Origin of the sequence: Micromonospora sp. C28ISP2-4 (assembly GCF_030519385.1) — a bacterium.
Lineage (GTDB): Bacteria > Actinomycetota > Actinomycetes > Mycobacteriales > Micromonosporaceae > Micromonospora > Micromonospora tulbaghiae.
This window is the reverse complement of sequence record NZ_JAUMKG010000001.1, coordinates 1-56970: the sequence shown is the minus strand read 5'-3', so window position 1 is coordinate 56970 and position 56970 is coordinate 1. Positions and strand designations below refer to the sequence as shown.

At 73.9% G+C, this 56970-nt stretch carries 50 protein-coding genes and 5 tRNA genes (1 of these 55 only partly in view); 29 read left to right on the top strand and 26 right to left on the bottom strand.

Going from position 1 to position 56970, the window contains the following annotated elements; genetic code table 11:
• A protein-coding gene (locus tag Q3W68_RS00275) for a helix-turn-helix domain-containing protein (RefSeq protein WP_302903560.1) crosses the window boundary here: on the bottom strand, window positions 1-1092 show its 5' portion. It extends 57 nt beyond the left edge of the window; 1092 of the gene's 1149 nt are visible here — the first part of the coding sequence; the start codon lies at window positions 1090-1092; its stop codon lies beyond the left edge, outside the window.
• Window positions 1093-1255: 163 nt separating this feature from the next.
• Here Q3W68_RS00275 and Q3W68_RS00270 point away from each other — a divergent pair, with 163 nt between their 5' ends.
• Window positions 1256-2530 carry a YncE family protein gene (locus tag Q3W68_RS00270; protein WP_302903559.1) on the top strand — a complete coding sequence of 425 codons (1275 nt, stop codon included), beginning with the start codon at window positions 1256-1258 and terminating at the stop codon, window positions 2528-2530.
• Window positions 2531-2574: 44 nt separating this feature from the next.
• Here Q3W68_RS00270 and Q3W68_RS00265 read toward each other — a convergent pair whose 3' ends face one another.
• Complete coding sequence (locus tag Q3W68_RS00265) at window positions 2575-4179, bottom strand: alpha/beta hydrolase (RefSeq protein ID WP_302904914.1); 1605 nt, start codon at window positions 4177-4179, stop codon at window positions 2575-2577.
• Between the two features lie 19 nt (window positions 4180-4198).
• Window positions 4199-5311, bottom strand: coding sequence for an ATP-dependent DNA ligase (locus tag Q3W68_RS00260; protein WP_302903558.1), 1113 nt, complete (start codon window positions 5309-5311; stop codon window positions 4199-4201).
• A gap of 136 nt (window positions 5312-5447) precedes the next feature.
• On the opposite strand from Q3W68_RS00260, the gene Q3W68_RS00255 reads away from it, so the two are divergent.
• Window positions 5448-5660 carry a hypothetical protein gene (locus Q3W68_RS00255; protein ID WP_302903557.1) on the top strand — a complete coding sequence of 71 codons (213 nt, stop codon included), beginning with the start codon at window positions 5448-5450 and terminating at the stop codon, window positions 5658-5660.
• A gap of 214 nt (window positions 5661-5874) precedes the next feature.
• Window positions 5875-6297, top strand: a complete 423-nt coding sequence (locus Q3W68_RS00250; protein WP_302903556.1) for an SRPBCC family protein — start codon at window positions 5875-5877, stop codon at window positions 6295-6297.
• A 19-nt stretch (window positions 6298-6316) separates the two neighbouring features.
• Here the strand turns inward: Q3W68_RS00250 and Q3W68_RS00245 are convergent, their stop codons facing one another.
• Window positions 6317-6805, bottom strand: a complete 489-nt coding sequence (locus tag Q3W68_RS00245; protein ID WP_302903555.1) for a GNAT family N-acetyltransferase — start codon at window positions 6803-6805, stop codon at window positions 6317-6319.
• A gap of 55 nt (window positions 6806-6860) precedes the next feature.
• On the opposite strand from Q3W68_RS00245, the gene Q3W68_RS00240 reads away from it, so the two are divergent.
• On the top strand, window positions 6861-7382 hold the full coding sequence (locus Q3W68_RS00240; RefSeq protein ID WP_252450809.1) for a DUF1990 family protein: 522 nt from the start codon (window positions 6861-6863) through the stop codon (window positions 7380-7382).
• A gap of 4 nt (window positions 7383-7386) precedes the next feature.
• Here Q3W68_RS00240 and Q3W68_RS00235 read toward each other — a convergent pair whose 3' ends face one another.
• The 10 genes from Q3W68_RS00235 to Q3W68_RS00190 all read right to left on the bottom strand — a co-directional run bounded on the left by Q3W68_RS00235 (window position 7387) and on the right by Q3W68_RS00190 (window position 19444).
• Window positions 7387-8301 carry a DNA-3-methyladenine glycosylase gene (locus Q3W68_RS00235; protein ID WP_302903554.1) on the bottom strand — a complete coding sequence of 305 codons (915 nt, stop codon included), beginning with the start codon at window positions 8299-8301 and terminating at the stop codon, window positions 7387-7389.
• Between the two features lie 151 nt (window positions 8302-8452).
• Window positions 8453-9109 (bottom strand): hypothetical protein, encoded by a 657-nt coding sequence (locus tag Q3W68_RS00230; protein WP_302903553.1) that lies wholly within the window; start codon window positions 9107-9109, stop codon window positions 8453-8455.
• Between the two features lie 205 nt (window positions 9110-9314).
• Entirely contained in the window at window positions 9315-10094 is a 780-nt protein-coding gene (locus Q3W68_RS00225; protein ID WP_302903552.1) for an anti-sigma factor, read from the bottom strand.
• Window positions 10091-10789, bottom strand: coding sequence for a sigma-70 family RNA polymerase sigma factor (locus Q3W68_RS00220; RefSeq protein ID WP_013284847.1), 699 nt, complete (start codon window positions 10787-10789; stop codon window positions 10091-10093). The genes Q3W68_RS00225 and Q3W68_RS00220 overlap by 4 nt, the downstream gene beginning before the upstream one ends.
• Before the next feature lie 82 nt (window positions 10790-10871).
• Complete coding sequence (locus tag Q3W68_RS00215; RefSeq protein ID WP_302903551.1) at window positions 10872-11729, bottom strand: spermidine synthase; 858 nt, start codon at window positions 11727-11729, stop codon at window positions 10872-10874.
• Complete coding sequence (locus Q3W68_RS00210) at window positions 11729-12700, bottom strand: hypothetical protein (protein WP_302903550.1); 972 nt, start codon at window positions 12698-12700, stop codon at window positions 11729-11731. The genes Q3W68_RS00215 and Q3W68_RS00210 overlap by 1 nt, the downstream gene beginning before the upstream one ends.
• On the bottom strand, window positions 12697-15171 hold the full coding sequence (locus Q3W68_RS00205; protein WP_302903549.1) for an SMC family ATPase: 2475 nt from the start codon (window positions 15169-15171) through the stop codon (window positions 12697-12699). Before Q3W68_RS00205 ends, Q3W68_RS00210 begins: the two co-directional genes overlap by 4 nt.
• A complete protein-coding gene (locus Q3W68_RS00200; RefSeq protein WP_302903548.1) occupies window positions 15171-16319 on the bottom strand; it encodes an exonuclease SbcCD subunit D in 1149 nt (382 codons plus the stop codon). The genes Q3W68_RS00205 and Q3W68_RS00200 overlap by 1 nt, the downstream gene beginning before the upstream one ends.
• A gap of 11 nt (window positions 16320-16330) precedes the next feature.
• Entirely contained in the window at window positions 16331-18079 is a 1749-nt protein-coding gene (locus tag Q3W68_RS00195; protein WP_302903547.1) for an ATP-binding protein, read from the bottom strand.
• Between the two features lie 453 nt (window positions 18080-18532).
• Complete coding sequence (locus tag Q3W68_RS00190; protein ID WP_302903546.1) at window positions 18533-19444, bottom strand: pyrimidine reductase family protein; 912 nt, start codon at window positions 19442-19444, stop codon at window positions 18533-18535.
• Window positions 19445-19594: 150 nt separating this feature from the next.
• Between Q3W68_RS00190 and Q3W68_RS00185 the strand changes: the two genes are divergently transcribed.
• The 6 genes from Q3W68_RS00185 (at window position 19595) to Q3W68_RS00160 (ending at window position 26376) form a co-directional block, all read left to right on the top strand.
• Window positions 19595-20140 (top strand): plasmid pRiA4b ORF-3 family protein, encoded by a 546-nt coding sequence (locus Q3W68_RS00185; RefSeq protein ID WP_302903545.1) that lies wholly within the window; start codon window positions 19595-19597, stop codon window positions 20138-20140.
• 350 nt (window positions 20141-20490) lie between these two features.
• On the top strand, window positions 20491-21810 hold the full coding sequence (locus Q3W68_RS00180; protein ID WP_302903544.1) for an ABC transporter substrate-binding protein: 1320 nt from the start codon (window positions 20491-20493) through the stop codon (window positions 21808-21810).
• Between the two features lie 118 nt (window positions 21811-21928).
• Complete coding sequence (locus Q3W68_RS00175; RefSeq protein WP_128137544.1) at window positions 21929-22909, top strand: carbohydrate ABC transporter permease; 981 nt, start codon at window positions 21929-21931, stop codon at window positions 22907-22909.
• Between the two features lie 105 nt (window positions 22910-23014).
• Window positions 23015-23815: a carbohydrate ABC transporter permease gene (locus Q3W68_RS00170; protein WP_030503048.1), complete on the top strand. Its 801-nt coding sequence runs from the start codon at window positions 23015-23017 to the stop codon at window positions 23813-23815.
• Window positions 23812-25245, top strand: a complete 1434-nt coding sequence (locus Q3W68_RS00165; RefSeq protein ID WP_302903543.1) for a GH1 family beta-glucosidase — start codon at window positions 23812-23814, stop codon at window positions 25243-25245. Before Q3W68_RS00170 ends, Q3W68_RS00165 begins: the two co-directional genes overlap by 4 nt.
• 84 nt (window positions 25246-25329) lie before the next feature.
• Entirely contained in the window at window positions 25330-26376 is a 1047-nt protein-coding gene (locus Q3W68_RS00160) for a LacI family DNA-binding transcriptional regulator (RefSeq protein ID WP_302903542.1), read from the top strand.
• 20 nt (window positions 26377-26396) lie between these two features.
• Here Q3W68_RS00160 and Q3W68_RS00155 read toward each other — a convergent pair whose 3' ends face one another.
• Both Q3W68_RS00155 and Q3W68_RS00150 read right to left on the bottom strand, forming a co-directional pair.
• The gene (locus Q3W68_RS00155) at window positions 26397-27608 is read right to left on the bottom strand and encodes an acyl-CoA dehydrogenase family protein (RefSeq protein ID WP_302903541.1); all 1212 of its coding nucleotides are present in this window, start codon (window positions 27606-27608) and stop codon (window positions 26397-26399) included.
• On the bottom strand, window positions 27609-28682 hold the full coding sequence (locus Q3W68_RS00150) for a phosphotransferase family protein (RefSeq protein ID WP_302903540.1): 1074 nt from the start codon (window positions 28680-28682) through the stop codon (window positions 27609-27611). It abuts the gene before it with no gap.
• Between the two features lie 150 nt (window positions 28683-28832).
• On the opposite strand from Q3W68_RS00150, the gene Q3W68_RS00145 reads away from it, so the two are divergent.
• Window positions 28833-29537: an amino acid-binding protein gene (locus Q3W68_RS00145; protein ID WP_302903539.1), complete on the top strand. Its 705-nt coding sequence runs from the start codon at window positions 28833-28835 to the stop codon at window positions 29535-29537.
• Window positions 29538-29617: 80 nt separating this feature from the next.
• Entirely contained in the window at window positions 29618-30706 is a 1089-nt protein-coding gene (locus tag Q3W68_RS00140; RefSeq protein ID WP_302903538.1) for a GNAT family N-acetyltransferase, read from the top strand.
• 176 nt (window positions 30707-30882) lie between these two features.
• Here the strand turns inward: Q3W68_RS00140 and Q3W68_RS00135 are convergent, their stop codons facing one another.
• On the bottom strand, window positions 30883-32448 hold the full coding sequence (locus tag Q3W68_RS00135) for an aldehyde dehydrogenase family protein (protein WP_302903537.1): 1566 nt from the start codon (window positions 32446-32448) through the stop codon (window positions 30883-30885).
• A 429-nt stretch (window positions 32449-32877) separates the two neighbouring features.
• Here Q3W68_RS00135 and Q3W68_RS00130 point away from each other — a divergent pair, with 429 nt between their 5' ends.
• From Q3W68_RS00130 to Q3W68_RS00120, 3 genes are all read left to right on the top strand, one after another.
• Window positions 32878-35751: a glycoside hydrolase family 9 protein gene (locus Q3W68_RS00130; protein ID WP_302903536.1), complete on the top strand. Its 2874-nt coding sequence runs from the start codon at window positions 32878-32880 to the stop codon at window positions 35749-35751.
• A 204-nt stretch (window positions 35752-35955) separates the two neighbouring features.
• Complete coding sequence (locus Q3W68_RS00125) at window positions 35956-38391, top strand: non-reducing end alpha-L-arabinofuranosidase family hydrolase (protein WP_302903535.1); 2436 nt, start codon at window positions 35956-35958, stop codon at window positions 38389-38391.
• Window positions 38392-38506: 115 nt separating this feature from the next.
• The gene (locus Q3W68_RS00120; RefSeq protein WP_302903534.1) at window positions 38507-39037 is read left to right on the top strand and encodes a DUF488 family protein; all 531 of its coding nucleotides are present in this window, start codon (window positions 38507-38509) and stop codon (window positions 39035-39037) included.
• Window position 39038: 1 nt separating this feature from the next.
• Here Q3W68_RS00120 and Q3W68_RS00115 read toward each other — a convergent pair whose 3' ends face one another.
• From Q3W68_RS00115 to bioB, 3 genes are read right to left on the bottom strand one after another with little or no spacing between them, the layout of a single operon-like run.
• Window positions 39039-39545 carry a GNAT family N-acetyltransferase gene (locus Q3W68_RS00115; RefSeq protein WP_302903533.1) on the bottom strand — a complete coding sequence of 169 codons (507 nt, stop codon included), beginning with the start codon at window positions 39543-39545 and terminating at the stop codon, window positions 39039-39041.
• A 3-nt stretch (window positions 39546-39548) separates the two neighbouring features.
• Window positions 39549-39767, bottom strand: a complete 219-nt coding sequence (locus Q3W68_RS00110) for a hypothetical protein (RefSeq protein ID WP_091420122.1) — start codon at window positions 39765-39767, stop codon at window positions 39549-39551.
• A gap of 7 nt (window positions 39768-39774) precedes the next feature.
• Window positions 39775-40770, bottom strand: coding sequence for a biotin synthase BioB (gene bioB / locus Q3W68_RS00105; RefSeq protein ID WP_013284870.1), 996 nt, complete (start codon window positions 40768-40770; stop codon window positions 39775-39777).
• 158 nt (window positions 40771-40928) lie between these two features.
• Between bioB and Q3W68_RS00100 the strand changes: the two genes are divergently transcribed.
• The 4 genes from Q3W68_RS00100 to Q3W68_RS00085 are packed head-to-tail and all read left to right on the top strand — an operon-like array spanning window position 40929 to window position 45118.
• On the top strand, window positions 40929-42065 hold the full coding sequence (locus Q3W68_RS00100; protein ID WP_302903532.1) for an 8-amino-7-oxononanoate synthase: 1137 nt from the start codon (window positions 40929-40931) through the stop codon (window positions 42063-42065).
• Complete coding sequence (gene bioD, locus Q3W68_RS00095; RefSeq protein WP_302903531.1) at window positions 42062-42793, top strand: dethiobiotin synthase; 732 nt, start codon at window positions 42062-42064, stop codon at window positions 42791-42793. Before Q3W68_RS00100 ends, bioD begins: the two co-directional genes overlap by 4 nt.
• A gap of 46 nt (window positions 42794-42839) precedes the next feature.
• On the top strand, window positions 42840-44444 hold the full coding sequence (locus Q3W68_RS00090; protein ID WP_302903530.1) for a sensor histidine kinase: 1605 nt from the start codon (window positions 42840-42842) through the stop codon (window positions 44442-44444).
• On the top strand, window positions 44441-45118 hold the full coding sequence (locus Q3W68_RS00085) for a response regulator transcription factor (protein ID WP_302903529.1): 678 nt from the start codon (window positions 44441-44443) through the stop codon (window positions 45116-45118). The genes Q3W68_RS00090 and Q3W68_RS00085 overlap by 4 nt, the downstream gene beginning before the upstream one ends.
• 15 nt (window positions 45119-45133) lie before the next feature.
• On the opposite strand, the gene Q3W68_RS00080 is transcribed toward Q3W68_RS00085, so the two are convergent.
• The 4 genes from Q3W68_RS00080 to Q3W68_RS00065 all read right to left on the bottom strand — a co-directional run bounded on the left by Q3W68_RS00080 (window position 45134) and on the right by Q3W68_RS00065 (window position 48880).
• The gene (locus Q3W68_RS00080; RefSeq protein WP_302903528.1) at window positions 45134-45955 is read right to left on the bottom strand and encodes an ABC transporter permease; all 822 of its coding nucleotides are present in this window, start codon (window positions 45953-45955) and stop codon (window positions 45134-45136) included.
• Window positions 45952-46884: an ABC transporter ATP-binding protein gene (locus Q3W68_RS00075; RefSeq protein ID WP_302903527.1), complete on the bottom strand. Its 933-nt coding sequence runs from the start codon at window positions 46882-46884 to the stop codon at window positions 45952-45954. Before Q3W68_RS00075 ends, Q3W68_RS00080 begins: the two co-directional genes overlap by 4 nt.
• 154 nt (window positions 46885-47038) lie before the next feature.
• Window positions 47039-48202, bottom strand: coding sequence for a cytochrome P450 (locus Q3W68_RS00070; protein WP_302903526.1), 1164 nt, complete (start codon window positions 48200-48202; stop codon window positions 47039-47041).
• 9 nt (window positions 48203-48211) lie between these two features.
• A complete protein-coding gene (locus Q3W68_RS00065; RefSeq protein ID WP_302903525.1) occupies window positions 48212-48880 on the bottom strand; it encodes a methyltransferase in 669 nt (222 codons plus the stop codon).
• A gap of 190 nt (window positions 48881-49070) precedes the next feature.
• Here Q3W68_RS00065 and Q3W68_RS00060 point away from each other — a divergent pair, with 190 nt between their 5' ends.
• The gene (locus Q3W68_RS00060; RefSeq protein WP_302903524.1) at window positions 49071-49886 is read left to right on the top strand and encodes a hypothetical protein; all 816 of its coding nucleotides are present in this window, start codon (window positions 49071-49073) and stop codon (window positions 49884-49886) included.
• Between the two features lie 102 nt (window positions 49887-49988).
• Here Q3W68_RS00060 and Q3W68_RS00055 read toward each other — a convergent pair whose 3' ends face one another.
• Window positions 49989-50591 (bottom strand): TetR/AcrR family transcriptional regulator, encoded by a 603-nt coding sequence (locus Q3W68_RS00055; protein WP_091420285.1) that lies wholly within the window; start codon window positions 50589-50591, stop codon window positions 49989-49991.
• 274 nt (window positions 50592-50865) lie between these two features.
• On the opposite strand from Q3W68_RS00055, the gene Q3W68_RS00050 reads away from it, so the two are divergent.
• The 6 genes from Q3W68_RS00050 to Q3W68_RS00025 all read left to right on the top strand — a co-directional run bounded on the left by Q3W68_RS00050 (window position 50866) and on the right by Q3W68_RS00025 (window position 54422).
• Window positions 50866-50938, top strand: a tRNA-Gly gene (locus tag Q3W68_RS00050).
• 34 nt (window positions 50939-50972) lie between these two features.
• A tRNA-Cys gene (locus tag Q3W68_RS00045) sits at window positions 50973-51043 on the top strand.
• A gap of 13 nt (window positions 51044-51056) precedes the next feature.
• Window positions 51057-51131: transfer RNA gene (locus Q3W68_RS00040), tRNA-Val, on the top strand.
• A gap of 113 nt (window positions 51132-51244) precedes the next feature.
• On the top strand, window positions 51245-52063 hold the full coding sequence (locus Q3W68_RS00035) for an isocitrate lyase/phosphoenolpyruvate mutase family protein (RefSeq protein ID WP_302903523.1): 819 nt from the start codon (window positions 51245-51247) through the stop codon (window positions 52061-52063).
• Window positions 52064-52195: 132 nt separating this feature from the next.
• Entirely contained in the window at window positions 52196-53641 is a 1446-nt protein-coding gene (locus tag Q3W68_RS00030; protein WP_302903522.1) for a response regulator transcription factor, read from the top strand.
• A 94-nt stretch (window positions 53642-53735) separates the two neighbouring features.
• A complete protein-coding gene (locus Q3W68_RS00025; protein ID WP_302903521.1) occupies window positions 53736-54422 on the top strand; it encodes a hypothetical protein in 687 nt (228 codons plus the stop codon).
• 76 nt (window positions 54423-54498) lie between these two features.
• Here the strand turns inward: Q3W68_RS00025 and Q3W68_RS00020 are convergent, their stop codons facing one another.
• Window positions 54499-54744 (bottom strand): DUF6458 family protein, encoded by a 246-nt coding sequence (locus Q3W68_RS00020; protein ID WP_013284878.1) that lies wholly within the window; start codon window positions 54742-54744, stop codon window positions 54499-54501.
• A 158-nt stretch (window positions 54745-54902) separates the two neighbouring features.
• On the opposite strand from Q3W68_RS00020, the gene Q3W68_RS00015 reads away from it, so the two are divergent.
• From Q3W68_RS00015 to Q3W68_RS00005, 3 genes are all read left to right on the top strand, one after another.
• Window positions 54903-54975, top strand: a tRNA-Gly gene (locus tag Q3W68_RS00015).
• A gap of 11 nt (window positions 54976-54986) precedes the next feature.
• Window positions 54987-55058, top strand: a tRNA-Val gene (locus Q3W68_RS00010).
• Window positions 55059-55225: 167 nt separating this feature from the next.
• Window positions 55226-56872, top strand: coding sequence for a PKD domain-containing protein (locus tag Q3W68_RS00005; protein ID WP_302903520.1), 1647 nt, complete (start codon window positions 55226-55228; stop codon window positions 56870-56872).
• Window positions 56873-56970 lie beyond the last annotated feature (98 nt).

The window sequence follows — 56970 nt, the reverse complement described above, 5'->3', positions numbered from 1 at the left end:
CGCGCACCGCGCCCCCTCCTCGACCGGCGGCCCGCCGGTCAGCTCCCGCAGCCGCCGCAGCCGGTAGCGCACCGTGTTCGGGTGGACGTGCAGCGCGGCGGCCGTCTGGTCCAGCCGCTGACCGTGGTGCAGCCAGGCGAGCGCGGTGCCGGCCAGCTCCCGGTGGAAGCCGTCGGCCGGGTCGAGCGCGCCGAGCAGCGTGCCCCGCAGCAGCTCGGCCAGCAGCGGCTGGGCGGCGAACGCGGTCTCCCCGGCCAAGTCGGTGACCCGACGCAGCCCGCGCAGCCGCCGGTTCGCCGCCGTGGCCAGCGCCGCCAGGCAGAGCGCGTACATGGCCGGGGCCCGCGCCAGCGGCTGCGCGGGCGCCACAAGCGTCAGGAGGTCGGCCGGTACGGCCTCGGGGGGCCGGGGGAGCAGCCCGGCCAGCCGGTCCCCGACCGTGCCGAGCAGGCCGCCCCGCGCGGTGAGCTGCCGGTGCAGGGCGTACGCCCGGACCGGGTCCGGTGGCGCGGCGACCAGGCAGTGGTAGCGCCCTTCCGGCCGCAGCCCGAACCGGGTCAGCTCGGCCGGGGGCAGGCCCGCGGGGCCGTCACGCAGCAGCCGCCGCAGCAGGTGCGCCCGGGCCGCCGCGCCGGTGCGTACCAGTTCCCGCTCGGCGCTGCGGTGCCCGTCGACCACCGCCCGCTCCACCGCCGCGGCGTACCGGCCGATCGTGAGCAGCCCCTCCAGCAGCACCTCGTCGGGGATGCCGGCGGCCCGGCCGTGCCGGACCACCAGCTCCACCGCCCGGTCCCGCCCGGCCTGCACGCCGCGCAGCAGACCGGCGACGGAGACGCCCTGCGCCGCCCGGTCCGCGCCCAGCCGGCGGGCCTCGGCGAAGTCCCGCCCGGCCGGATCCTCGTGGCGTTCCAGGGCACCGAGACCGCTGGTCAGCAGCAGGACGACCTGGCGGCGTACCTCGTCGGCGGGCAGCCGGGCCACCTCGGGGGAGTCCGCGCGGGCGGCCCGCGCCACCTCGTCGACGGCGGCCGGGTCGGCGGACAGGTCGCGCAGCAGCGCGCCGAACGTGGGGACGTTCCCGGTCCGGGCCACACCGCCTCCCGTTGTCGACGCGGCACAACCGGGCCGCGAGGGCGTTGGCACCAGCTCCCTAGCCCCGGCGGCCGGCCGGTTGCTCTCCTGGTTGTTACCGCAAGGTAACACCGCTCGCGCCACTGAGAAACGTCGATGTTCTGCCGGCTGCCAGGAGGCGTCCATGAAAACCGTGCCACAGCGCCCGTCCCGCTCCCGCCGCCGCGCCGGCCTCGCCGTCCTGGCCGCGCTCGCCCTGGTCGCGCCCACGCCGCTGGTGACGGCCCCCGCGCCGGCCGCCGCCGCGGTCGCGCTCCAGGAGGTGATGTTCGTCGGCAACAACTGGGACGGCACCGCCGACGTCATCAGGTCCCGTGGCGACTACGCCAAGCTCGGCCGGATCAACGTGATCCCGGACCGTGCCGCGCGGCTGCGCGAGATCTACCTCAACCCGATCAAGCTGGCGTTCTTCCTCGGCATCCGGCAGGGCCCGGGAGAGGGGCACGACCAGCTCATCGACGACATGTACACCACGCCGGACGGCACCGCGCTCGTGGTGTCCCGGCCCAGCTTCGCCGACGTCGTCTCGATCGACCTCGCCACGGGTGCGCTGCGCTGGCGGTTCCCGGTCTCCGGCTACCGCGCCGACCACATGGCCGTCTCGCCCGACGGGACCCGCGTCGCGGTCTCCGCGTCCACGTCCAACACGGTGCACGTGCTGGACATCCGCACCGGCGCGCAGCTCGGCTCGTTCGGCGCCGGCGACAAGCCGCACGAGAACGTCTACACCGACGGCGGCACCCGGCTGTGGAACATGTCCATCGGCGAGGTCAACACCGACCTGGACGCGCCGTGGCTCGACTGGACCAAGGGGGACCGCCGCATCACCGTCGCCGACACCAGCACCTACCAGGTGGTCAAGGTGATCGACATGCGGGACCGGCTGGACGCCGCCGGCCGCCGGGACCTCTCCGACGCGGTCCGCCCGGCCGTGTTCACCCCGGACGGCAGCCGGCTCTACTTCCAGGTGTCCTTCTTCAACGGCGTGGTCGAGTACGACGTGGCCACCGACCGGGTCACCCGCGTCGCCACGCTGCCGAAGAACCCGGCCACCAGCGAGGACCGCACCACCTGGGTCAACGACTCCCGCCACCACGGCCTGTCGATGAGCCCCGACGGCACCCGGATCTGCGTCGCCGGCACCATGGACGACTACGCCACCGTGATGGACCGCGCCACGCTGCGGGAGGGCCCGCTGGTGCCCGCGAGCAAGCCGTACTGGGCCACCGTCAGCGGGGACGGCCGGGACTGTGTGATCTCCGAATCCGGCGCGGACCAGGTCACCGCGATCAACTTCGCGACCGGGCAGAAGGTCGCGAGCGTCCCGGTCGGCGACCACCCCCAGCGCGTCCGGATCGGGCACATCCCGGAGGGCTGGACGCCCCCGGCCGCCGGCTGACCGGCGGCCCGGCCGGCGTCCGGACCCCGGCCGCCGGCTGACCGTCACCGGGCGGGGCAGCGCAGCCCCTCCCGGGGGACGGTGAGCGAGATCAGGTACGCGTCGACTGTCGACGTCACGCACGACGTCTGCGGGTAGGCGGTGTGCCCCTCGCCCTCCCAGGTCAGCACCCGTCCCACACCGAGCATGGACGCGAGCGCGGGCGTCTGCTCGTACGGCGTGGCCGGGTCACCTGTGGTGCCGACGACCAGGATCGGCGGGGCACCGTCGGCCCGGCCCGTCGGGTACGGATCCCGCTCGCCGGGCCACTCCACGCAGCCCAGCATCCCCACCGCCAGGGCGGGGCCGAACAGCGGATACTTCTGCCGCCACTGCGACTGCAGCGAGCGGACCTGCTCGCGGGTCGGCTTCTCGGTCTCGTCGGCGCAGTTGACCGCCAGGTTGGCGTCGAACAGGTTGGAGTAGTGCCCGTCGGGTTCGCGGCCCGCGTACGAGTCGGCCAGCTTGAACACGCCGTCCGGGTCACCGCCCTGCAGGTCGTCGATCGCCCGGGCCAGTTCCTGCCAGCCCTGCTCGGTGTAGAGCGAGGAGATCACCGCGTAGAAGACCCACCCGGCGGTGGCCTTGCGGCCGTCCTGCGCACGGACCGGGGAGGCCTTCGCCTTGGCGATCGCGTCCGTGACCGCACCCCGGGCGTCCGGTGCGATCGGGCAGCGGCCGGCGTTCGCCGCGCACCACCTGGTGAAGTTGTCGAACGCCCGCTCGAAGCCCTTCGCCTGGCTCTCCGACCCGGCGATCAGCTTCTGCCGCGGATCGACCGCGCCGTCGAGCACCAGGGCGCGCACGCGCTGCGGGTAGAGCTGCGCGTAGGTGGCGCCGAGCAGCGTGCCGTAGGAGTAGCCGAGGTAGGTCAGCTTGTCGTCGCCGACCGCCGCGCGGACCGCGTCCATGTCCCGCGCGGCCTGCTCGGTGCCGTAGAGCGGGAGCTGGTCGCCGTACTTCGCGCCGCACCGCTCGCCGATGCGCCGGTTGAGCCCGACGAAGCCGTCGAACGACGACTGGCTCTCCGGGTCGGGGTCATAGCCGAAGCTGGCGTCCAGGTCGGCGTCGGAGATGCACTTGACCGGGCTGGACCGGGCCACCCCGCGCGGGTCGAAGCCGACGATGTCGAACCGGTCGGTGACGGCCGTGGGCAGACCGCCGAACGCCGGGCCGAAGGACAGGTAGACGGCGGTGTCGACGCCGGACGCGCCGGGACCGCCCGGGTTGATCACCAGCGAGCCGATCCGGTCGCGCTGCTTGGTCGAGCGGGCCCGGATCAGCGCGATCTCGAACGTCTCGCCGGCGCCCGGCCCGGCGGTCGCGCCGGTGGTGGCCCCGGCGCCCCAGTTACGCGGCACGGCGATCCGGGCGCAGTCGTAGCGCATGTCCGCCGCGCCCCGCCCGACCAGCTCGTCGGGCACCTCCGGGCAGGCCCGCCACTGGGGCGCGGTGCCCGGCGGGGCCGCCTCGCCCTCGCTCTCGGCGCGCGGGGCGAACGCCGGCAGCGTGCAGCCGGCGGTGAGCACCACCGCCGCGACGAACGCGGCCAGGACGGGCCGGAACCGGCGGGTCCGGTCGGGGAAGCGGGTCACGTGGGCGCCCTCCATGATCGTGTCGACCGTCAGGCTACGCCCGGCCGCGGGTGTCACCGACCGTCGCCGCCGGATCGCCGCGCAGCACCTCGTCGACGTCGTAGCGGATCGGGCGGTCGAGCTGGCCGTAGTCGCAGGAGCGGGGATCGCGGTCGGGCCGCCAGCGCAGGAACCGGGCGGTGTGCCGCAGCCGGTCGCCCTCCATCGCGTCGTACGCCACCTCGACCACCAGCGCCGGGCGCAGCGGCTCCCACTCCAGGTTCTTGCCGCCGGTCCACCGGCTCACCCCGCCCGGGATGCGCTGACCCCGCTCGTGGTCGCCGTGCACCCACGGGTGCTCGCCGCCGACGTCGCGGTAGGGCTCCAGTTCGTCGAGCAGCTCCTTGCGGCGGGCCATGGTGAACGAGGAGCTGACGCCGATGTGGTGCAGCACGCCGTCGTCGTCGTAGAGGCCGAGCAGCAGCGAGCCGACCACCGGACCGGACTTGTGCCAGCGGAAACCGGCCACCACCGCGTCCATCGTGCGGGCGTGCTTGACCTTGAACATGAGCCGCTTGCCCGGCTCGTACGGCAGGTCGGCCGGCTTGACGATCAGCCCGTCCAGCCCGGCGCCCTCGAACACGTCGAACCAGCGGCGGGCCGTCTCCGGGTCGGTGGTCACCTGGGTGACGTGCACCGGCGGGCGCACCCCGGACAGCGCCTGCTCCAGCCGCTCGCGGCGCCGGGGATAGGGCTGATCCGTGAGCAGCTCGTCGTCGATCGCCAGCAGGTCGAACGCGACGAAGTCGGCCGGGGTGGTCTCGGCCAGCAGCTTCACCCGGGAGGCGGCCGGGTGGATGCGCTGGGCCAGCAGCTCGAAGTCGAGTCGCGGCTGCCCGCCCGGGCCGTCCCGGCGGATCACGATCAGCTCGCCGTCGACCGCGCACCGGGGCGGGAGCTGCCGCCGGGCCTGCTCGACCACCTCGGGGAAGTAGCGCGTCATCGACTTGCCGCCCCGGCTGGCCAGCTCGACCTCGTCGCCGTCGCGGAACACGATGCAGCGGAAGCCGTCCCACTTCGGCTCGTAGGTCAGGCCGTCATCGGTGGGCAGCTCGGCCACGCTCTTGGCCAGCATCGGCTCGACCGGAGGGTTGATCGGCAGGTCCACGGCGACCAGTCAACCAGACCCCACCGACAGTGGTGAGGCAGATCACCGCCGGTGGCCGGGCGGCGTGTCCCGTCCCGGCCGCGTTCGTCACCGCCGCCCGAATGGTGAAACCGCAGGTCAGAGCTACCGTCGCGGCGTGCCGGAGTGGAGTTGCGGATGCTGCGGGCGCTGGCGGGTCAGCGTCGAGCTGATCCGCGGCCGCTACCGCTACCGGCTGGCGCACCGCTACCCGCCCGAGCACGGCGGCGGCGCGAACGTCCTCGGCGAGGTCGGCTCGGTCGCCGAGCTGGAACGCCTGCTGAAGCGCTACGCCCCGGTCACCCTGGCCGACCTCCGCGAAGCCGCCTGACCGTCGAGATCTTGGTACCAAACGGCCCCCATAGGGGCCCTTTCGTACCAAGATCTCCACCGATCCCACTTCACGGAACGCGAATCTCGCATTGCAGGAGGCACTCCACGTGGCAACCAGCCGAGCGAGGCGCGAGGGGACGGACGCGGGGCGGCGGTGGGGCGAGGCCGGGGCATAGGCTGAGTGGACCGTCCACGGGGGAGGAAAAAGGCCCATGCGGTTCACCGAGTCCGTCGATATCGACGCCGACCTCGACCGGGTCTGGGCGGTGCAGAGCGACGTCGAGCGTTGGCCGGAGTGGACGCCGTCGGTCACCGCCGCCCGCCGGCTGGAACCCGGCCCGCTGGTCCTCGGCGCCACCGCCCGGCTGGAGCAGCCCCGGCTGCGCCCGGCGGTGTGGCGGGTCGTCGAGATCTATCCGCCGTACTCGTTCGCCTGGGAGTCGGCGAGCCCCGGCGTACGCACCCGTGGTGAGCACCGGCTGATCCCGCTGGAGGACGGGCGGACCCGGGCCGAACTGGTCCTGGTGCAGACCGGGCCGCTGGCCGGACCGGTCGGGTTGCTGGCCGGCTCGATGATGCGCCGCTACCTGCGGCAGGAGGCGGACGGCCTCAGGCGCCGCTGCGAGGCCCGCTGACCGGCGCCCGAGCGGACGCTCAGGCTCCGCCGGGAGACCCCGGGGCCGTCTTCTCCAGCACGGCGAGGCGGTTGCCGTTCTCGTCCGGCCGGTGCGACACCACCCGATAGCCGCGGCCGGCGTACAGGGACAGGTTCGCCGCGCTGTCCGCGCCGGTGAACAGCGCGAACCGGGTCACCCGGCCGGCGCAGGCGTGCTCGACGGCGTCCAGCAGCCGCCCGCCGACGCCCCGGCCCTGCTGGTCGGGGGCGACCGAGAGGCGGCCGACGTGGGCGGTGTCGCCGTCGAGGCGGGCGCGTACCGAGCCGACCAGACGGGTGCCGCGCCGGGCGGCGAGCACCACGTCCGGGCCGGCCAGCGCCGCCCGTACCTCGTCCAGCGTCTCGGTCAGCGGGGGCAGGAACACGTCCCGGTAGCGCTGCGCCTCCACCAGGTACGCGGCACGCTGCACGGTGAGGATCTCACCGGCGTCGGCGGGATCGGCGGGGGCGATGGTCACGTCGGTCACCGGCTCAGCTCACCACAGCGCTCCGGTGCGGCCGTACCCTGGCGGGGGTGTTCCCATGAGCGTGGAGGTGGCCGCAGTGCCCGAGCTGACGTACCCGGAGGTGGGCGCGACCCGCGACGGCGGCCTGCCGGCCGGTTACCACCACCTGCGCCACCGGGTGCGGCTGCCGGACGGCGGCTTCCCGGTGGCGGCGGACGCGGTGCTGGGCTGGCGGCTGCACCGCGCGGCCGGTGTGGTGATGCGCGCGGACGCCCCGCGCGCCGCGCCCGGGGTACGGGTCACGCCGGGGCTCGGTGTCGGCCCGGTGCGGCTGTGGGGCCCGACCGAGGTGGTCTGGACGGTGGACGAGCCGGACCGGGCCGGGTTCGGCTACGGCACGCTGCCCGGGCATCCGGAGGTCGGTGAGGAGGCGTTCCTGGTGACCCGGGGCGCCGACGGCGTCTGGTTCGAGGTGACCGCGTTCAGCCGCCCGGCCCACTGGTACGTGCGGGCGGGCGGGCCGGTCGTGCTGGGCTTCCAGCGGGCGTACGCCTGGTGGCTGGGGCGGACGCTGCGGCGGCTGTGCCGGCGGCGCTGAGCGGTCAGTAGCGGGCGAAGGAGCGGATCGGGGCGCGCGGGCCGTACTTCGGTGCCTGGACGCCGGCCGCCTCCAGCAGCACGCACACCCGGCCGCGGTGCCCCCGGAACGGCTCCAGCAGCGCCAGCATCCGGGCGTCGTCGCCGCGCGGCTCCCCGGCCAGCGCCCAGGCCACTGTGTTCGGCACGTGGTAGTCGCCGACGCTCACCGCGTCCGGATCGCCGTACGCGATGCGCACCACCTCGGCGGCGGTCCACGGCCCGATCCCGGGGATCGCGGTGAGCCGCCGGGTGGCCTCGGCCGAGTCGGCGCAGCGTTCCAGCCGGTCCGCGACGGCCGCCGCGCGGCGCAGCGTGTCGGCGCGCCGCTGCTCGACGCCGAACGGGTGGAACACCCAGTACGGCGTGGCCGCCACCGCGGCGGGTTCCGGCGGCAGCAGCAGCGGTTGCAGCGGGCCGGGTGCCGGCTCGCGGAAGTGCCGGACTGTCGCGGCGTACGCCCGGTACGCCTCCTTGCCGGTGACCTTCTGCTCGAAGACGGCCCGCAGCAGCCGGGGGAAGACCTGGCCGGTGGCGGGCATCCGCAGCCCCTGGTGGGTGTGTGCGAGCCGGGCCACCAGCGGGTGCGCGTCGGCGAGCGCGGCGAACCCGGTCAGGTCGTCGCACAGCCCGGCGATCCGGTCGGCCCGGTCGACCACCCAGGCCGCGCCCGGGCCGTACCCCTCGGCCAGCAGCTTCCCGGCCTCCGGACGCAGCGCCAGCGTGGCCGGGCCGTCCGGACTGCGGGTGGCCCACCAGAACGTGCCGGCGGCGATCCGCGCGCACGGGTCGTACGGGCTGAACGTGAGCGCCCGCACCGACGGGGCCAGCCGGTAGCCGGCCGGCGGGCGCAGCGTACGGTGGGCGTCGGGCGAGGTCACCAGGCCACTCTGCCACGCGGCCCAGCCGTGACGCCGGGCACGCCCCCGCGTGCCGGGAGGCGGGCCGATGCCGGTACGCCCCGCCTCCCGGGTCCGCGACGGTGACCGGCCGCGCCCTCCCCGGCGGCGACCGGTCACCGTGTCCTGCGCGTCAGTACGAGTAGTCCGAGCCGCCGCCGGAGCTGTTCGAGCTGCCTGCGGCGGGCGGCGCGACCGCCTTGGGCGTGCCGGTCGGCAGGCAGGTCAGGTTCTTCTTGCCGTTCGGGTCGACCACGAACCAGGTGCCGCCGACGCCCTGGCCCTTCCACTGGCCGGGCTTCTTGTCGCCGATGTACCGGTAGACCGGCCAGCCGCCGATGGTGAGCTGCCGGGTGCCGTCCTGGCGGGTGATGGTGCCGACCTTGTCGTCGGAGACGCCGCGCAGCTGCGGGTTGCCGTCGGTGAGCGACGGCGGCCACACCTCGGCGCACTTGTCCACGCAGTTGGACTGCGGCGGGTCGTCGGAGTCCTTGTCGAACCGGTACAGCACCCAGCCGTCCTGGTCGGTGACGACGCGGCCCATCCGGGGCAGCTTCTTGCCGACCAGCTCGTCGGTGATCTTCACGTTGGCCGGGGGTGCCTTGTCCGCTACCGGCTCCTCGGGAGCCGCCGACGCCTCCGGTTCGGCCGCCGCTGTGGGTTCGGCCGCGGCCACGGCGACCGGCTCGGCCGCGCCCGAGTTCGCCCCGTTGTAGCCTGCGGGGGCGCAGGCCGTAAGTGCGACCATCGCGCTCGCGACGATGACGGTCGTCCGCTTGTGGTGTGCCACGTGCCCTCCTCGTTCTTGGCAGTTCGCCGAGTAGTACGGGCGCGGTGCTGTCAAGGTTGAACCCGCAAGGGTGGCACATTTCACAGTGGACCGATTGAACCGATGGGCGCCGGCATGCGTGCGTCAGCACGAGGGGGTCCGCCGGCCGGGGCACGACACGACGGCGCCGGGTGGCCCAGCCACCCGGCGCCGTCGGCACACCCGGTCAGATGTCGTCCACAGTCACCAGCGTGCTGGCCACCCCGTTCGCGTCGACCGACTGCACCTGGAGCTTGTCGATGTCGCGCACCGGGGCCGAGGTGGACGCGCTCAGCTGCAGCGGAAGCTGGTTCTGGTTCGTCCCGTAGCCGCCGACCGGCACCGACCAGGTGGAGATCACCTCGCTGGTGGCGTTCTTGCGGACCACCACCAGCCGGCACGTGCGCGGCCCCGGCAGGCGGCTGAGCAGCACCCCGATCTGCGTGCCGTACTCCTTGCGGGCCAGCCACATCGTGGTCTGCACGCCGGTCGCCGGGTCGGTCGCGTTGTGCTGGTCGCCCTCGATCTCCTCCGGCCCGCCGACGCCCGGGTCGTTCGGGTTGCCCGGCTCGCCGCTCGGCGCCACGGACGGCACGGCAGGCGTCGGCACCGCCTGCGGCGTCGCCGGCTCGTCGCCGAGCATCCCGGCCGCCGCTGCGCTCGCCCCGCCGAACACCACCACGGCCGCCGCTGTGGCCAGCCACTGCCGCACCCGGGTACGGCGGCGGTCCCGCCGAACCGCCATCAGCGTCCGGTCCAGCAGCGCCGGATCGGTGTGCGTCTGCTCCAGCGCGGCCATCGCCTCGCCGTCGATGCCGGAGAGCAGCCCCACCACCGGGACCATCGTCTCCAGTTCCGCCGCGCAGGCCCAGCAGGTGGCCAGATGCTCCTCGAACCGCTCCGCGTCCTGCTGATCCAGCACGCCGAGCGCGTACGCGGCGACGTCCATGTGGTCGGCCCGGCTCATTCGGTCACCCCCCTCTCCTGCAGAGCCGTGCGCAGCGCGCGCAGCGCGTAGTAGACCCGCGACTTGGCGGTACCGAGCGGAAGCCCCAGCTCCTCGGCCGCCTCCGGCACGGTGCGCCCCCGGAAGTACGTCGCCACCAGGATCTCCCGGTGCGACTGGCTCAGCGTACGCAGCGCGTCCGCTACGGTCATCGTGCGCAGCACCCGGTCGGTGCTGTCCGACTCGGCGAACATGGTCAGATCCCGGTCGTACGTCTCGGGCGGGCGGGCCTGCTCACTGCGGTGCTCGTCGATGGCGATCCGCCGGGCCACGGTGACCAGCCAGGGCCGCAGCGAGCCCTGGCCCTGCACGCCGAGCCGGTGCGCGTTGCGCCAGGCCCGCAGCAGCGTCTCCTGCACGATGTCCTCGGCGCGCTGCCGGTCCCCGCCGGTCAGCCGCATCACGAACATCAGCAGCGGGCCGGCGTGCTCGGCGTACAGCAGACGGATCAGCTGGTCGGAGTGGCTGGCCTCGGCGGAGGTCGCCTGGTGGCGTCCGGGAGCGGGTCGCGGCGGCACCGGGTCATTCTGGCGATCCGTGGACCGGGCGTCGACCCCCCGGCCCGAACGCGAGGCGCGCGAGTGTGGTTGTGCCCGGGCGAACATCCACTCGGGCCGAGCCACCTCGCCGTGCCAGCCGGCCGCCACCGCATGCATGCAGACCTCCGCTGTCCAATGACATCAGCCGGCCCCCCACGGGCATGGCCGCCCGGTGATACGCATCGACCAGCGGATCGGATCAACGTTTGACGGAAAAAATTCCCGGCGGTGGGGGAGTGGAGTCGACGGCGTCCGCGTCGTGGACCACCGCCGCGCCGCCGGTGAACCGGTCCAGCTCGGCGCCGGCCAGCACCCGGCCGGGGAACCAGTCGCCCGCCGCCCGCCGGGTCAGCTCCGGCACCGGCGGCTCCACCCGGGACGCCACCAGCACCAGGTTGCCGTAGCGCCGGCCGCGCAGCACCGCCGCGTCACCGACCAGGCAGGCCCGGGGCAGCACGGTACGCACCGTCGCGACCTGCGCCCGCGCGTGCCGCAGCGGCGGGCCGTCGGCCACGTTCGCCAGGTAGCTGCCGCCGGGCGCGAGCACGCGGGCCACCTCCGCGGCGTACTCCACCGAGGTCAGGTGCGCGGGGGTACGGGCGCCGGCGAACACGTCGGCCACGATCACGTCGTACGCGCCGTCCCGGCTCGACGTCAACGTCGCCCGCGCGTCGGCCACCCGCACCTTCAGGCGCGGATCGGACGGCCAGGGCAACTCCCGGCGGACCAGCTCGACGAGTGCGCCGTCCACCTCGGACACCCGCTGCGTCGAACCGGGCCGGGTGGCCTGCACGTAGCGGGGCAGGGTCAGCGCGCCGCCGCCCAGGTGCAGCACCCGCAGCGGCGTCCCGGCCGGCGCCACCAGGTCCAGCGCGGCGGCCAGCCGCCGGACGTACTCGAACTCCAGGTGCGACGGGTCCGTCAGGTCCACGTGCGACTGCGGCGCGCCGTCCAGCAGCAGCGTCCACGAGCCCGGGCGGTCCACGTCCGGCACCAGTTCGGCCCGCCCCGTGTCGACGTCGGCCGCCACCCGGTCGGCGTCGCGTCGCCGGCCCATCAGCGCCGCATCCCGCGCGCCGCGGCGGTGAGCACCCGGTGCAGCAGCCGCGCGTCGCCGAGCATCCCGCGCAGCCGGCGTTCCAGCCCGGCGATCGGCACCAGGTTCTGCGGGGCACGCGGATCCTTGTACGGGGTGGAGGCGAACCGGGGCAGCGTCACCAGCGACAGGTCGGCCAGCGCGATCGCCTCCGGCACGGTCAGGTCGGCCGAGCACTCCACCCGCACGATGCCCGCCCAGGGCGCGCCGGCACGCACCGGCAGTCGCAGATACCACGACCAGCCGCCCCACGCCGTGCCCAGCCGGAACACCGGGCACCGCTCGCCCGGCGCCAGCCCGGTCACCACAGCTGTCAGCCGGGCGTCGAGGTACTGGCTGTGCTGCGTCTTGATGTACCCGAGCGTGCGCGGCAGGTTGCGCCGGCTGCGCAGCGGGCCGTCCACCACCAGCAGGTCGCCGTCGGTGCGTACCGCGTCGGAGACGGCCACCTCCAGCGCGGTCAGCGGCGCCTGCACCGCCGCCGGCAGCTTGCTCAGCTCGCCGGTGCCGCTGACCCGGTGCACCGGGTAACGGACCGAGCCGGCGATCACGTCCTGCGCCGACGGGCTCGCCGTGAACAACCCCCGGCCCACCCGGGAACCGGCCATCTCGGCGGCGCCCCGGTCCAGGTCGCAGCGCACCACACCGGCCGCGTACGACGCGGCGATGCCGGGGAACGAGCCGCCGTCCTCCTCGGCCGTCCAGACGCTGGCGTCGATCCGGCGTACCCCGTCGACGAGCAGCACCACGTCCGGCGCCCGCACGCCCGCGCGGGGGCCGACGGCCCGCCAGTCGGTGGCCGGCAGCTCGACGTCGGCGTCGACCTGGGCGCTGCTCGGCGCGGCCGGCCCGGACCCGCCCGCCGCCTCGAACGACGCGCCGTACGCCGGATCCCAGGCGTCGACGAAGAACGCCGGCGACTGTGACGTCACAGGCCGGTCCGTTCCACGCGGGCCGTCCGCGCGTCCTTGCGGACCTCGAACCGGACCGGGATGCGCTCGGCCAGCGCCGGCACGTGGGTGACCACGCCGACCATCCGGTCACCCCGGGCGGCCAGGTTCTCCAGCGTCGCCGCGACCGTGTCGAGCGTCGCCGCGTCGAGCGTGCCGAAGCCCTCGTCCAGCACGATCGACTCCAGGCTGGCGGCCGTGGTGGACATGCCGGCGAGCTGCTCGGACAGCGCCAGCGCGAGCGCCAGCGACGCCTGGAACGTCTCCCCGCCGGACAGCGTCCGCACCCCGCGCCGCAGCCCGGCGTCGTGGTGGTCGACCACGAAGAACTCACCCTTGTCGTGCACCAGGTCGTACTGCCCGCCGGACAGCTCCCGCAGGATCCGCGACGCGCCGTCGACGAGCAGGTCCAGCGCCTCGGTGAGCAGCCAGCGCTCGAAGTTGTTCGCCCGCAGGTGCGAGGCGAGCGCCCGCGCCACCCGCGCCTCGTGCTCGTGCCCGGCCCGCTGCTCCCGCAGCCCGGCGGCCTGCTCCCGGCGCTCGTCGAGGCGGCGCAACTCCGCCTCGGCCCGCTCCACCGCCACCGCCACGTCGCGCGGCGCGTCCTGCGGCGCGTCCAGCCCGGCAGCGGTGAACAACGCCGCGATACCGTCGGCGACCTCGGCCGCCGCCCGCTGCGCCGCCTCCACCGACGCGGCCAGCCCGTCCCGCTCCGTGCGCCGCGCCTGTGCCTGCTCGCCGGCCCAGCCGGCCAGCGCCGCCCACGCGGCTGCGACGTCGTCCCGGTCGGCGGCCGGCGGCCCGAACCGGGCCAGCCCGTCGCGTACCGCGTCGAAGTCACGCCAGGCCCGGCGCAGCCGCTCCTGCGCGGCGTCGAGTGCGCCCCGCGCCCGCCGGGCCGCCTCCCGCCCGGCCCGCACCGCGCCGGCCGCCTCCTCCAGCGCGGTACGCAGCCGCGCGTGCTCGGCCAGCGACTCGCGCAGCCGCTCCGGCGCGGGCGCGTCCGCGAGCTGCTCGTCCAGCTCGGCCAGGCGCGCGCCGAGCTGGTCGTGCTGGGTCCGGGCGCGCAGCAGCACCCGGTCCAGGTCGCGCGCCGCCGCGTCCCGTTCCTGCACCACCCGCTTGGCCGCCTCGCTCGCCGCCCGCGCCGCCTTGCCCGCCTCGATCGCCCGGCTCACCGCCGAACCCTTCGGCACCGCCGGCACGGAGGTGACGGTCTGCTCGCACACCGGGCACGGCGCGCCGCCGACCAGGTGCGCCCGCAACGCCACCGCCTGGTCGGCGGCCTTGGCCTCCTCGTGCGCGCGGAACGCCGACTCCAGCTCCACCTCGGCCCGCTGCGCGTCCGCCCGCGCCGCCGCCAGCGCCTCCACCGCCGCGTCGTGCTCGGTCCGCGCCGCGTCCACCGCCGCGCGGACCGTCGCCGCCTCCGCGGTCAGCCGGTCCCGGTCCGCGTACGCCTTCAGGTGCAACCGCAGCGCGCTCTCGTCACCGGCGGCGGCCAGCTCCCCGCGCAGCTTCTCCTCCCGCTCCTCGGCCAGCCCGACCGCGCCCGCCGCCTCGTCGGCGGCGATCCGCGCCTGCGCCACCGCCCGCGCCAGCTCGGCGGTGCCGTCCGGCGGCCGGACCCCGGCCAGCACACCCAGCTCGGCGTCGAGGGCGGCCAGCGCCGCGGCCCGCTCACCCGCCGTCGCCCGGGCCCGCTCCCACTCCGGTACGGCGGCAGCGACCGCAGCGGCCAGCTCCCGCATCGCGTCCACCCGCTCCCGGGCGGCGGTCAGGCTCTCGTCGTCGACGTCGGCGAGCCCGCCGAGCATCTTGTCGACGGTCTCCAGCTTCGCCTCGGCCTGCGCGGCCCGCTCGACCGCCTTCTTCTGCACCTCCTCGTAGACGCCCAGCCCGAGCAGGTTCACCAGGATCTGCTGGCGGGTGGCCGGCTTGGCGTGCAGGAAGTCCGCGAACTGCCCCTGCGGCAGCACCACGCAGGAGGTGAACTGCTCGTACGGCAGCCCCACCGCGTCCAGCACCGCCTGCTCCATCTCGGCCGGCGTGCCGGCCACCACCTCGCCCAGGTCCTCCGGGCTGAGCCCGGTGTCGAGCTTGGTGACGTCGAACCCCGGCGGCATGAGCTGGAGACCGGCGTTCGCCGTCTTCACGGTGCCCCGGCCGTCGCGGCGCACCACCCGGGTCGCCACGTACCGGTCCCCGGCGGACTCGAACACCAGCCGGACCCGCGCCTCGGTCGCCGACGGCGCCAGCGCGTTCGCCAGCCCCCGGGTGCCGCCCCAGCGCGGCACCGTGCCGTAGAGCGCGAAACAGATCGCGTCGAGCACCGTCGACTTGCCCGAACCGGTCGGCCCGACCAGCGCGAAGAAGTCGGCGTCGGTGAAGTCGACTGTCGTCTCGTCGCGGAACACCGTGAACCCGGCCATGTCCAGTCGCATCGGCCGCATCAGTGCTCCACCTCCTCGAGCAGCTCGTCGAAGAGTTCCCGGACACCCTCGTCGGCGTGCCCCCGGCTGTCCAGGTAGTCGCCGAACAACTCACCCGGCGACCGGCCGGCCCGCTGGGCGGTACGCGTCCCGCTGCCCGGCGCGGGCACCAGCTCCGGGTCGATCCGGATCTCCAGCGCCCGGGGCAGCAGCTCCTGCACCTCCTCGCGCAACCCGGCCCGGGGCTGCTCCCGGACGTAGACGCGCAGCCAGCCCTCCGGCGCCTCGATCTCGGCGAGCTGCGCGAGCGTGCCGCGGACCGTGCGCAGCGGCACCGCGCCCGGCACCGGCACCTCGCGGATGCGGGCGGCCGTGGTCGCGGTGACCTCCACGATCGTCACCGAGCAGACGTTCTCCTGCTCACCGAAGTCGACGGCGAGCGGGCTGCCGCTGTAGCGGATCGGGCACGGGCCGATGACCCGCTGCGAGCGGTGCAGGTGACCGAGCGCCACGTAGTGCGCGTTGCCGGGGAAGACCGTCGCCGGCACGGCGTATCCGAGCACCGTGTGCGCGTCCCGCTCGCCGCCGCCGGTGCTCGCCCCGACCACAGTGAGGTGCGCGGTCACCAGGTGCACCCGGTCCGGCTCGGTGAACCCCTCGGCGAGCCGGTCCAGCACCCGGCCCAGGTGGTCCGCGTACGTCTGGTTGGCCTCGGCCGGGGTGAGCGTGTACATCTCCACCGCGCGTACCGCGTACCGCTGGGACAGGAACGGCAGCGCGGCGAGCCGCCAGCGCTCCCCGCCGGCGGTGACCCCGTCGACGACGTGTTCGTCCGGGTTCTCCCGGACGCTGCCGCGCAGCGTGATCCCGGCGGCCTCGGCCCACGGGCGCAGCGCGTCCAGCGCCGCGCCGTTGTCGTGGTTGCCGCCGATCGCCACCACGTCGGCCCCGGTGCGCCGCAGCGCGGTGAGCGCCCGGGTGACCAGCCGGGTCGCCTCCGGGGTCGGCGCGGCGGTGTCGTACAGGTCACCGGCGACGATCACCAGGTCGGGCCGCTCACGCTGGGCGATCTCGATCACCTGGGCGAGGACCTGCTTGTGCTCCTCGGCCCGGGACTGCCCCTTGAGGACCTTGCCGACGTGCCAGTCGGAGGTGTGCAGGATCTTCATGTGGGTGCCGCCTAGAACGGGATGTCGTCGTCGGAGGAGCCGGAGCCGACCACCGCGAACGGATCGGCGGCCTGGGTGATCGACCGTAGCGTCTCCGAGGGCGCGCGGCCCGCCTCCGAGACCCGGGTGGCCCACGCCGGGAACGGGAACTCCAGGCAGAGCGGCACCGGGATGTCCGGCTGGTTGACGAACATCGTGCCCGGCTTGGCCAGCAGCGCCCGCTGCCGCTGGGCGGGCGGCAGGAAGCCGTACTCCGGGCGGGACGCCTCGGCCGGGTCGAGCCGGCCCACCACCCGGATCGCGGAGTTGGTGACGATCCGCCGTTCCACCTCGCTCGCGGTCTGCTGCGCGCCGACCAGGATCACGCCCAGCGAGCGGCCCCGCTCGGCGATGTCGAGCAGCACCTCCTTGATCGGCGACGAGCCCTCCCGGGGCGCGTACTTGTTCAGCTCGTCGAGCACGACGAACAGCAGCGGCTTGGCCGTGCCCGCCTTCTCCTTGCGTTCGAACTCGCTCTTGAGCGTCACGCCGACCACGAACCGCTGCGCGCGGTCCGGCAGGTTGTGCAGGTCGACCACAGTGACCTGGGCGCTCTCCGCCGTGTTGATCGAGTGCGGGCGGCGGCTCGCCAGGTCGCCCCGGATCAGCCGGCCCAGGTCCTTCTTGCTGCCGATGAGCCGGCGGGCGAACGCGTTCACGGTGCCAAGCCCGACCGCGCTGCCGGCCCACTCCCCGCGCGTCTCGTCGTCGTTCAGTTGCTCGACCACGTGGTCGACCAGGTCGGCGTACGAGCCGAGCCGCACCCCGTCGATGCTGACACCGCCGTCGGCGGGCTGCGCGTAGCGGGCCAGGTGGGCGGCGACCGAGTGGACCACCATCGTGTACTGCTGGCGCTCGTCGTCCGCGTCGGCGAACACGTACGGCAGGAGCCGGTCGGCGCAGAACTCGGACAGCGTCCAGTAGAAGCTGTCGACGCCGGTGAGCCGGCTGCTCACATCGGGCGTGCCGGAGGAGTCGCCGACCCGCGGCGGGGCGTACACCCGCACGTCCGGGAACGCGCCCGCGTCCAGGCCCAGCTTCGCGTACGCCGCCCGGGTCGGATCGTCGAGCCGGCTGTTCGGGTGGTCGAGGAAGAGCAGATCCTCGCCCTTGACGTTGAAGATCAGCGCCTTGGCGTTGACCGCGTCGCCGCCCAGCACGCCGGAGCGGAACACCGAGTAGAGCAGGAACGTGGCGAAGCTCGTCTTGGTGGCGACACCGGAGATGCCCGAGATCGACACGTGCGCGCCCCGGGTGCCGTCGAGGAAGTCGGCGTTGAGGTAGACCGGCACGCCGTCGCGGCCCATCCCCATCGGGATCCGCCGCTCCATCCGGTCGAAGTGCAGCGCCCGCGCCCGCGCGTCACCCTCGGCCCGGTGCACCACGGCGCCCGGCGTGGGCGGCACGTAGAACTCCGGGTCGACCCGCGTGGTGGTGACCTCGGCCGCCTCCTGCACCTGCGCCGGCAGCGTGCCGTCGGCGATGGCGAAGACGTCGGAGTCGAACTGCGCCCCCTCGTGCCGGGCGCGCACCTGCGTCACCACCCCGGCGATCGTCACCGGCTCGCGGTCGGGCAGGTCGCGGCGGGTCACCACCACGTCGTCGAGTTGCAGGTAGCTGCCCGGCGCGACAGCGGTCCAGAAGGTGAGCGGGGTCGCGTCGGCGGTGCCGAGCACCCGGCCGACACCCTCGCCGGGCCCGTCGAGCTGGTCGTCGGTCATCGGCGGTCTCCGGTCGGCTGGTCGTACCGTTGGCGGTGCACGTCGTGCATCCTGCCCGAGGGATGCGACAGGTTGCCACGCGACGCGGCGGACGCCACGCCACACGTGCGCCGAACGGTAGCCACCCGGATCCGCCCGATCACTGCGCGTGCGTTTCCCGCTGCCCCGCCCCACTCGCCCCTCGCCGCTCGCCGCTCGCCGTCGCGCCGTCCAGGCCGGCCGCTCGGTGGAACACCATGGGTGTCTCCGCCTGCCTGTGACACCCATGACGTTCCACCCGTCGCCTGCCCCGCCCAGGATTCGGCGATGCCGGTACGTGTCGTCCCGAGCAGTAGGAGTGACGTCCCGCGTGTCAGGACGGCGCGGAGATCTTGGTACGAAAGCGCCCCTATGGGGGCCGTTTGCTACCAAGATCTCGCGAGTCGAGCCGCGAGCCGCGAGCCGCGAGCCGCGTCAGGCGGCGGGGGTGGCGCCGGCGGGCGGGGTCTCGGCGGGGTCGCGGGCGTAGCGCAGCATCAGCACGCCGTCGGCGGCGGCCAGTACGTGACGCAGCGGCAGGTGGCGCGGGACGCTGGTGTCCCCGGCGGTGATCCGGCCCGGACCGGCGCCGGCGAGCAGCGGCGCCACGGTCAGGCACAGCTCGTCGACCAGGTCGGCGGCGGTGAGCGCGCCGAACAGGTGCGGGCCGCCCTCGCAGAGCAGCTGGTCGAGTCCGCGCCGGCGCAGCTCGGCCAGACCGGCGACGAGGTCGACCCGTCCGGCGCCACCACTCCGTCCGGTGCTGTCGACCCGCCCGCCGCCGTCGACCCGCCCGCCGCCGTCGACCCGCCCGCCGCCGTCGGCACGGTCGCTGCCGTCGACCTGGTCTGCGAGTTCAGCCCGGCCGGGGCCGCAGCGGAGCACGTCGGCGACGTCGGTCAGCCCGGGCGGCGGTACGGCGTCGGCGTGGGTGAGCACGATCGGCCGGACCGGGGCGTCGGCGAACGCGGCCTGCGCCGGGTCGAGGTCGAGTGAACCGGAGACGACCACCAGCGTGGGGAACTCGGCCAGCCCCTGCTCGCGGCGCCAGGCCCGGCGGTCCGGGCTCAGCCGCACCGCCCGGTAGCCCTCGTGCCGCAGCGTGCCGGCGGCCACCACGAGACCGTCGCAGAGCATCCGCAGCAGCCCGAAGACCCGCTTGTCCGGCTCGCCGGACAGCCCGGCGGAGTAGCCGTCCAGAGTGACCGCCCCGTCGGCGCTGGCGACGAAGTTGACCCGCAGGTGCGGGCGGTCCGTCCGGCCGTAGAGGGCGGTGAGCTGCGGATCGGTGAGCGCACCGGTGACGGGTGCGGGCCAGATCCGTTCGATCGGGGTTCCGACGGTCATTCGCCGGCCGGACCGGTGACCGGAGGGGTGGGTTCGGGGGTACGGTGCTGGCAGTCGCACCACTTCCGGCCAGGACAGTCGTCGTGCCGCCGTTCCCGGCAGGCTCGGCAGATCATGCAGGCAGCCTATGCCCAGGAAGGATGGTACGTCGTGTCGCGTCAGATCTTCCAGCTCATGGTGTCGCTGGCCGGCGTCCGGCCGCCGGTGTGGCGGCGGGTGCTGGTGCCCGGCGGCTACACGCTGGACCGGCTGCACCGGGTGATCCAGCACGCGATGGGCTGGCGCGACTGCCACCTGCACTCGTTCGACGTCGGCGGCCGGCAGTACGGCGAGCCCGACCCGGACGGCGAACTGGCGCTGCGCGACGAGATGGACGTCCGGCTGGACGCGCTCGTCGGCAAGGGCGACCGCTTCCGCTACACCTACGACTTCGGTGACTGGTGGGAGCACGACGTGGTGGTGGAGGACTGCTGCGCCGCCGACCCGGACGAGCGCTACCCGCTGTGCCTGGACGGGGAGCGGGCGTGCCCGCCGGAGGACGTGGGCGGTCCGGCCGGGTACGCGGTCCTGCTGGCCGCGCTCGCCGACCCCGAGCATCCGGAGCATCCGACCATGCGGGAGTGGACCGGCCCGGCGTTCGATCCGGCCGCGTTCGATCCCGACCGCGCCACCGTCCTGCTGCGCCGCTGCTGCTGACCACACCACCGCCGCGCCGCTGTCCACGCGACCGCCGCGCCGTTGATCACGCGACGGCAGCGCCGCTGACCACACGACCCGCACCCGGCTGTCCACGCGACCGCTGCGCCACCCGGCACGCGCACCCGCGTCGCTGACCGCGCGGGCCTCGGATGAGTCGTCACGCAGGGGAGCGGTAACGAAATGGGAACGCTCCCAACGGTCTATTGACACCCCTGTCACCTCCCGGCAACCTCATGGGAGCGCTCCCGAGAGTGGTGCGGATCTCCCTCCTGCCCGCTCCGGCCCGCGCGAAACGCACCCCCCACCACACAGCAGATATCGCCTCACCACCGAAAGAGGGGTCTCGGATGAGCGTCCCAATCCGTCGTCGGCGCTTCGCGGCCATCGCGCTCGCGTCCGTCGTCGTGCTCGGCACCACCGCCGCCTGCGGCGACGACTCGGACAGCGGCGACAGCGGCAGCGGCGGCGGCCCGGTCACCCTGGTCGTCGACGTCTTCGGCGACCAGGGCTTCGGTTACGAAGAGCTGTACAAGCAGTACGAAGCGGAGCACCCGAACGTCAAGATCCAGGAGCGGGGCAAGGGCCTCGGCCTCGGTGACTACAACACCCGTCTGACCCAGCAGATCACCGCGGGCTCGGGCGCCGGCGACGTGGTGGCCCTGGAAGAGGGCACGATCGTCCAGTTCTACGCCCAGGCCGACAAGTTCGTGAACCTCGCCGACCACGGCGCGAACGACCTCAAGGGCAACTTCCTGCCGTGGAAGTGGGAGCAGGGCACCACCCCCGACGGCAAGGTGCTGGGCCTCGGCACCGACGTCGGCTCGATGGCGCTGTGCTACCGCAGCGACCTGTTCAAGGCCGCCGGGCTGCCCACCGACCGCGAGCAGGTCGGCGCGCTCTGGCCGACCTGGGACGAGTTCATCGCCACCGGCCAGAAGTTCGCCGCCGCCGACAAGAAGCACAAGTTCGTCGACTCGGCGACCAACTTCTACAACGTCGTGCTGATGCAGGTCGCGGGCCAGGGCACCGGCTACACGTACTACGACAAGAGCAACAAGATGGTCATCGACCAGAACCCGGACGTGAAGACGGCGTACGACCTCACCACCAAGATGATTTCGGCCGGGCTGTCCAACAACCTCCAGTCGTTCTCCAACGAGTGGAACGCCGGCTTCAAGAACGGCACCTTCGCCACCATCGCCTGCCCCGCCTGGATGACCGGTGTCATCAAGGGCCAGGCCGGTGACGCGGCGGCCGGCAAGTGGGACATCGCCAAGGCGCCGGGCGCCGGTGGCAACTGGGGCGGCTCCTTCCTCGGCGTGCCGAAGTCGAGCAAGCACCAGAAGGAGGCCGCGGAGCTGGCCAAGTTCCTGACCAGCGCCAAGGGCCAGATCGGCGCGTACAAGGCGGTCGGCAACCTGCCCTCGAACCCGCAGGCGCTCACCGACCCGGCCGTGGCCGACTCGACCAACGACTACTTCAGCAAGGCCCCGGTCGGCAAGATCTTCGCCGCCGGCGCCACCGAGCTGAAGCCGGTCTACCTCGGCCCGAAGAACAACGCGGTCCGCACCGCCGTGGAGAACACGCTGCGCGCCGTGGAGCAGGGCAAGTCGGCCGGCGAGCAGTGGCAGGCGGCCCTGAAGAACGGTGCGGCCGCCGGTAAGTGACCGGTTGAGCCGCCCGCGGGTGGCGTCGGCAGCCCGGCTGCCGGCGCCACCCGCGGTGCCCGCAGAGTCCGGCGTCGCCCGTGTGGCGGGTGACGCCGGCCGAGGAGAAGGACTCCCCATGAGCCTCGACCTGCACGCCGCGGCGCCGCCCGACCCCGGCCCGCCGCGCGCCGCCCGTCACACGCGCCGCCGTGCCGCCTCACTGACGCGCCTGGACCTGAAGTACTCGCCGTACCTGTACGTCCTGCCGTTCTTCGTGATCTTCGCCGTGTTCGGCGTGTACCCGATCGCGTACACGGTCTGGATCGCGCTGACCGACCGGTCGCCGCTGAACTCGACGATCTCCTTCGTCGGTATGGACAACTTCGTCGAACTGATCACCGAGGATCCGCAGTTCTGGAACGCGGTGGTCAACACGTTCGGCATGTTCCTGCTCTCCACAGTGCCCCAGCTGCTGCTGGCGCTGATGCTCGCCAACGCGCTGAACCGGAAGCTGCGCGCGCAGACGTTCTTCCGGATGGCCATCGCGATGCCGATCATCACCTCGACCGCCGTGGTCGCGCTGATCTTCTCGATGATCTACGCGAAGGACTTCGGCCTGGTCAACTGGCTGCTCGACAGCGTCGGCCTGGACCCGATCGACTGGCGGGCGAACCGCTTCGCGTCCTGGTTCGCCATCTCCACAATGGTCGACTGGCGCTGGGTCGGCTACAACGCGCTGATCTACCTGGCCGCCATGCAGTCGATCAGCAAGGACATGTACGAGGCCGCGGCGCTGGACGGCGCCTCCCGGCGGCGCCAGTTCTGGTCCATCACGGTCCCGCAGCTGCGCCCCACGATCATCTTCACGCTGATCATCTCCACCATCGGCGGCCTCCAGCTGTTCACCGAGCCACTGCTGTTCACCAGCGGCTCGGGCGGCCTCTCCGGCGGTTCGGAGGGGCAGTTCCAGACCATCACGATGTACCTGCTCGACGTGATGAACCAGCGCTTCCGGTGGGGCTACGCCGGAGCGGTCGCGCTCGTGCTCTTCGTGCTCATCGCGTTGATGTCGGCGATCAACTACCTGCTCGCCCGCCGCATCAGCTCCGACAAGTGAGGTGACGAGATGACGACCACCGCCGTCCGACCGCCCACCCGGCAGAGCCCGCCGGTGAAGGCCACCCACCAGGCCGAGCGGCTCTGGAAGGCCAGCCCGCTCACCATGATCGGCCTGATCTTCGGCGTGCTGCTGTCCCTGTTCCCGTTCTACTGGATGATCGTGATCGCCAGCCGGACGAACGACGCGGCCAACTCCTGGCCGCCGCCGTTCCTGCCCGGCGGCAAGCTCGGCGAGAACATCGAGCGGGTGCTCGCCAACAGCGACGCCAACATCGTCAAGGGCCTGATGAACTCGTTCCTGGTCTCCGGGACGATCACCATCGCTACTGTGTTCTTCGGCTCGCTGGCCGGCTTCGCGTTCGCCAAGCTCCGCTTCCGGGGCAAGAACGCGCTGCTGCTGATCATCCTCACCTCGATGATGGTGCCGATCCAGCTCGGCGTGCTGCCGCTCTACATCCTGATGGCCAAGCTCGACTGGCTGAACACCATGCCGTCGGTGACCGTTCCGTTCCTGATCGGCGGCTTCGGCATCTTCATGATGCGCCAGTACGCCGAGCAGGCGGTACCGAACGAGTTGATCGAGGCCGCCCGGGTGGACGGCTGCTCCACCTGGCGGGTGTACTGGCACGTGGTGGCACCCGCGCTGCGTCCGGCCGCCGCGGTGCTGGGCCTGCTGACCTTCATGGAGCAGTGGAACCAGTTCTTCTGGCCGTTCGTGGTGCTGGCGGACCCGTCCAACCCGACCGTCCAGATCTCGCTGCGCAGCCTCAACACCGCCTACTTCGCCGACAACTCGCAGATCTTCGCCGGTACGTTGATCGCGACCCTGCCCCTGTTCGTCGTGTTCGTTCTGTTCGGCCGCCAGATCATCGGCGGCATCATGGAAGGCGCCGTCAAGTCGTGAGCAACCCAGCAAGCCCGCCCGCCGTCGGCGTCCTCGACGCCGGTCCGGCCCTCACCTTCCCGCCCGACTTCCTCTGGGGCGCGGCCACCGCCGCGTACCAGATCGAAGGCGCGGCGACGGAGGGCGGCCGTACCCCGTCGATCTGGGACACCTTCAGCCACACCGAGGGCCGGACGGTGGCCGGGCACACCGGCGACGTGGCGTGCGACCACTACCACCGGATGCCCGACGACGTGCGGCTGATGGCCGACCTGGGCCTGCGGTCGTACCGCTTCTCGGTGAGCTGGCCGCGCGTGCAGCCGGGCGGCACCGGCGGGATCAACCAGGAGGGCATGGACTTCTACCGCCGCCTGGTCGACGAGCTGCTCGGCCACGGCATCGAGCCCTGGCTGACGCTCTACCACTGGGACCTGCCGCAGCCGTTGGAGGACGCGGGCGGCTGGCCGGCCCGGGACACCGCCGGCCGCTTCGCCGAGTACGCCCACCTGGTCGCCGAGGCGCTCGGTGACCGGGTGAAGTACTTCACCACGCTGAACGAGCCGTGGTGCTCGGCGTTCCTCGGCTACGGCTCCGGCGTGCACGCGCCGGGCCGCCGGGACGGCGCGGACGCGGTCCGGGCCGGGCACCACCTGATGCTCGGTCACGGCCTGGCCGTGCAGGCGGTACGGGCGGCCCGCCCGGAGGCGCAGCTCGGCATCACCGTCAACCTGTACCCGGTGACCCCGGCCACCGGGTCGGCGGCGGACGCCGACGCGGCCCGCCGGATCGACGCGCTGGCGAACCGGTTCTTCCTCGACCCGGTGCTGCGCGGCGCGTACCCGGCGGATCTCGTCGCGGACCTGCGTCAGGTCACCGACATGGGGCACGTGCGCGACGGTGACCTGGCGACCATCTCCACCCCGCTGGACATGGTCGGGGTCAACTACTACAGCCGGCACGTGGTGGCCGCGCCGGTCGAGGGCGCGGAGCCGGAGCCCTACTGGCGGGCGCCGTCCTGCTGGCCGGGCAGCGAGGACGTCCGGTTCGTCACCCGGGGTGTCCCGGTGACGGACATGGACTGGGAGATCGACGCCCCGGGCCTGGTGGAGACGCTGGAGCGGGTCCACCGGGAGTACACCGACCTGCCGCTCTACGTCACCGAGAACGGCTCGGCGTTCGTCGACGAGCTCGTCGACGGCCGGGTCGACGACCCGGACCGGTTGGCCTACTTCGCCGCGCACCTGCGCGCGGCGCACGCCGCGATCGAGGCCGGAGTGCCGCTCAAGGGCTACTTCGCCTGGTCGCTGTTGGACAACTTCGAGTGGGCCTGGGGCTACACGAAGCGGTTCGGCATGGTCTATGTCGACTACGACAGCCAGGACCGGATCGCGAAGTCCAGCGCCAGGTGGTACGCCGACGTGATCCGACGCAACGGCCTGCCCGCACAATAAGCTGGGCCAGCCAGTAACGGGCGGCCCGGCGCCGACGCCTCAATCGGTGCCGGGTCCGCCCGACCGTCGGAGGAGCAACAGACGATGACAACGCAGCGCACCCGCTCGCTCGGGCGCCCGACCCTCGACGCGGTCGCGGCCCGCGCCGGCGTCGGGCGCGGCACGGTCTCCCGCGTGGTCAACGGGTCGCCGCAGGTCAGCCCGGAGGCCCGGGCCGCCGTCCAGCAGGCCATCGCGGAACTGGGGTACGTGCCGAACCGCGCCGCCCGTGCGCTGGTCACCCAGCGGACCGACTCGGTGGCCCTGGTGGTCTCCGAGTCGGGGGAGCGGGTCTTCACCGAGCCGTTCTTCGCGGCGATCGTCCGGGGCGTCAGCTCCGGGCTGGTGGAGACGCCCATGCAGCTGTGGCTGGCCATGGTGCAGTCGCCGATCGAGCGGGAACGGGTCGAGCACCACCTGACCAACCAGCACGTGGACGGCGTACTCCTGTTGTCCCTGCACGACGCCGACCCGCTGCCCACGCTGCTGGAGGAGCGCGGTCTGCCGACTGTGCTCGGCGGCCGTCCGGCGCGGATGCTGCACCCGAACGCGCAGCCGGCCTGGTTCGTCGACATGGACAACGTCGGCGGCGCGCGGCAGGCGGTGGAGCACCTGTTCCGCCAGGGCCGCCGGCGGGTCGCGACCATCGCCGGCCCGCAGGACATGGGCGCCGGCCTGGCCCGGCTCTCCGGCTACCAGGAGGCCGTGCGCGCGTCCGGCAGCCGGGTCGATCCGGGCCTGATCGCGTACGGGGACTTCAGCGAGGGCAGCGGCACGGCCGCCATGCGCCGGCTGCTCGACGTCTGCCCGGAACTGGACGCCGTGTTCGTCGCCTCCGACCTGATGGCGTTCGGCGCGCTGCGCGCGTTGCGCGAGGCCGGCCGCCGGGTGCCCGAGGACGTGGCGGTGATCGGCTTCGACGACGCCCCGATCGCGCGTCAGGCCGAGCCGCCGCTGACCACCGTTTTCCAGCCGGTGGAGGAGATGGGCCGGCAGATGGCCCGGCTGCTGGTGTCCCGCATCCGGGGCGAGGAGGTGCCCTCCCCGCACGTGCTGCTGGACACCGAACTCGTCCACCGGGCCTCCGCCTGACCCACGCGGCGGGGCGCCGGTCAGGAATGGCGGCGCAGCTCCCGGCGGGCCAGCGAGGCGCGGTGGACCTCGTCGGGACCGTCGGCCAGGCGTAGCGTGCGGGCCTGCGCCCACAGCTGTGCCAGCGGGGTGTCCTGGCTGACCCCGGCCCCGCCGTACGCCTGGATGGCCTTGTCGATCACCCACTCCGCCATCAGCGGCGTGGCGATCTTGATGGCCTGGATCTCGGTGTGCGCGCCCTTGTTGCCGACGGTGTCCATCAGCCACGCGGTCTTGAGCACCAGCAGGCGGGCCTGCTCGATCCGGACCCGGGACTCGGCGATCCACTCGCGTACCACGCCCTGCTCGGCGAGCGGGCGGCCGAACGCGACCCGGTCGAGCACCCGCCGGCAGAGCAGCTCCAGGGCCCGCTCGGCCATGCCGACCAGGCGCATGCAGTGGTGGATGCGGCCGGGGCCGAGCCGGGCCTGGGCGATGGCGAACCCGGTGCCCTCCTCGCCGACGAGGTTGTCCACCGGCACCCGCACGTCGGTGAAGTCGATCTCGGCGTGCCCGCCGTGCGAGGCGTCGCTGTAGCCGAAGACCCGCATCCCGCGGCGCACCGTCACGCCGGGGGTGTCCCGGGGGACCAGGATCATGCTCTGCTGGCGGTGCCGGTCCGCGTCCGGGTCGGTCTTGCCCATCACGATGAAGATCTCGCAGCGCGGGTCCATCGCCCCGGACGACCACCACTTGCGGCCGTTGATCACGTAGTGGTCGCCGTCGCGGACGATCCGGGTGGCGATGTTCGTCGCGTCCGAGGACGCCACCTCCGGCTCGGTCATGCAGAACGCGGACCGGATCTCACCGGCGAGCAGCGGCATGAGCCACTGCTTGCGCTGCTCCTCGGAGCCGAACTCGGCGAGCAGTTCCATGTTGCCGGTGTCCGGCGCGGCGCAGTTGAGCGCCTCCGGGGCCAGATGCGGGCTGCGGCCGGTCAGCTCGGCCAGCGGCGCGTACTGGAGGTTGGTCAGCCCGGCGCCGTAGCGGGCGTCGGGCAGGAACAGGTTCCACAGCCCGCGCTCCCGTGCCTGCGCCTTCAGCTCCTCCATCACCGGCGGGCGGGCCCACGGGTCGCCCGCGGCGAGCACCTGCTCGTGGTGCACCGGCTCGGCCGGGTACACGCACTCGGTGAGGAACGCCTCCAGCCGCTGCCGCAGCTCGACCGTCCGGTCGTCGTACGCGAACTCCATCTAGCTCTCCCTCACCGCGCGCAGCCCGTGTGCCACGAGCGGCGCCACCATGTCGCCGATCCGGTCGAAACCCTCGCCCAGCGTCTGCCCGAGCGTGTGCCGGTACTGGATGCCCTCGCAGATCACCGCGAGCTTGAAACAGCCGAGTGCCACGTGCCAGTGCAGCGGGCCGACGTCGACGTCGCTGCGCCCGGCGTACCGCTCGATCAGCTCGGCCCCGGTGGGGAAGCCGGCGCGCGGGCCGATGCCGTCGGCCACCGGGTTGCCCTCGCCGTGGTCGCTGTCGCCGAGCACGTCCCAGTACGTCAGCAGCAGCCCGAGGTCGGCCAGCGGGTCGCCGAGCGTGGCCATCTCCCAGTCCAGCACCGCGCGCACCGCCACCGGGTCGACGGTGGCGAGCAGGTTGTCCAGCCGGTAGTCGCCGTGCACGATCCGGCCCGCGTTCGCGCCCTCGGGCACGCTGGCGGCCAGCGCGTCGCGCAGCTCGTCGATGCCGGGCAGCGGCCGGCTGCGGGACCGGTCGAGCTGGCCGGCCCAGCGGCGTACCTGCCGGGCCAGGTAGCCCTCCGGGCGGCCGAAGTCGGCCAGCCCCACCTCGGCCGGCTCGACCCGGTGCAGCGTGGCGAGCGTGTCCATCATCGCCATGGCGAGGTCGTGCCGCTGGCCGGAGGTGAGCGCGTCGGTCTGCTCCCGCCGCCGGTAGACCTCGCCGTCGACCTTCGCCATCAGGTAGAACGGCGCGCCGATGACGCTCTCGTCGGCGCAGAGCAGCAGCGCCTCCGGCACCGGTACGCCGGTCGGCGCGAGCGCCGAGATCACCCGGTGCTCCCGGGCCATGTCGTGCGCGGTGGCCAGCACGTGCCCCAGCGGGGGCCGGCGCAGCACCACCTCGCGGTCGCCGGCACGCAGCAGGTAGGTGAGGTTGGACTTGCCGCCGGCGATCAGCCGCGCCGACAGCGGCCCGCTCAGGTCCGGCCGGTGGACGGCCAGGTGGGCGGCGAGCCGGTCGAGGTCGAGCCCGCGCGGGGCGGGACCGGTCGAGGGCGCGGCGACATCGGCGGCCGGATCGGTCATCCGATTAGTTGATGGCAGCTCAGCTTTGTTGTCAAGGTCGGGTTTTCCCGGCGGGACATGCCCCTGCAACAGGGGCGAAATGGTCAACCGGCAGGCTGGGCCCCAGCCTGCCGGCCGCTCGGCCGGCTCGCCGAGCGGAGGGGATCAGACATGCTGCTGAGAGTTCGGGTGACCCTGCCGGACCGTCCGGGCACGCTCGGCCAGGTGGCCCGCACACTCGGCGTCTCCGGCGCGGACATCGTGCAGGTGGTGGTGCTGGAACGGCTCGGCGGCCGGGCGGTGGACGACTTCACAGTGGTCTGGCCGGGTGCGGCGCGGGTGGAGCGGATGCTCGCCGGGCTGGCCGCGATCCCCGGCGTCCGGGTGGACGGCGTGTGGCGGGCGATCGGCGCGCCCACCACCACCGGTCAGGACGCCGAACTGCTCGCCCAGGTGGCGGCGAACCCGGTCGACGGGGTGGCCACGCTCGTCGACGCGGTGCCCGGGCTGCTCGCCGCGGACTGGGCGGTGGCCGCCGTCGTACCGCTGGACTGGGCCTCGCGCGGCGGCGAGGCCGGCGTCGCCGCGATCGGGCACGCGAGCTGGCGGGCGCCGTCGCCGCCGCGACTGCCGGAGGTGACCCCGCTGCGGGCGCGCTCCCTGACCAGCCCGGACGGGCACCACTACGCGGTGGCGCCGTTCGGCCGGGCCGGGCTGGTGCTGGTGGTCGCCCGCGACCACAGTGAGCCGCTCGCCGCCGCCGGGTTCCACTCCACCGAGGTGGACCGGCTCGCCCAGCTCGTCCGCGCCAGCGCGGTGATCCTCGGCGACCGGCTGGACCTGGTCGGCACGCCGCCAGTGACCACCGTCACCTGACCGGACGGCTCGCGTCACCCCGGGGCAACGGGCCCGCAACAGGCGGACGGCATGGTCGGTGCTGAGGAAGGGAGACAACCATGGCGCTGTGGCGGATCCGAGCCACCGTGGACGACCGGCCGGGATACCTGTCGGTGCTCACGGCGAGCCTCGCGTTGCGCGGGGTCAACATCCTCAGCGTGCAGGTGCACACCACCGAGGCCGGCGCGGTCGACGACTTCCTGGTCGACGCGCCCGAGCAGGTGACCGAGGCGGAGCTGCGGGCCGCCGTGGATCGGGGCCGGGGCCGGGACTGCTGGGTCGCGCGCAGCGGGGCACGCGGGCTGGCCGACGAGCCGACCCGGCTGCTCGGGCTCGCCGGGCGGCTGGTCCGCGACCCGGAGGCGACCGGCGAGGTGCTGCGCACGCTGCTCGGCGCCGACGCGGTGACGTGGCGCCCGACGTCCGCCACCGCGCCGGGCGGGGTGGGCGGCACCACCATGGTGCTCGCCGATCCGGCCGGCGGCGCCCACGAGCTGCACCGCCGGGAGCCCAGCTTCACCCCGGCCGAGTACGCCCGCGCGCAGGCCCTGGTCGAGCTGGCCGCGACGCTCGCCCGGCGGGACGCCGACCGGATCACGCTGGTGCTGCCGGACGGCGGCGAGGTGTCGGTGCGGGCCGCGACCGCCGAGGACGTCCCCGGCGTACGCGACCTGCACGCCGCCTGCTCGGCGCGCAGCCGGCAGCGGCGTTACCTGAGCGGGGCGGCGGACCCGTCGCCGGCCCGGCTGCGCCGGCTGCTGGAGCCGGCCCGGGGCGTGACACTGCTCGCCACGGCGGGCTCCGGCGGGGCGGCGGAGCCGGTCGTGGCGATGGCGAACCTGCTGGGCGAGGGCGACGAGGCCGAGGCGGCGCTGCTGGTCCGCGACGACTGGCAGCGCCGGGGCCTCGGCTCGGCGCTGCTGCGCCGCCTGGTCGGGCACGCCGACCGGGCCGGGTACGCCGCCGTGCTGCTGCACGTGCAGTCCGAGAACACGCCGATGCTGCGGACGCTGCGCCGGCTGGACCGGCCGGTGGCGATGGAACGCGACGGGGGCGTGCTGACCGCGACGCTGCCGCTGGCCGCACGGCCGGCGGTCGAGCCGGCCGCGCGGGCCGAGGTGACGCTGCCCGCACAGCGGTCGAGTTGAGCTGACGGCCGACCGGCCGGACCACGGAGGTGCGCCGCAAAGGCGCGGCGCACCCGAGGGGTACGGCCGGGCGGCCGGAACCGGCGCGGTCACGCGCCACAGGGGCCGACCTCCGATACGGGGGACGGTGACACGGCGGGGCTCCCGATGCGGGAGCCCTGCCCGTCTGTCCGCGATCAGGTGGCCGGGTAGCTGCTGTAGTCGGGGAAGTTGCCGTAGAGCCGGCCGTCGCCGCCCACGGTGACCGCCTGCACGAGCAGGTCGCCGCCGACGAACGCGCCCTTCCAGGACGCGCCCCGGCCGCCGAACGGCTCGTCCCGGTCGCCCCGGGACCGCGGCTTGTTGATGCCCACCTTGAACGCCTGGAGGTCCACCGCCAGCTTGCCGGCCAGTTCCTCGTCGTCGCACGCGAGCGACGCGACGAGCGCGCCGTTGGAGGCGTTCATCTGGGCCAGCAGCTCGTCGGTGGTGTCCACCACGACGATCGTGTCCACCGGGCCGAACGGCTCGGCGTGCATGAGGCGGGACCGGCCGGGCGGGGCCAGCAACACGGCCGGCGCGACGTACGCGGACGTGTCCTGCCCGTCCAGGAACGGCGCGCCGTCGAGCTTGCCGCGGTGCAGCGGCACGGCGCCGCCGCGTACCGCCTCGTCGACCTTGCGCCGCAGCTCGTCGGCCTTGGCGGCGCTGATCAGCGGCCCGAAGTCCAGCTCGGGCAGCGGGTCGCCCGCCGACCAGTCGTCACCGACGGCGAGCGGGTGGCCGAACCGGATGGAGCGGACCACCGGCAGGTACATGTCGAGGAACTCGTCGACCAGGTCGCGCTGGACCACGAACCGGGGGTACGCGGTGCAGCGCTGCTTGCCGTACTCGAAGCCCTTGCGCAGGTGCGCGGCGAGCGAGTCCCACTGGGAGAAGTTCCAGATGCCCCAGGCGTTCAGACCCTCCTGCTCGATGAAGTGCCGCTTGTCGCAGTCGAGCAGCGCGGCGGCTACCTTGCCACCGTTGGAGCGCCCGCCGACGAACGCGACGGCGCCGATCTCCGGTGCCCGGACGAGCACCTCGGAGAGCTCCTCGCCGCTGCCGGACAGCAGTGTGGCGGGCAGTCCGGCACGGCGCATCAGCGCGTGCGCGACGGTGAGGCACACCGCGCCGCCCTGCGACGGCGTCTTGGCGATGACCGCGTTGCCGGCCAGCAACTGCACCAGCTCGGCGTGCACCAGCACGCTCATCGGGTAGTTCCAGGAGGCGATGTTGCTGACCGGGCCGGGCAGCGGCTCCCGGCCGTCGGCGAGCATCCGCTCGATCTCCTGCACGTACCAGCGCACGCCGTCCAGCGCGCGGTCCACGTCGGCGCAGGCCAGCCGCCACGGCTTGCCGATCTCCCAGACCAGCAGCAGGGCGAGCAGGTCGCGGTGCTCGGTGAGTGCGTCCAGCGCGTCGGTGACCCGGGCGACGCGCTCGGCCAACGGCGTCCGCGCCCACTCCCGGTGCGCGTCGGCGGCGTGGGCGACGGCGGCGCGGGCCGTGTCGGCGTCGAGCCGGGCCAGGTGGACGAGGACGGTGTTGTCCACCGGGGTACGTACGGCGGTGGGCGTGCCGAGCGCGCGCCAGTCGCCCTGGACGAGGTTGTGCAGGGTGCTGGTGCCGTCGGGGCCGGTGCCGAACGCCTCGGGCGTGGCGGCCACCGCCCGGGCGAGCGTGTCGGACCAGGAGGTGCCCTCGGCGAGTCGTAGAGCCATCGCGATCTCCTCAGTGTCGTCCGGGGAGCGGCGGCGTCGATGGCACCGCAGGTGAGGCGTACTGTCCCGCGGGGCCGAACGGCCGGGCAACCGTACGTTCGTATGCCAGGACGGCCGCGCCGTCGCCGGCGCGCTCGTGGGTGCGTCCGCCACGGTGGCCATGCCCCTGAGCTGGGACAGAGCACGCTCTATATCGAGAAGGATCGATGATGTGATCCAGCTCCCGATGGTTACCCGTGAGTACGCCCGGAGGCTCCGGATCAGCGTGGTCTTCCCCTGTGATGAACGGCGCATTACATTGTCGGTTGTCCATGGGAGCGCTCCCGAACCTCTCGCGGACACCCACCACCACCGCCACGCGGCAGCCGGAGCCCTGCGAACCCCGTCCCCGCTCCGGCTGCCGCCCGGCGCCAGCCACAGGAGCTCGCCATGCCCCGTCCGATTCCGCCGCCGGGAGGCCGGTCCCGGCTCCGCCGGCTGTTCGCCGCCGGCGCCGCGCTGGCCGTCGGCCTGGCCACTGCCGTCGCCGCCCCGCCACCCGCGTCCGCCTCCGCCGCACAGGCCGCGCCCGCGTTCAACTACGCCGAGGCGTTGCAGAAGTCGCTGTTCTTCTACGAGGCGCAGCAGTCGGGCCGCAAGCCCTCCTGGAACCGGGTGTCCTGGCGCGGCGACTCGGCGCTGACCGACGGCGCCGACGTCGGCGTCGACCTCACCGGCGGCTGGTACGACGCCGGCGACCACGTGAAGTTCGGCTTCCCGATGGCGTTCAGCGCCACAATGCTGGCGTGGGGCGCGGTCGAGTACCGCGACGGGTATGCCGCCTCCGGCCAGCTCACCCACCTGCTCAACAACCTGCGCTTCGTCAACGACTACTTCGTCAAGGCGCACCCCGCCGCGAACGTCCTCTACGGACAGGTCGGCAAGGGCGACGACGACCACAAGTGGTGGGGCCCGGCCGAGGTGATGCCGATGGCGCGGCCCGCGTACAAGATCGACGCGAGCTGTGGCGGCGCGGACCTGGCGGGGGAGACGGCGGCTGCGATGGCCGCGTCGTCAATGGTGTTCCGGTCCACCGACGCGGCGTACGCGGACAAGCTGCTCGGCCACGCCAAGCAGCTCTACACGTTCGCCGACACGGTGCGGAAGAGCTACCACGAGTGCATCACCGACGCGACGAGCTTCTACAAGTCGTGGAGCGGCTACCAGGACGAACTGGTCTGGGGCGCGATCTGGCTGTACCGCGCCACCGGCGACGCCAGCTACCTGGCGAAGGCCGAGAGCGAGTACGACAAGCTCGGCACCGAGCCGCAGTCCACCACCCGTTCCTACAAGTGGACCATCGCCTGGGACAACAAGCAGTTCGGCGCCTACGTGCTGCTGGCCAACCTGACCGGCAAGCAGAAGTACGTCGACGACGCGAACCGGTGGCTGGACTACTGGACGGTGGGCGTCAACGGGCAGCGGGTGCCGTACTCGCCCGGCGGGATGGCCGTGCTCGACTCGTGGGGCGCGTTGCGGTACGCCTCGAACACCGCGTTCGCCGCGCTGGTCTACAGCGACAAGACCACCGACACCACGCGCAAGGCGCGTTACCACGACTTCGCCGTCCGGCAGATCAACTACGCGCTCGGCGACAACCCGCGCAACTCCAGCTACCAGATCGGCTTCGGGGCCAACTCGCCGCGCAACCCGCACCACCGCACCGCCCACGGCTCCTGGTGGGACAGCCAGACAGTGCCCACCGAGACCCGGCACGTGCTCTACGGCGCGCTGGTCGGCGGCCCGTCCTCGGCCAACGACGCGTACACCGACAGCCGGTCGGACTACGTGATGAACGAGGTGGCCACCGACTACAACGCCGGCTTCACCTCCGCGCTGGCCCGGCTCACGAACGAGTACGGCGGCAGCCCGCTCGCCGGCTTCCCGGTCGCCGAGACGCCCGACCTGGACGAGCTGACGGTGGAGACCACTGTGATGCAGGCCGAGCCGCGCGCCACCGGGCTCAAGGCGATCATCTACAACAAGTCGGCGTTCCCGGCCCGGGCGCTGACCACCGGTAAGTTCCGGTACTTCTTCCGGCCCGACGGCACCGGCCCGGTGACGGTCACGCCCGGCTACACCCAGGGCTGCCCGTCGCCGTCGACAGCGAAGCAGTTCTCCGGCGACATCTGGTACGTCGAGGTCGACTGCACCGGCTACACCATCGCCCCCGCCGGTCAGTCGCAGCACCGGATGGAGGTCCAGTTCAAGATCGGGGTGCCGGAGGGCGGCACCTGGGATCCGACGAACGACCCGTCGTACCAGGCCACCGCCGGGCCGAACCGCAAGGTGCCGCTCTACTCCGGTGGCGTGCGCGTCTGGGGCGAGGAGCCCGGCCCGGTCACGCCGGACACCACGGCTCCCTCGGTGCCCGGCACGCCGGTCGCGTCCGCCGTCACGTCCAGCGGGCTCACGCTGACCTGGGCCGCGTCCACCGACACCGGCGGCAGCGGCCTGGCCGGCTACGAGATCACCCAGTCGCAGGCCGGCAGCGACGCGCTGGTGCTGCGGACCGCCACCACCAACACGCTCGCGGTGACCGGCCTGACGCCGGAGCGGACGTACCAGTTCACCGTGCGGGCGCTCGACGGCGCCGGCAACCGCTCGGCGTCATCGGCTGCCGTCAGCGTGACCACGCCGGCCGGCCCGGCGCCGGACACCACCCCGCCGACCGCACCCGGTACGCCCACCGCCTCCGCGGTCGGCGCGACCGGCCTGACTCTGACCTGGGGTCCGTCCACCGACGCGGTGGGCGTCACCGGGTATCGCGTCTACCGGGGCGGGAACGTCCTGGTCGGCACCGCCACCGGCACCACGCTGGCGGTGACCGGGCTGACCGCCTCCACCACGTACACGTTCACCGTGGTGGCGGTGGACGCGGCCGGCAACGTCTCGCCGGCCTCGCCCGGCGTCACCGTGACCACCACGGCCCCACCCACGGGTGGCGCCTGCGCGGTGACGTGGACGGCGAACACCTGGGACACCGGGTTCACCGCGAACGTCACGGTCGCGAACACCGGCACCACGGCGATCAACGGCTGGACGCTGGCGTTCACGTTCGGCAACAGCGGGCAGAAGGTCGGGCAGGCCTGGTCGGCGAACGTGACCCAGACCGGTACCGCGGTGACCGCATCCAACCTGTCCTACAACGGGACGCTGGCACCGGGGGCGTCGACCAGCTTCGGCTTCAACGGCACCCACACCGGCGACAACCCGAGGCCCGCCGCCTTCACCCTGAACGGCTCCGCCTGCACCGTCTCCTGACCGTCGAGGCAGGGCGTGGCCGGTGCCGCACCGGGCGACCGGCCACGCCACGCCTCGCCGGGCCGGGACCTTTCGGAAACGTTTCCGAAACACCATTGTCCCCGTCGATGCGCGATGGAAGCATCGACGGAGCTAGATACCCAACCGAGACGTCCAGTCGTCTTCGCCCCGACGGCCTGGGTGTTGGCCAGTAAGGAGGCCAAGATGGCCATGAGCCCATCCGTTCATCGCGGCGGGAGCCGGCGACGGCGATCGCCAGCCGTCCGAGCGCTGCTCGCCGGCGCGGTCAGCGCCGTGACGGTGGCCGCCGTCGCGGTGATGATGCCGTCGGCGAACGCCGCCGCGAGCACGTTGGGCGCGGCCGCCGCGCAGTCGGGCCGGTACTTCGGCACGGCGATCGCGGCGGGCCGGCTCGGCGACTCGACGTACAGCACCATCGCCGGGCGCGAGTTCAACATGATCACCGCCGAGAACGAGATGAAGCCGGACGCGACGCAGCCCCAGCGGGGCCAGTTCAACTTCAACTCCGGTGACCAGATCTACAACTGGGCGACCCAGCGCGGCCTGAAGGTCCGTGGGCACACCCTCGCGTGGCACGCGCAGCAGCCGGGCTGGATGCAGAGCCTGAGCGGCAGCAACCTGCGTCAGGCCATGATCGACCACATCAACGGCGTGATGGCCCACTACCGGGGCAAGCTCGCCGCGTGGGACGTGGTCAACGAGGCGTTCAACGAGGACGGCAGCCGCCGCAGCTCCAACCTCCAGGGCACCGGCAACGACTGGATCGAGGTGGCGTTCCGCACCGCGCGGGCGGCCGACCCGTCGACCAAGCTCTGCTACAACGACTACAACATCGAGAACTGGTCGTACGGCAAGACGCAGGGCGTCTACAACATGATCCGGGACTTCAAGTCCCGCGGCGTCCCGATCGACTGCGTCGGCCTGCAGACCCACTTCACCGGCGGCAGCTCGCTGCCCGGCAACTTCCAGACCACGCTGCAGAACTTCGCCGCCCTCGGCGTCGACGTGGCGCTCACCGAGGTCGACGTCACCAACGCCTCGACCAGCCAGTACGCGGGCCTGACGCAGGCGTGCCTGAACGTGCCGCGCTGTATCGGCATCACGGTGTGGGGTGTGCGCGACAGCGACTCGTGGCGCTCAGGCGAGAACCCGCTGCTGTTCGACGGCAGCGGCAACAAGAAGGCCGCGTACACCTCGGTCCTCAACGCCCTCAACGCGGCCGCCCCGACCTCGGGGCCGACCACGACGCCGACCACGGGACCGCCGCCGAGCGGTGGCGCCGGACGGATCGTCGGGGTGCAGTCGGGCCGGTGCATCGACGTGCCGAACGCCACCCAGACGAACGGCACCCGGGTGCAGCTCTACGACTGCAACGGTCAGTCGAACCAGCAGTGGACGTACACCTCCAGCAAGCAGCTGATGGTCTACGGCACCAAGTGCGTCGACGCGAACGGCGCGGCCACCGGCAACGGCACCGGAATCATCATCTGGGACTGCAACGGCCAGTCCAACCAGCAGTGGAACATCAACTCCAACGGCACCATCAGCGGTGTGCAGTCCGGCCGCTGCCTGGACGTCTGGGGCACCGGCAACGGCCAGCAGATCCAGCTGTACGACTGCCACGGACAGACCAACCAGCAGTGGCGGACCGACTTCGGTGGCACCACGCCCCCGACCACGCCGCCGCCGACCACGACGCCCCCGCCGAGCGGCTGCGCGCTCCCGTCGACCTACCGGTGGTCGTCGACCGGCGCGCTGGCCAACCCGCAGAACGGCTGGGTCTCGCTCAAGGACTTCACGAACGTGGTCCACAACGGCAAGCACCTGGTCTACGGGTCGTACGTCAACAGCAGCGGCCAGTACAGCTCGATGAACTTCACCCCGTTCACCAACTGGTCCGACATGGCCTCGGCCGGCCAGAACGGAATGAGCCAGGGCACCGTGGCGCCCACCCTGCTGTACTTCGCGCCGAAGAACATCTGGGTGCTGGCGTACCAGTGGGGACCGACCTCGTTCAGCTACAAGACGTCGAGCGACCCGACCAACGCCAACGGCTGGTCCTCGGCGCAGACGCTGTCCACCGCCACGCTGCCCGACGCCCCGTACGGCGTGATCGACCAGACGCTCATCGGCGACGACCAGAACATGTACCTGTTCTTCGCCGGGGACAACGGCAAGATCTACCGGTCGAGCATGCCGCTCGGGAACTTCCCGGGCAGCTTCGGTTCGAGCTACACGACGATCATGACCGACTCGACGAACAACCTGTTCGAGGGCGTCGAGGTCTACAAGGTGGCGGGCCAGAACCAGTACCTCATGATCGTCGAGGCGATCGGGAGCCAGGGACGCTACTTCCGGTCGTTCACGTCCAACAGCCTGAGCGGCTCGTGGACCCCGCAGGCCGCCACCGAGAGCAACCCGTTCGCCGGCAAGGCCAACAGCGGCGCGACGTGGACGAACGACATCAGCCACGGTGACCTGGTCCGCACCAACCCCGACCAGACCAAGACCGTCGACGCCTGCAACCTCCAGTTCCTGTACCAGGGCAAGAACCCCAGTGCGGGAGGCGACTACAACCTGCTGCCGTGGCGGCCGGGTGTGCTGACCCTCCAACGCTGACCGTCACACCGTTCGAGGAAGGCGTGCCCGGCACCCGTGCGGTGCCGGGCACGCTTCTTGGTAGGGCTGGCCCCTCCGGCGGGCGGACGGCGGTGAACCGGGGCAAGCTGGGGCGGTGGAGCGCGTGCTGCTGACCGTCGGACACGGGGCCGCCCGCCGGGACCAGCTCGGGGAACTGCTGGCCGCCGCCGAGGTCGCCCTGGTCGTCGACGTGCGCCGCTACCCGGCCAGCCGGACCAACCCGGACGTCCGCCGCGAGGCCCTGGAGAAGTGGCTGCCCGAACGAGGCATCGGCTACCGCTGGGAGCCGCGCCTCGGCGGCCGCCGGCACGTCCGCGCCGGCGAACCGGAACCGGACACCTGGTGGACAGTCGCGGCCTTCCGGGCGTACGCCGCGTACACCCGCACGCCCGACTTCGACGCCGCGGTGGACGAGCTGCTGGCCGACGCCGCGCGGCGGACCACGGCGGTGATGTGCAGCGAGAGCGTCTGGTGGCGCTGCCACCGGCGGCTGATCGCCGACGTCGCGGTGCTCGGCCGCGGGGTGCCCGTGTCACACCTCATGCCGGACGGGCGGCTCAGCCCGCACCGGCCCGCCGAGGGCGCCCGCCGGGTGCCCGACGGGCACCTGCTCTGGGCCGGCTGACTCAGCCGGCCAGATCCTCCGCGAGCAGATCCATCAGCAGCGCGTCGTGCCAGCGCCCGTCCGCGCCCCGCTCGTAGCGGCGCATGATGCCCACCGGACGGAACCCCACCTTCGCGTACGCCCGGATCGCCGCCGTGTTCGCCGCCGCCGGGTCGATGGTGAACCGGTGATGGCCGTACTCGTCGATCAGGTGCCGGACCAGAGTGCGGATCGCGTCGCCGCCCAGCCCCGAGCCGCGTACCGCCGGGTCGAGGAAGACGTCCAGGCTGGCGTGGCGGTAGTCCGGGTCGGTCTCGGCGTACCACTGGATCGCGCCGACCAGCCGGCCGTCGTGCTCGACGGCGTAGATCGTCACCGCGTCGTCGGCCAGGTCGGCCCGCACCGACGCGGCCAGGTCGTCGCCGCCGCGCCACCAGCGGCGCACCTCGGGAGTGGCGCGGATCGCGGCCAGGGCGGGCACGTCGGCGTCGGTCACCGGCCGCAACGTCACCGCCCGCCCCCGCAGCACGCCTCAGCCCCGCCGCTCGCCGTGCTCGACGCAGACCGCCGACCAGCCCGTCGGAACGACCTGCACCTTCATCCGCCGCCGGCAGGACGCGCACCAGCGCGGCGGCTCCCACGCCCGGGCCGCCTCGCACGCCGGGTGCGGCCCGGCCGCCACCGACTCGCCGCACCTGTCGCACCAGAGCGCGGCGGGGAGGGCCGCCGTGGCGGGGGAGGATTCGGTCACCGCTGCCTCACAGGGTCGCCGAGAGCGCCTTCACCGGCATCTTCAGGTCTTCCAGCAGCTTCAGGTCGGCAGTCGCCGGCCGGCCCAGCGTGGTCAGGTAGTTGCCGACGATCACCGCGTTGATGCCGCCCAGCAGCCCGTCGCGGGTGCCCAGGTCACCGAGGGTCAGTTCACGGCCGCCCGCGTACCGCAGGATGGTGCGCGGCATGGCCAGCCGGAACGCGGCGATGGCGCGCAGCGCGTCCTTGCCCTCCACCACCGGACGGTCGCCGAGCGGCGTGCCGGGGCGCGGGTTGAGGAAGTTCAGCGGCACCTCGTGCGGGTCCAGCTCGGCGAGCTGGGCGGCGAACTCGGCGCGCTGCTCGACCGTCTCGCCGAGGCCGAGGATGCCGCCGCAGCAGACCTCCATGCCGGACTCGCGGACCATCCGCAGCGTCTCCCAGCGCTCCTCCCAGGAGTGCGTGGTGACCACGTTCGGGAAGTAGGAGCGGCAGGTCTCCAGGTTGTGGTTGTAGCGGTGCACACCCATCTCGACCAGCTCGTCGACCTGCTCCTTGGTGAGCATGCCGAGCGAGGCGGCGACCTGGATGTCGACAGCGGCGCGGATGGCGGCGACGCCCTCGCGCATCTGCTTCATCAGCCGGGCGTCCGGGCCGCGCACCGCGGCGACGATGCAGAACTCGGTCGCCCCGGTCGCGGCGGTCTGCTTCGCGGCCTCGACCAGCGCCGGAATGTCCAGCCAGACCGAGCGCACCGGCGAGGTGAACAGGCCGGACTGCGAGCAGAAGTGGCAGTCCTCCGGGCAGCCGCCGGTCTTCAGCGAGACGATGCCCTCGACCTCGACCTCCGGGCCGCACCAGCGCATCCGGACCTCGTGGGCCAGCTGGAGCGCGGCGGGCAGGTGCTCGTCGGGAAGGTTCAGCACCGCGAGGACACCGGCCTCGTCGAGGCCGACGCCGTTGCCCAGCACCCGCTCCCGGGCCTGGTCGAGGATCTCTGGCATGGCTCGTAACCTAACAGGCCACCGTGAGCCCGGGAAACCACCGCCGCCGGCCCCCCGGCGAGCCGGGACCGCGCCACGCCGGGGCCCTCGGCACGGGTGGTAACTTCGCCCCGCGGAAGCGCCCGGCGGGGGCGGAGTCGGCGGGAGGGGACGGCACGGTGGCGGACTGGCTGGCGGCCCTGGACCGCCGCGCCGAGCTGCGGGCCCGGGCGGGACTGACCCGCACGCTGCGCCCCCGCGCCGCCGGCGACGCCGTGGTCGACCTGGCCGGCAACGACTACCTCGGCCTGGCCACCCACCCCGAGGTCACCGCCGCCGCAGCGGAGGCCCTGTCCGCGTACGGGCTGGGCGCCACCGGGTCGCGCCTGGTGCGCGGGTCCACGGACGCGCACCACGCGCTGGAGGACGACCTGGCCGGCTGGCTCGGCGTCGACCGGGCGCTGGTGTTCTCCTCCGGCTACCTGGCCAACCTCGCCGCCGTCCGGGGGCTGACGCAGCCGCGTACGCTGCTCGTCTCCGACGCCCACAACCACGCCTCACTGATCGACGGCTGCCGGATCTCCGGCGCGGAGACGCTCGTGACGCCGCACGCCGACGTCGAAGCGGTGGCCGCGGCGCTCGCCGCCGCGCCGGGCCGCCCGGCGGTGGTGGTGACCGAGTCGGTCTTCTCCGTCGACGGCGACCTGGCCCCGCTCGCGGAACTGCACGCGGTGGCCCGCCGCCACGGCGCGCTGCTGCTCGTCGACGACGCGCACGCGCTCGGCGTCACCGGCCCGGCCGGCGCCGGCGGGGTGGCCGCCGCCGGACTCGCCGGCGCGCCCGACGTGGTGGTCACCGCGACGCTGTCCAAGGCGCTCGGCGGGGCCGGCGGCGTGGTCGCCGGGCCGGCCGAGTTCGTCCGCCACCTGGTGGAGACCGGCCGCACGTTCATCTTCGACACCGCGCCGCCGCCCGCCGTGGTGGCCGGGGTACGCGCCGCGGTGCGCCTGGCCCGCACCGGTGACGCGCTGCGCGTCGAACTGGCCGACCGGGTCGCGGCGGCGGTGCGCCGGCTCGGCGCGGCCGGGCTGTCCGTGTCCGCCCCGGACGGCGCCGTGATCTCGGTGACCGCGCCCGGCCCGCAGGAGGCGACCGCCTGGGCCGCCGCCTGCCGGGACCGGGGCGTCGCGGTCGGCTGCTTCCGTCCCCCGTCCACGCCGGACAGCCGCTCCCGGCTGCGGCTCACCGTCAGCGCCGGGGTGGACCGGGCCGGCTTCGACCGGGCCCTGGACGTCATCGTGGAGTGTGCGCCATGAGTTTCGGCGACGCCTGGACCGGGCCGGTGCTGGTGACCGGCACCGACACCGAGGTCGGCAAGACGGTGGTGACCGCCGCCGTCGCCGCCGCCGCGCAGGCGGCCGGCCTGCGGGTCGCCGTGGTCAAGCCCGGCCAGACCGGTACGGCGACAGGCGAGCCCGGCGACGTCGACTCGGTGACCCGGCTGGCCGCCCCGTCGACCGGCCGGACGCTCGCCAGCTACCCCGACCCGCTGGCCCCGCTGGCCGCGGCCCGGGTGGCGGAGCTGCCGCCGCTGGAGCTGTACAACGCCGTCGACGCGATCCGCGAGGAGGCGGACAAGCACGACCTGGTGCTCGTCGAGGGCGCGGGCGGGCTGCTCGTACCGATGGGGTTGCGCCCGTCCGGCGAGCCGTGGACGGTGGCCGACCTGGCGGTGTCGCTCGGCGCGCCGGCGGTGGTGGTGGCGCGGGCCGGGCTCGGCACGCTCAACCACACCGCTCTCACTCTGGAGGCGCTGGAACGGCGGGCCGTCCCGGCCGGTGTGGTGATCGGCGCCTGGCCGACCGAGCCGGAACTGGTGCACTGGCTCAACCTGTCCGAGCTGCTGCCGGACCTGCTCGGTGCGGTACCGGCCGGCGCGGGCGGCATGGACCCGGGCGTGTTCCGCCGGTCCGCGCCCGGCTGGCTCACCCCGGCCCTGTACGGCGTGCTGGACGACTGGCGGGCCTGGGCCGAGGAGACCTGACTTTCGTCGGTGCCCGGCCCGGCCGCGCGTGGGTAGCGTGACCGCCGTGGAACCCCGCGAACGCCGACGTCGGGCCGGTGAGCTGCTGCTCTGGGCCGTGCTCGCGGCGCCCGTCGCGTACGGCCGGCTCACTCCGCCGCAGATCGGTGAGCTGCCGCCGCTGGCCGCCGCGCTGGCGCTGCTCGGCGCGGCGGTGTGGATCGCCCGCCGGTGGCCGCTGGTCGCGGTGCTCGCGGTGGTGGCGGGCTCGCTCGTCGACGGCAACGTGGTGTTCGCCATCCCGGTCTTCGGCTACCTCGCCGGGCGGCGCAGCGACCGGGCCGCACCGGCCGCTGCCGTCTTCGCCGCCATCGCGGTCACCGGCTCGGTGCTCAACCTGGGGCTGCTCGGCACCGAGCCGGCCACCTGGTTCCTGCTCGCCTCGGTGCTGCTGTTCGCCGGGGTGTTCCCCTGGCTGCTGGGCCGGCTGCGGCGGCAGCACCGCGCGCTCGCCGACGCCGGGCTGCGGCACGCGCAGGCCGAACGCCGGGCCGAGGTCGAGCGGGTACGCCTGCGCGAGCGGGCCCGCATCGCCCAGGACATGCACGACTCGCTCGGCCACGACCTGAGCCTCATCGCGCTGCGGGCGGGCGCGCTGGAACTGGCGCCGGACCTGTCCCCGGCGCACCGGGCGGCGGCCGGTGAGCTGCGGGCGAGCGTCGCCGCCGCCACCGAACGGCTGCACGACGTGATCGGCGTGCTGCGCGAGGAGCGCACGCTACGACCGCCGGGGGAGACGGTCGCCGACGTGGTCGACGGCGCGCGCGACGCCGGGATGACAGTCGACCTGCGCGCCGACGAGGCGGACCTGCCGCCGCTGCCGGCGCACGCGGTGCACCGGGTGGTCCGCGAGGCGCTCACAAACGCCGCCCGCTACGCCCCGGGCGCCCCGGTCACCGTCGCTGTGGCACGCGATGCCGGCGTGGTGACGGTCGCGGTGGTGAACGCGCCGCCCCCGGCCGGTCCGCTGCCCGGGCCGCCCTCGCACGGCTCCGGGTTGCTGGCGCTGCGCGAGCGGGTACGCCTCGCCGGCGGCACCCTGGACGCCGGCCCCCGCGACGGCGGCTGGGCGGTCACGGCCCGTGTCCCGCTGGACGGAGCGGACGCCGGGTCGCCCGCCACCGGCCCGCTCGACGGGGCGCGTGTCCCGCCCGGGCGCGCCGACGCCGGGGCGCCGGTCACCGGCCCGGCCGACGGAGCCGGTGACGGTGCCGACGCCGCGGACGCCGACCCGTTCGCCGGTGCCGGCGTACCCCGGCGGGGTGAACCGGGGGACGCGGCCCGGCGACTGCGGGAGGCCCGGCGGCGGGTGCGGCGCAGCCTGCTCGTCGCGATCGGCGCGCCCGCCGGGCTCGCCCTGGTGCTGGCGCTCGTCTACTACCCGCTCGCCACGGCCGGCGCCGTACTGGACCGGGCCGGCTACGAACGGCTGCGGCTGGGTGAGCCGCGCGAGGGGCTCGGGCTGCCCCGCCGCCAGGCCGACCCGCCCGCGACCGGTGCGGTGCCGGGCTGCGAGTTCTACACCGACGGCAACTTCCCGTTCGCCCAGGCGACCTGGCGGCTCTGCTTCGCCGGCGGGCGGCTGGTCAGCAAGGAGCAGATCGAACCATGAGCGACGACCACGACCGCCCACTGCGGGTGGTGCTCGCCGACGACGAGGCCCTGGTCCGGGCCGGGGTCCGGGCGATCCTGGCCGCCGACCCCGGTATCGAGGTGGTCGGCGAGGCGGGCGACGGCCTCGCCGCGGTCGAACTGGTCCGTGCGCACCGCCCCCGGGTGGCGCTGCTGGACATCCGGATGCCCCGGTGCGACGGGCTCAGCGCGGCGGCGCAGATCCGCCGGCTGGTGCCGGAGACCGCCGCGGTCATGCTCACCACGTTCGGCGACGACGACCTGATCGCCCGCGCGCTCGGCCACGGCGCCGCCGGGTTCCTGCTCAAGTCCGGTGACCCGCGCGAACTGCTGGCCGGGGTGCGCGCGGTCGCCGACGGTGGGGCGTACCTGTCGCCGCGGGTGGCGCGCCGGGTGATCGAGTTGAGCGGGGGCCGGCTCGCCCGCGGCCCGTACGCGCGGGACCGGCTCGCCGGGCTGACCGACCGGGAACGCGACGTGCTGGCGTTGGTCGGGGCGGGACTGTCGAACGCCGAGATCGCCCGCCGGCTGCACCTGGTCGAGGGCACCGTGAAGAGCTACCTGACGAGCGTCTTCACCCGGCTGGACGTGCGCAACCGGGTGCAGGCGGCGATCCTCGCGTACGAGGCGGGGCTGGTCCCGCCCGCCGGCTGACCAGCCCCGCCCCGCTCACGCGTCGCGCCTCGCCAGTGCCCACCGGCCCAGCGCCAGCGCGGCGGCGGTCCAGGCGGCGAGCACCAGCAGCCCGACGGCAGCCGGGTACGGCTCGGTGTCCCCGGCCAGGAAGTGGTTGCCCGCCACCCCGGGGAACGCGTCGGCGATGCGGGTGAGCACAGTGATGTCCGGCTCCTGCAACGACAGCGGCACGATCATCAGCAGCGCGAACAGCACGGTCAGCGTCAGTACCGCACCGCGCAGCGCCGCCGCCAGGCCGAGCGCCAGCACGCCCACGAGCGCCAGGTACGCCGCGGCGGCCACCACGTCGGCCACCGTAGCGCCCAGCGGGGCGCGACCCCACTCGCCCAGCACCGGCCGGGCCGTCACCGCGCCGATCGTGCCGAGCAACAGCCCGAGCCCGAACGTCACAGCGCCCACCACCACCGCCTTGGCCGCCAGCACCCGCCCCCGCGACGGGGTGCACCGCAGTGTGGTGCGGATCGTTCCGGTGGTGAACTCGCTGGTGATCGCGAACAGGCCGAGCGCCAGGACGACGTACTGGGTGAGCTCCAGCGACCCGGCCACGATCTCGCCGACGTCCACCACCCCCGGGTTGTTCGCCGGATCGTCGTCGGTGTTGGCGTTCTGCGCGTAGATGGCGAGCTGCGCGCTCGTGGCCGCCATGGTCAGCACCGCCGCGAGCAGCGTCCACCAGGTGGAGCGGACCGACCAGAGTTTCGTCCACTCGGCGGCCACCGCCCCGGCGAGCGGATGTCCGGCCGGGGCGGGCCGGGTGGTCCGCCGGGCCGGGTCGAGCGTGGACTGTGCGGTCATCGGGTTGCACCTCCGGTCGGGCCGGCGGCGTACTCCACGCTGTCGGCGGTCAGTTCCAGGAACGCCTCCTCCAGGGAGGGGGCGACGGGAGTCAGCTCGTGCAGGCGTACCCCCATCTCGTGCGCCAGGTCGCCGACCCGGCCGGCGGTGCTCCCGGCGACGGACATGCCGCCCTCGTCGGCGGTGACCGTCGCGCCCTCGGCGGCCAGCCGGTCGCCCAGCGCGGCGAGCGCGGCCGGCTCCGGCCCGCGTACCCGGACCGACGCGGCGGGCCGCGAAGCGATCAGCTCGGCCAGCGGCGCGTCGGCCACCAACCGGCCGCGCCCCAGCACCACGACCCGGTCGGCGGTCTGCTGCATCTCGCTCATCAGGTGACTGGAGACGAGGACGGTACGTCCCTCGTCGGCGAGACGGCGGGTGAACCCGCGGATCCACCGCACCCCGTCCGGGTCGAGCCCGTTCACCGGCTCGTCGAGCAGCAGCACCGGCGGGTCGCCGAGCAGCGCGCCCGCGATGCCGAGCCGCTGACCCATGCCCAGCGACAGCGCCCGGCCCGGCTTGCCGGCGGCGCGGGCGTCCAGGCCGACCAGGTCGAGCACCTCGCTCACCCGCCGGGCCGGTACGCCGTTGCTGCGCGCCATCGCCCGCAGGTGCGCCACCCCGGAGCGGGCCGGGTGCACGCCTGTCGCGTCGAGCAGCGCGCCGACCTCGTGCAGCGGGTGCCGCAGCGTGCGGTAGTCCTGGCCGTTCACCAGGGCCTGCCCGGCGGTGGGCCGGTCCAGGCCGAGCACCATCCGCATGGTGGTGGACTTGCCCGCGCCGTTCGGGCCGAGGAACCCGGTGACCTGCCCGGGGCGGATCTCGACGGTCAGGTCGTCGACGGCTGTCACGTCGCCGAACCGTTTCGTCAACGCACGAAGTGTGATCATGCGGCGACGCTATGGGCCGGCGTGGGTGCCCCACCGCCGTCGAACGGCAGCCACCCGCACTGACTTTGGTAAGGAAGGGCCCCTTCTTAACGCCTCCGGTAGAGGAAGGGCCCCTTGTTAACACCCGCAGGGCTCGGGCGTTGACGCCGCTGGTTCAGGCGCGGCGGACCACGAACGCGTCCGGCATCCGGAAGGTGAGGTTGTCCGGGCACCACGGCGGACGTACCACCGTCACGCCGTCGAGCAGCGCGGTGGCCTCGGCGACCACCACCGCGGCCTCCATCCGGGCCAGCTGCGCTCCGACGCAGCGGTGCGGCCCGGCGCCGAACGCCAGGTGCCGCCGCGAGCCGGGCTGCCCGGGACGGAACGCGCCCGGCGCGCCGACCACGGCCGGGTCGCGGCCGGCGCGGGCCAGCCAGGCGACCACGCTGGTGCCCGCCGGTACGGGCACCTCGCCGAGCGTGGTGTCGACGGCCGCCATCCGCCGCCAGGTGACGATCGGCGGCTCCAGTCGCAGCCCCTCCTCGACCACGTCGTCCACGTCGATCTCCCCGGCGCGCAGGCCGGCCCGTACCGCCGGTTCGCCGGACAGCCGGTGCAGCAGCAGGGTGAGGAACTGCGAGGTGGTCTCCTGACCGGCGACCAGCAGGAAGAACAGCGCCCCGACGACCACGTCGGGGGAGTGCCCGGCCTCGCGCAGCCGCGCGGCGAGCCCGCCCCCGGTCGCCGCGAACTCCCGCAGCACCGTGTGGAACCGGCCCACCTCGGCGGCCAGCGCGAGCTGCCGGGCGGCGTCCAGCGGCGCCCAGAACAGCTCCAGCGCGGCGCGGGCGAAGTCCTTCACCGCGCCGACCGGGGCGTCCGGCAGCTCGACCAGCCGGGCCAGCACCAGCAGCGGCAGGTCGGCGGCGAGGCCCGCGTACAGGTCGACCGGGCGGCCCGCGTCCAGTTCCGCCGCAAGCCCGGCCACCCGCTCCCGGACCAGGCCGGTCAGCCACCGGCGCTGGGCGGCCACCCGGTGCGGGTGCAGCGCGTCGGCGACGATGCCGCGGATCTCCGGGTGGCTGGCGCCGCCGTTGTTCGCCAGCGTGGGCGGCAGCCGGAACCGGTGCCCGGCGAGCACCCGCAGCGCGGCCACCGGGATCGGGGTGACCGCGTCGAGCGCGTTGTCCGGCCGGAACGTCACCGGATCAGTGAGCACCTGGCGGACGAGCGCGTGGCGGGTCACCACCAGGTGCGGCACGCCGACGTGGTCGACCACTGTGGCCGCGTCGGGCCACTGCCCGTCGACGGACTCCCCCCAGCCCCGGAACAGCACCCGGTAACGCTAGCGGCGGGCGCCGGGCGGGTTCGGGTCCAGCTCCCAGACGGTGGTGTGCTTCACCCGTACGCTCTCCAGCGCCTCCGACACCGGCACGTCGTACGCGGCCAGCTCGTGGAAGCGCTCGCGGGGCAGGAACGCCCGGCCCGGGTCGCCCACCAGGACGCGGGCGCCGGCGCGGGCGGCCCGGAGCAGGAAGCGCAGCATCCGGCGGGCCATCGCCTCGCTGTAGAAGACGTCCCCGGCCAGCACCACCTCGGCGTCGCCCGCGTCGGAGTCGAGGATGTCGCCGAGTTCGGCGTCGACGCGTACCCCGTTTGCCTCGGCATTGAGCGCGACGGCGGCGACGGCGCGCTCGTCCACCTCGACCGCCCGGACGGCGGCGGCGCCGGCGCGGGCGGCGGCGATGGCGACCAGGCCGGAGCCGGAGGCCAGGTCGAGCACGCGGCGGCCGGCGACCACCTTGGGACGGTCGGTCACGTAGCGTGCCAGACCCTGCCCGCCGGCCCAGGCGAAGGCCCAGAACGGCGGCGGCTGGGAGCTGCGGAACTCGCCCTCGGTCAGCTCCCACAGGCCGATCGGCTCGTCGGCCTGGTGCAGCCGCACCTCGGGGACGAACGCCACGGGGGCGAGGCGGGCGTGCAGCCGGACGAACGCGGCGGACAGCTCGGACACCCGAGAATTGTGTCCCACAGGGGTTCCGGAACCGATCCCGGGCGTGTCGCGGCGAGGTCGTGACCGGTTCACCACGCTCGGTGAAAAGGCCCCCGTGTTGTGGCGTTGGATGCGAACACGCCCGTCTACCGGCGTGCCCGGCGCGCTCCTAGCGTTGCCAGTGGACACGACCGAGGGGTGAGGAGGCGTGGTGAGCGGGTGGCGGCACGCGCTGCGGATCGGACTGGTGCTGACCTTCGTGGCCGGGACCGGGTACGGCGGAGCCCTGCCGGCGCGGGCGGCGGCGGCCTTCTCCACCGAGTTGAGCGGTCTGCCGGACGAGTTCACCGCTGGGAACCGGGTGGAGACGCTGTCCGCCGTGGTGTCCCGCTCCGACGGGGGCGGCTGTGTCAAGGTGCGCTGGTCGATGCTGGTGCGGGTGCAGGGCCTGCGGCTGGACCAGCTCAAGGTGGACCGGGTGGAGGACAGCGGCTCGTTCCCGCTGGAGATCCGCACCGAGGGAGACACCGCCCGGCTCACCGACCGGCAGCTCGACCCGGGCGTGCTCTGTCCCGGCCGTACCGTGACCGCCCGCTACCGGGTGGCGTTCGCCGAGGACGTCGGGCGCGGGCGGGTGAGCTTCGCCGCCGAGGCGTACGACCCGCAGTTGCGGCTGCTGGCCCGGCGGACCGCCTCCCGCGAGGTGGTGGGGGAGGAGGCGTCGCCGACGCCGGCACCCACCAGCGCGGAGCCCACCGAGACGCCGACCGGCGAGCCGTCCACCGAGGCGCCCGACGAGGAGCCCACCGACGCCGCTGTGGTGGAGCCGCCCGCGCCGGGTGGCGTGGCCGGGCGGCCGGTGGCGGACAGCGGCGGCTTCGGCATCGTGCAGGCCGCGTTCCTGCTCGGGGGCCTGCTGCTGTTCCTCGGCGCGGGCCTGTTGCTGCGGATGCGCCGCCTGCTGCGCCCCGCCGCCGACCCCGAACTCCCGCCCCCCTTCGAGCGCCCCCGCCCTAGCTGGCACTGACCCGCTCCCCACCCCAGGCACTCCCCGGTGATCAAGGAGTTCGTGTCTCCGCCGGCGGGGGCGGGCCGGTGTGGACGGGGACGGGGGAGCGGGTGCGGGCGGTCAGTCGAGCTGGCTGGGCTCCAGGCCCAGTTCTCTGGCGGCCACCAGGCGGATCCACTCGGCGATCTGCCGGCGGGTGATCACCCGCTCGTGCACCGCGAGCTGGACCGCCAGCCCGTCCATCACCGCGCTGATCCGCCAGGCCGCGCCCGCCGGGTCAGGGCAGTCGAACGTGCCCTCGGCGACCCCGGCGGTGATCACCGCGGCCAGGTCCTGCCGCCACCGCAGGTCGAGGCGGCGGGAGAGCTTCTCCAGTTCCGGGGTGCGCAGCGACTCCGCCCAACCGTCGATCCACATCGACCAGGAGGTGGCCCGGCCGGTCGGCGCGTAGAGGCGCAGCATCCGGCGCAGCTTCGCCAGCGGCGGGGCGGAGGAGCGCAGCACCGCGTCGAGGCGGGCCAGATCCTGCTCGACTGCGTACGCGAAGGCCTGCGCGAGCAGCCGGTCCTTCGTCGCGAAGTGGTAGAAGACGAGCGCCTGGCTGACCCCGGCGGCCTCGGCCACATCCGCGGTGCGGGTGTTGGCGAGCCCTCTCTCCGCGATCACCTCGCAGGCCGTACGCAGCAGCGCGTCCAGGCGGATCTCGGCGGCTCGTCTCGTCACGGCGTTACGGTAACCCATCCGTATGACCACAGGGAGTTACCGAAGCGGCCGGTCGGCAGCAGGACAGTCGGATGCCGGACACTCGGCTCGCCGCGCGGATTCCGCAGGTCCCGGCCCTGCCCGCCGACCTCGGACGCCGGCCACCCAGGCTCCTAGGAAGCCAGCGCAACGAGGCGTCGACGACATCCGGACGCGCCGGAAGGGGACCCGATTTGGCAACCGTTCCCGGGCTCGGCTAAAGTTCTCATCCGTCACCGGATAACACCGGGGGCGTGCGGACGTAGCGCAGCTGGTAGCGCATCACCTTGCCAAGGTGAGGGTCGCGGGTTCGAATCCCGTCGTCCGCTCGGAGATGCCGCCACGCAGTTCGGGGGCAACCTCGGTGGAGTGGCCGAGAGGCGAGGCAACGGCCTGCAAAGCCGTGTACACGGGTTCAAATCCCGTCTCCACCTCGGCATTAGACGAGGGCGATTGGCGCAGTGGGAGCGCGCTTCCTTGACACGGAAGAGGTCACTGGTTCAAACCCAGTATCGCCCACCAGCGGAAAGGCCGTGTCGATCTCATCGACACGGCCTTTCTCGTCGTCGCCGATCAGTCCAGTGCCGCGCCGCTGGCCATTGCCGCCGCCGGAGCGCCCCGCCCAGACTGGCCCGGTGGACGATCAGCAGACCCGAGCCCGGCAGTTCCGCGCCCTGCACCTGCCCGGTGAACCACTGATCCTGGTCAACGCCTGGGACGCGCTGAGCGCCCGGATCGTCGCCGCGGCCGGCGCCCGGGCGGTCGCGACCACGAGCGCCGGGGTCGCGTGGAGCCGCGGCGCCCCGGACGGCGACGCGCTCGCCCGGGACACCGCCGTCGACGTGATCCGCCGGGTCGCCGACGCGGTCCGCGTACCGGTCACCGCCGACATCGAATCCGGGTACGGCGACAGCCCCGACGATGTCGCCGAGACCATCACCGCTGTGCTCGCGGCCGGGGCCGTCGGTGTCAACGTGGAGGACTCCCGGCACGACGGCGGAGGGCCGCTGCGCCCGGTCGGCGAGCAGGTGGCCCGGCTCGCCGCGGTCCGGGCCGCCGCCGACCGCGCCGGCATCCCGCTGTACGTCAACGCGCGGGTGGACACCTATCTGCGCAGCGCCGGTGGCGTACCCGAGACGGTCGCGCGCGCCGAGGCGTACCTGGCCGCCGGAGCGGACGGGATCTTCGTACCCGGAACGGTGGAACCGGAGACGGTGGCCGCGCTGGCGGCGGCGATCCCGGCGCCGCTGAACGTGCTGGCCGGGCCGAGCGCGCCGCCGATCGGCGAGCTGGCCCGGCTCGGCGTGGCCCGGGTGAGCATCGGACCGGCGGTGGCCGAGGCCGCGTACGCGGTGGCACAGCGGGCGGCGGCGGAGGTGCTCTCCGCCGGGACGTACGGCGCGCTCGCCGGCGGGCTCGACTTCGACGCGCTGAACGAGCTGATGCGGAGCTGATCCGGACGGCGCGGCATCGACCTCGGGACGGGGCACCGGGTTGAATGGTCCGGTGGTCGCCGTCGCGCATCCGATCCGGGGAGCCGTCGATCGGCGGCCGGGGAGCAGGTCGCCCCGGCGGGGGAGGCGCGGATGACCGCCTCCGTCCGCCCGGTGCCCGCGCTGCTGGGCCCGCCCGTCGTCACGGGGGCCGCGGCGGGGGCGTGCGTGGCCGCGCTCGCCGCCCTCGGGGCAGCGGGTCACGGCGGCTTCGCGACCGAGCCGGCCGGCGCCCTCGCCCTGGCCGTGGCGGCGGTGGCCGCGGCGGTCGCCGCGTCCCGCCTCGCCCGCTCCGGCCACCGCGCCGCCGGGCGGCTGGCGACCGGGCTCGCCGCGTCGCTGCTGGCGTACCTCGGGCTCGCCGTCCTGGCCGTCGCCGCCGTCGCGGCCGGCCACCGGTGGGCCGGGCCGGCCGTCGCGGCGTGGAACTCGGCGTGGATCCCGCCGCTCGCACTGATGCCACTGACCGCCTCGGCCGCCGTCCGCACCGGCGCGGCGACCCCGAGAACCCATCGGTACGTGGTTCTCGTCCTCGGTGCGGCCACGCTCGTCAACGCGCTGCTGACGACGGCGACCGATCCGTTCGACGGGCTGCCGACGATCGCGGGGGAGTCGTGGCGCACCGCGCTCGCCCCGGTCGGCGCCGCCGTCACCCTGCTCGGCGTGGCGGCGCTGCTCCTGCTGCCGCTGACGCTCTGGCGGGCCGCCCTCGGCTCGCACCACACCGTGCGGGCACGGCTCGGCGTGGCCGCCGCGGCCACCACTGCGGCACCGTTGACTGTCGTCTTCTGCCTGCTGCTCGCGGTCGCCCGCGCCCCCGGTGACGTCGAGCCGTCGCTGGGCTCGGTGGCGTTCCTGGTGGCCCTGTCCGGCGCCGCCGTGTTCGCCGCCGTCTGCGCGGTCACCGCCGCCCGGGGCGCCACCGAGCCTCGCCGGGTCGGCACTGTGGTGCGCGCCGCCGGCCTGGCCGCCGCGGCCCTGCTGGTGGTCGGTGTCGGCACGCTCGTGGCCGCGCCGGGCTCCTCCCTCGGCCCGACCGCTGTCGCCCTGGTGGTGTCGGCGCTGACCGTCGTCGTCGGCGGTGGGGCGTGGGCCGGAACGGGCCGGCTGGCGGCGCTGCTCACCGCCGCGCCGACAGTGCCGCCGGTGACGCCGCACGGCGGCGCAGAGGGTACGGAGGCAGGCAGCGCGGCGGGTACGGCGGACGTCGCCGAGCCGGCGGACCCGGCCGGTGGGGCAGTGGAGGCCACGGTACCGCCGGAGGTGTCCGGCGCGGAGCTGCCGGGCACGGGGGTGCCCGCCGGGACGGGTCCGGCCTCGGTCGGCGGGCTGACGGCACGTGAACGCGAGGTCCTCGCCGCGCTCGCCGAAGGCGCCAGCAACGCGGGGATCGCGGCGCAGCTCGTGGTCTCCGAGCGGACAGTCGACGCCCACCTGCGCGCCGTCTTCGTCAAGCTCGGCCTGACCCCCGGCGGCGACACGAATCGGCGGGTACGGGCGGCGCGGATCTGGCTGGAGCACACGCGGCAGCCGCGCTGAGCAGGAACTTCCCGAAGATAGGTGCTGAGGCCGATGCCCGTGCGGGCGGTTCTCGGCACGGTGGGGCGACACCCGATCGACGGAGGCTCCCACAGTGCCCGTACCGAACACCGTGCCCGCACCGACGTTGCGCCGCGCCGCGCTCGTCGCCCTTTTCGTCCTGCTCCTGGTGGCCCTGGCCGGCCGTACCCTGTTCATGTTGTGGGAGCCGCCGTTCGACGGCGCGATCCACTACGACGACGTACGCGATCTCGGGTCCGCGTACTGGCCGATGAACCTCTACCTGGGCGGGCCCGCGTACGCCGTCTCCTGGGTCGCCGCGGCGGTGTTCATCGTCAGTCTCGCCCGGGGCCGCGCGGGCCTGCTGAACCTGGTGGGGGCCTTCCTGGCCGGCCTGGGAGGTGTGGTGTTCGCGCTGGCGATCACCGCGGAGGTGCTTCCGTTCGCCTACGCCGCCGACCCGGCCGTCCTGCCCGAGCAGGAGGGACGCGCGTTGTTCGACACGTTCAACGACCAGCTCGACGGGCTGCTGCCGGCCATCCTCGGCAGCCAGGTGGCGATCGTCCTCGGCATGGTCCTGGCGCTCGTCGGGATCCTGATCGGCCGGACCATGCCGCGCCCGCTGGTCATCGCCGCGCTCGCCTACGTCGTGGCGTTCGTACTGGTCCCGCAGGACGCCGGTCGTGCCGTGGTCGTCGTGAGCTACCTGCTCCAGGTGGCGCTCGTCGCCGCGATCGGCTGGTACGGGCTGCGCGCCGCCGCTGACGGCGAGCGGCCGTAGCAGAGCGGGCCGGCCGGATCGGGTGCTCCGGCCGGCCCGGTCCGGGACCGATCAGCTCCGTCGGCCCCGGTCGCGATCACATCGGCGGGGCGACGTCCCGGCGCTCCTCGACCCGGCGGTACTCCACCGGCTGCTCGGCGGTGGTGGTCACCACCTGGCGACGGCGGCCCCACACCAGCGTGGTCATGATGAGGCCGAGGACGCCGGCCGCCATCAGGATCCAGCCGACGACGTCGAGGTCGACCCCGCCGACGCTGGCGTTGAGCGCGAACGTGAGGATCGCGCCGACCGCGATCAGGAAAATGCTCGTACCGATACCCACGACAGCCTCCTTCGGGGGATGGTTGTGCTGTCACCGGCCTCAGTACCCCGGCGGCGAGCAGCGCAACCACACGGCCACCCGGCGCGGCGGGGGTATGCCGCACGGCGATCTTGGCATCGGGTAGAGTTCACCCCGTCGCCGGCGCGAACCGGCGGCACGCGGACGTAGCGCAGCTGGTAGCGCATCACCTTGCCAAGGTGAGGGTCGCGGGTTCGAATCCCGTCGTCCGCTCGCGATTGCCCGGGCGATTGGCGCAGTGGGAGCGCGCTTCCTTGACACGGAAGAGGTCACTGGTTCAAACCCAGTATCGCCCACCGAGAGTCACCCTCCCCGCCCGCCGGCGCCGCCGGTCGATCGGCGGACGTATCCCACCGGACGGTCCGTACCGGCCACATCGGTCACCCGCCTCCACCGTGCGGGTTATTCAGCCGCTGCCACCGCGCGTGTCACTGTGATGCCCGATACGCAGGGAGGCGGTCACATGCACATGATCGAGCGGGGACGGTGGCGGCGGACGGCCGCCCGGTTAGGGGTGGCGACTGTCGTCGCGGCGGCCGGGGTGACGGTCTCGGCCGCGCCCGCGCAGGCCACCGCGACGCGGACGGTGGCGTTCTACAGCATGGACGAGCCGGCGTCGTCGACGGTCCTGACCGACTACAGCGGCAACGGCCGCCACGGCACGATCGGCGGCGAGGTGGTCACCGGCGCGCTCTACGCCGGGGCGACCGGCCACCGCTTCGCCACCCACCTGCCCACCGACCAGGAGTACGTCCCGGGCCACGTCGACCTGGTGCCGCACAGCACCGACTTCAACCCGGACGCCGGGGACTTCTCGGTGACCGTCCGCTACCGGACGACGTACTCCTTCGGCAACATCCTCCAGAAGGGACAGGGCAACACGGCCGGCGGCTACTGGAAGTTCGAGGCGCCCAACGGCAAGCCGAAGTGCCTTTTCCGGGGCGCGGACGGCGCCTCCCGTACCGGCTACACGGACGTGCCGATCTCCGACGGTCAGTGGCACACGGTCACCTGCAACCGCACCTCCGCGTACGTGGAGATGTACGTCGACGGCGTGCGGACCAGCCGCCTCAACGGGCCGACCGGCACCATCGCCAACACCTGGCCGCTGTCCGCCGGCGGCAAGAGCCAATGCGACGGTACGAAGGTCACCTGCGACTACTTCGCCGGCGACATCGACTACGTGAAGATCCTCAAGGGATCGGGCGGCCCGGCGAACCAGGCGCCGGTGGCAGCGCTGACGCCGACCTGCTCCGGGCTGGTGTGCACGTTCTCCGGCGCGGCCTCCACCGACGCCGACGGCGCGATCCAGGATCACGTCTGGACCTTCGGCGACGGGGACGCCACCGGCACCGCCTCCGTACCGGCCACGTCCCACACGTACGCGGCCGCGGGCACCTACCCGGTCACGCTCACCGTCACCGACGACCGGGGCGCCACCGGCACCGCGACTGTCGACGTGACAGTGGCGCCCGTACCGGAGCGGATCTCGTTCGTCGGCCAGGCCACCGCGAACGCCAACTGGACCAGCCACACGGTCACCGTCCCGGCGAATGTGCAGGCGGGTGACACGCTGCTGCTCGTGCTCAGCCAGAACACGCACACCGGCACCGGTGAGCCGACCGGGGTGACGGGCTGGACCAGGATCGACCGCCTCGACGGCGGCTTCGCCACCACCACGGCCTGGTGGAAGACAGCGAGCGCGGGCGACGCGGGCACTGTCGTCCGGGTCACGCTGGACAGTCAGGCGAAGGGCAATCTGGTGCTGGCCGCGTACCGGGGCGTCGCCCCGATCGCGCCGGTCGTCGCCAGGGCCACCGACCCGGCGAGCACCGCCACCCGGATCACCCCGTACGCGCCGGTGACCGCCGCGCAGAGCTGGGCCGTGTCGTACTGGCTGCACGGCGACAGCACCTCCACCGCGCTCACCCCGCCGTCCGGCGTGGCGGTGCGCACCAACACCTCGCAGACCGGCGGCGGCCGGGTGACCGGCCTGCTCGCCGACTCGGCGAGCAGCGTGCCGACCGGCAGCTACGGCGGGCTCACCGCCACCGGCGCCGCGGCCAGCACGACCACCACCACGTGGACGTTCGTCCTGCCCCCGGCCTGACCCATCGGGTACGCGTGAAGGCCGGCACCCCGGGTTCGGGGTGCCGGCCTTTCGCTGTGTGTCTTACTTGTTCGTCTTAGCTGTTCCAGTGTTCGGCT

Coding starts and splice junctions, on each gene's coding strand:
- Q3W68_RS00270 (WP_302903559.1), top strand. CDS start 1,256: ATGAAAACCGTGCCACAGCGCCCGTCCCGCTCCCGCCGCCGCGCCGGC.
- Q3W68_RS00265 (WP_302904914.1), bottom strand. CDS start 4,179: ATGGAGGGCGCCCACGTGACCCGCTTCCCCGACCGGACCCGCCGGTTC.
- Q3W68_RS00250 (WP_302903556.1), top strand. CDS start 5,875: ATGCGGTTCACCGAGTCCGTCGATATCGACGCCGACCTCGACCGGGTC.
- Q3W68_RS00240 (WP_252450809.1), top strand. CDS start 6,861: ATGAGCGTGGAGGTGGCCGCAGTGCCCGAGCTGACGTACCCGGAGGTG.
- Q3W68_RS00225 (WP_302903552.1), bottom strand. CDS start 10,094: ATGAGCCGGGCCGACCACATGGACGTCGCCGCGTACGCGCTCGGCGTG.
- Q3W68_RS00220 (WP_013284847.1), bottom strand. CDS start 10,789: ATGCATGCGGTGGCGGCCGGCTGGCACGGCGAGGTGGCTCGGCCCGAG.
- Q3W68_RS00215 (WP_302903551.1), bottom strand. CDS start 11,729: ATGGGCCGGCGACGCGACGCCGACCGGGTGGCGGCCGACGTCGACACG.
- Q3W68_RS00205 (WP_302903549.1), bottom strand. CDS start 15,171: ATGCGGCCGATGCGACTGGACATGGCCGGGTTCACGGTGTTCCGCGAC.
- Q3W68_RS00200 (WP_302903548.1), bottom strand. CDS start 16,319: ATGAAGATCCTGCACACCTCCGACTGGCACGTCGGCAAGGTCCTCAAG.
- Q3W68_RS00195 (WP_302903547.1), bottom strand. CDS start 18,079: ATGACCGACGACCAGCTCGACGGGCCCGGCGAGGGTGTCGGCCGGGTG.
- Q3W68_RS00190 (WP_302903546.1), bottom strand. CDS start 19,444: ATGACCGTCGGAACCCCGATCGAACGGATCTGGCCCGCACCCGTCACC.
- Q3W68_RS00180 (WP_302903544.1), top strand. CDS start 20,491: ATGAGCGTCCCAATCCGTCGTCGGCGCTTCGCGGCCATCGCGCTCGCG.
- Q3W68_RS00175 (WP_128137544.1), top strand. CDS start 21,929: ATGAGCCTCGACCTGCACGCCGCGGCGCCGCCCGACCCCGGCCCGCCG.
- Q3W68_RS00170 (WP_030503048.1), top strand. CDS start 23,015: ATGATCGGCCTGATCTTCGGCGTGCTGCTGTCCCTGTTCCCGTTCTAC.
- Q3W68_RS00160 (WP_302903542.1), top strand. CDS start 25,330: ATGACAACGCAGCGCACCCGCTCGCTCGGGCGCCCGACCCTCGACGCG.
- Q3W68_RS00155 (WP_302903541.1), bottom strand. CDS start 27,608: ATGGAGTTCGCGTACGACGACCGGACGGTCGAGCTGCGGCAGCGGCTG.
- Q3W68_RS00150 (WP_302903540.1), bottom strand. CDS start 28,682: ATGACCGATCCGGCCGCCGATGTCGCCGCGCCCTCGACCGGTCCCGCC.
- Q3W68_RS00145 (WP_302903539.1), top strand. CDS start 28,833: ATGCTGCTGAGAGTTCGGGTGACCCTGCCGGACCGTCCGGGCACGCTC.
- Q3W68_RS00140 (WP_302903538.1), top strand. CDS start 29,618: ATGGCGCTGTGGCGGATCCGAGCCACCGTGGACGACCGGCCGGGATAC.
- Q3W68_RS00135 (WP_302903537.1), bottom strand. CDS start 32,448: ATGGCTCTACGACTCGCCGAGGGCACCTCCTGGTCCGACACGCTCGCC.
- Q3W68_RS00130 (WP_302903536.1), top strand. CDS start 32,878: ATGCCCCGTCCGATTCCGCCGCCGGGAGGCCGGTCCCGGCTCCGCCGG.
- Q3W68_RS00125 (WP_302903535.1), top strand. CDS start 35,956: ATGGCCATGAGCCCATCCGTTCATCGCGGCGGGAGCCGGCGACGGCGA.
- bioB (WP_013284870.1), bottom strand. CDS start 40,770: ATGCCAGAGATCCTCGACCAGGCCCGGGAGCGGGTGCTGGGCAACGGC.
- bioD (WP_302903531.1), top strand. CDS start 42,062: ATGAGTTTCGGCGACGCCTGGACCGGGCCGGTGCTGGTGACCGGCACC.
- Q3W68_RS00085 (WP_302903529.1), top strand. CDS start 44,441: ATGAGCGACGACCACGACCGCCCACTGCGGGTGGTGCTCGCCGACGAC.
- Q3W68_RS00080 (WP_302903528.1), bottom strand. CDS start 45,955: ATGACCGCACAGTCCACGCTCGACCCGGCCCGGCGGACCACCCGGCCC.
- Q3W68_RS00075 (WP_302903527.1), bottom strand. CDS start 46,884: ATGATCACACTTCGTGCGTTGACGAAACGGTTCGGCGACGTGACAGCC.
- Q3W68_RS00030 (WP_302903522.1), top strand. CDS start 52,196: ATGACCGCCTCCGTCCGCCCGGTGCCCGCGCTGCTGGGCCCGCCCGTC.
- Q3W68_RS00005 (WP_302903520.1), top strand. CDS start 55,226: ATGCACATGATCGAGCGGGGACGGTGGCGGCGGACGGCCGCCCGGTTA.